Below are 48,241 nucleotides of genomic sequence, written 5' to 3' on the forward strand. Positions count from 1 at the left end.
TTCCGCCGTGACGACCGCCCCTCCGGCGGTGGTTTCAACCGCGACCGTGGCGACCGCCCGTCGGGTGGCTTCAACCGCGACCGCGATGACCGCGGTGGCGACCGTGGCGGCTTCCGCCGCGACGACCGCCCCTCCGGCGGCGGCTTCAACCGCGACCGTGGCGACCGCCCCTCCGGCGGCTTCCGTCGGGACGACCGTCCTTCCGGCGGCTTCAACCGCGACCGTGACGACCGCGGTGGCGACCGTGGCGGCTTCCGCCGCGACGACCGCCCCTCCGGCGGTTACGGCCGTGACCGCGACGACCGTGGCGGCGAGCGCGGTGGCTTCCGCCGCGACGACCGCCCCTCCGGTGGCTTCAACCGCGACCGCGGCGACCGTCCCTCCGGCGGTTACGGTCGTGACCGTGACGACCGCGGTGGCGACCGTGGCGGCTTCCGCCGCGACGACCGTGGTGGCGAGCGCGGTGGCTTCCGCCGTGACGACCGCCAGGGTGGTGGCTACCGCCGCGGCGGCGACGACCGTCGTGACGACCGGGACCGTCGGGACTACGACGACCGCCGTGGCAACTACGAGCCCGTCAAGCGCCTGCCGATCCCGGAGGACGTCACCGGCTTCGAGCTGGACGCGGACGTGCGCCAGGAGCTCAAGAGCCTGCCCAAGACCCTCGCGGACGATGTCGCCCGCAACCTGGTGATGGTGGCCCGCCTGCTCGACGGCGAGGCCGAGGAGGCCTACCAGTACTCGCGAGTCGCGCTCCGTCTGGCGTCCCGCGTGGCCGCCGTCCGTGAGGCGGCCGGTTTCGCCTCGTACATGACGCAGCGTTACTCCGAGGCGCTGACCGAGTTCCGCGCCGCCCGTCGGATGACCGGCCGCGCGGACCTGTGGCCGGTGATGGCCGACTGCGAGCGTGGTCTGGGCCGTCCGGAGCGGGCGCTGGCGATGGCCGGCGAGCCCGAGGTGAAGCAGCTGGACAAGGCCGGCCAGGTGGAGATGCGCCTGGTGGCGGCCGGTGCCCGCAGCGACATGGAGCAGTTCGACGCGGCCGTGGTGACCCTGCAGAGCCCGGAGCTGGCCTCCAGCTCCGTGCAGCCGTGGACCGCGCGCCTGCGGTACGCCTACGCCGAGGCGCTGATCGCGGCCGGCCGTGGCGACGAGGCCCGTGACTGGTTCGCCAAGGCGGCCGAGGCCGACACCGACGGCACCACCAACGCCTCGGAGCGGCTCGCCGAGATCGACGGCGTGGAGTTCACCGACGCGCTCGACCCGGAGCTGGCCGAGGAGGAGGCCGAGCAGGCCGACGCCCCGGCGAAGAAGCGCACCGGCGACGTCGCCGACGACCGCGTGATCTTCGAGGACGAGGAGGACGTCGAGGAGTTCTACGACGAGGACGACCTCGAAATCGACGAGGACTTCGACGGCGTGGTGCCCGAGCGTGCCAAGGACGTCGAGTCCGCGGACGTCGAGTCCGCGGACGCCGAGGCTGACGACGCCGAGGCCGAGGACGTCAAGGCCGATGAGGCCGACGCCAAGAGCTGAGCGATCGCGTAACGCCGTGAGGCCCTGCCGTTCCCGGACTTCCCGGGGTACGGCAGGGCCTCACGGCGTCCGGGCCCGTGACACCGCGCGGCGAAGCGCGGAGACGGCCCGGCGCGGGGTCAGCCCAGCGTGAGGTTGCGCAGCACCAGTCCGGTGGCCGGCTTCGGCCCGAAGGAGGTGGACTTGCGCGGCATGGTGACGCCCTGCTCGGCCAGTCGGCGCACCACGCTCTCCCGGACCGGGTGCAACAGGACGGCGGTGCCGCCGGTGCGCGCGGCCTCCCGTTCGGCGGCGACGGCGGTGTGCAGGTAGCCGATGTCGTCCGGGCCGTCGGGGACGTGCCAGGTGCGGTCGAGCAGGGTGGAGTGCAGGACGGTGGCGTCCAGGTGACGCCACTCCTCCGGCCGGTCGCGCGGCACGGTGGCGTCCAGCAGCGATTCGTCGGGCTCGCCGAGCAGCCAGTAGACGCCGTCGCCACCCGTCAGCACGAAGCCGTTGCCGCCGTGGCGCTTCTGCTCGGCGAGTGCCTGGAGCGCGGCGGGCAGCGGGCCCGGGACCTCCTTGACCTTCCAGTGGTCGCCGAGCTTCTCCAGTGCCTCGGCCACGGGCAGCCGGTAGAGCACCCGGTGGATCGCGCGGACCCGCAGCGGGTAGCGGGCGGTGTCGACCAGGAGCACCATGCCGCGGTCCCAGGGGCTGCGCGGCAGGTGGCGGTGCTCGCGCTGGAGGCGCAGGTACATCTCCCAGCGGTGGTGGCCGTCGGCGATCAGCGCCCGGCAGGTCGCCAGGTCGCGGCTGATCTCGGCGATGTCGGCCCGGTCGGTGACGGCCCACAGCCGGTGGTGGGTGCCGTCGCTGGTGGCGGTGGAGATCAGCGGCTCGCCCTCGACCGTCCGCTCGATCACGCCGGAGGCGCCGCCGTTGCCCCGGTAGGTGAGCAGCAGCGGTTCGAGGTTGGCCCGGGTGGTGCGCATCAGGCCGACCCGGTCGGCGACCGGCCGGGGCATCACGTCCTCGTGGGGGAGGACGACGCCGGCCTCGCGGCCGCTCACCGCGAGGGCGCCGATCAGGCCGCGCTGGAGCAGCTCGGGGGAGTCGGCGGTGGCGGGGACCCGTTGCTCGTACACGTAGATCGCGGGGGCCGGGTCGGCGGCGAGGATCCCCTCGCGCTGCCAGGCGGCCAGCAGCCGCGCGGCGTGCCGGTACCGGGTGTCGCGGTCGGGGCGGTCGCCGGCGTCCTCGGGCTCGGGCCTGGGCAGGATCAGCCGGACCACGTTGTGCGGGTCGGCGGTCTCCAGGTCGAGCCGACGGCCCGGGTCGACCACGTCGTACGGCGGGGACGTCACCGCGGCCAGGGCGCCGACCCGGTCGGGGACGTAGCGCAGGCCGCGGAAGGGGGACAGGGACAGGCCGGCGGTGGCGACGTGCCCGGGATCGCCGGGGCCGCCCTCGGGAGTCTCGACTCCGTCTTCTGCACTGGGTGTGCTCATTCTGGGCATCGTAACCGGGTACGCGTTGTTGAGAGATCGGAACACCCGTGCCGACTCGTGGGGCGGGTGCGCGACCGAGGGCGAGGTACCGCATGGACGACGGGCAGGAACGGGTGGACGGCGGCGGTCCGACCGGGTCGGGCGGGCCGGTCGGCGGGGTGCCGCCGCAGAGCCGGTCCGGGGAGCCCGCAGGGGACGTGTACGACTGGTTCCGCCGCGGTGCGCAGCTGCTGGCGCAGGGCCACCCGGCGGCCGCCGAGCAGCTGCTGGCGAGAGCGGTGGCGGCCGAGCCGCACTCCCGCAGCATCCGGGAGGCCCTGGCCCGGGCCCAGTTCGACGCGGGTTCGTACGCCGCCGCGCTGGAGAACTTCCGGGCCGTGGCGCTGGCCGACCCGTCGGACGACTACGCTCAGTTCGGGTGGGGGGTCGCGGCAGCCCGGCTGGGTGACTTCGAGACCTCCGCCGAGCACCTGGCGCTCGCCGTGGCGATGCGGCCGGAGACCGACCACTACCGGACGGCCCTGCGGCAGACCCGGGCGACGCTGGCGGCCCGGGCCGGCGCGTACGGCCCGCTGCTGCCGGGGGCCCCCGGGTACCTGGCGCCCCCGCCCGGGGAGGCGGACCGGGCCGGGGGCGAGCCGGACGGCGCCGAGGGCGACGTCCGACCGGCCGACGGCTGACCGACGGGCGCAGGGCCGACGGATGCCGGGCCGGTGAGTGCCGGGCCTACCGTGGGGCCCGACGGGCCCGGTGCCGGTGGGCGCGGCGTCGCACAGCGTGGTGCGGCGGCGAGGTGTACGACGTGATCGACGGCGCAGTGAACGACGGCGCAGTGAACGACGGCGCAGTGAACGACGACGCAGTGAATGAGGTAGCGCAGCCATGACCGATTCGGCCACCCCCGTGCGACGGACCGCCCCCGGCGGCATCGAGCGGCCGCTGACCGAGGCCTACGACACGGCGCTGCTGGACCTGGACGGCGTGGTCTACGCGGGCGCCCGGGCGATCGAGCACGCGGTGTCCGCCCTGGACGCCGCCCGGACGGCCGGGATGCGGCTGGCCTACGTGACCAACAACGCCTCCCGCCCGCCGCGGGTGGTGGCCGAGCACCTGACCGAGCTGGGCGTGCCGGCGGAGCCGACGGACGTGATCAACTCGGCGCAGGCGGCCGCCCGGGTCGTTGCCGAGAAGGTCCCGGCCGGGGCGAAGGTGCTGGTCGTGGGCGGCCTCGGGCTGGAGGAGGCGCTGGCCGACCTGGGGCTGGTCGCGGTCCGCTCGCTGGCCGACGAGCCGCTCGCGGTGGTCCAGGGCTTCGACCCCTCGGTGGGGTGGGCGGACCTGGCGGAGGCCTCGTACGCGGTGCAGAGCGGGCTGCCGTGGGTGGCGTCCAACCTGGACCTGACGGTGCCGCGGGCCCGCGGCATCGCGCCGGGCAACGGCACGCTGGTCGCGGCGGTGCGGGCGGCGACCGGGGTGGAGCCGGAGGTGGCGGGCAAGCCGCTGCCGCCGATGCACCGCGAGACTGTGCTGCGCACCGGCGCGAAGCGGCCGCTGGTGGTCGGGGACCGGCTGGACACCGACATCGAGGGCGCCTTCAACGGCGGGGTGGACAGCCTGCTGGTCTTCACCGGGGTGACCACCCCCGAGCTGCTGCTGGCGGCCCCGGTCGAGCACCGGCCGACCTACCTGGCGGCCGACCTGCGCGGGCTGCTGGTCCCGCACGCGTCGGTGACGGCCGAGGACGGCGGCTTCGCGTGCGGCGGCCGGGTCGCGGGCGTGGAGGACGGCGCGCTGCGGCTGACCGGGTCCGGCGACCGCTGGGACGGTCTGCGGGCGCTGTGCGCGGCGGCGTGGGCGGCGCTGGACGCGGACGGTGAGCCGGTGGACGGGCGGAAGGCCCTGGCCGAGCTGGGCTTCTGAGGCCCGCCCGGGCCCGGTGGTCCCGGCTCCTGCGGAACGTGGCGGGCCGGGGCCGACGTCAGAGGAGGGTGCGCAGCCGCAGCAGATCGCGGAAGCCGGCTTCCAGTCGGACCCGCCCGCCGGCCCAGGCGGCGGCGAAGTTGAGGCGGCCGTCGACCATCGCGACCAGGTCGTCGCTGCTCATGGTGAGCCGGATATCGGCCTTCTCGGCGGGCGGGCCGGGCGTGGTGACCACGTCCTGGATCCGGCCGTCGCGCAGCCGCCCGGTGAAGGTCAGGTCCAGGTCGGTGATCCGGCAGCTGAGCGACCGGTCCAGGGACGCGGCCTTGCGGACGTTGCCGGTGGACTGCGACATGTTCCGGCTGAGCTGTTCCAGGGCCTCCCGGCACTCCTCGACATCGGCCATGGGCGGCGGCTCCCTCCCCCGGTCGCTACGGTGCTGACTGCGGGCCACGGTACCTCAGCGGGGTTTTGGCGGTAGCGTCGTCCGTGGGGTGCCCGGAACGGCCCGGGTACTGAGGGCGACGGAGCGACGCGAAGGCGATTGGGAGGCACCCGGATGCTGCCGAGGACGGTTCGGGGAGTGGCGGAGACCGCCGCCGGGGTGGTCGAGGAGGTCGGCAAGCGGGTCGTCGTGACGGCCGCCTCGATGCTGGAGAAGGCCGGGGTCGACGTCACGGAGGTCGAACGCCGGCTGGGCGGGGAGTTCCCGCCGTCGGCGAAGACGCTGCAGACGCTGGCGGGGGAGGCGGTCACCGCCGGGCTGGCCGGGGTCGACCTGGCGGTCGGGGTGGCGCGCAACGAGGCGGAGAAGGTCTTCGAGAAGGTCGGCGACCAGGTCACCAAGGTCGGCGTGGTGCTGGCGTACCTGGAGAGCAAGCTGCGCGAGGTCGAGGAGGAGACCCCGGCGTCGCCCGGCGAGGGTGCGTACGGCTCGGAGGAACCGGTGCCGGCGCCGCGGGCGGACGACCTGTTCGGGCGCGGCTGGGAGTACGAGGACGAACCGTCCGGCCGGTCGACGGGGGAGCCGATAATCGCCGAACGGGTGGAGGTGGACGCGCCGGTCGAGGTCGACCCGCCGGTCCCGCCGGTCCCGCCGGCCGCGCGGTTCTCGCCGACGCCGCCGGAGCCGAAGGAGCAGGCGCAGAAGGCTCCCGCGCGGAAGGCGGCGGCGAAGAAGGCCGCGGTGAAGAAGGCCGCGGTGAAGAAGGCGGCGGTGAAGAAGGCGGCGGTGAAGAAGGCCGCCCCGGCCGGGGACAGCGCCGCCGAGAAGACGGCGACGCCCGGAACGGCGGCCGGGAAGGCCGCGGCCGAGAAGGCGGCTGCCACGCCCGAGAAGCCCGCCAAGGCTGCGAAGGCTGCGAAGGCTGCCAAGAAGACCACGACGGTCAAGAAGACCGCCTCCGCCGGGCGGGGCACCGCCGCCGAGCAGTCGGCCGCGCAGCCCAAGGCACCGGCGAAGCGCACGGCGACCAGGAAGACCACCGTCCGCAAGGCCACCAGCGTGAAGAAGCCCGATGCCCGGGACGAGTGAGCCGGCCGCAGCGCCCGGGGGCACCGGGCCGGCGCCGGGGGCGGAGCCGCTCGGCGTCGACCTGCAGCCCACCGGCCATCCCGTGGTGGACGCCGCACTGGCCCGGTTGGAGGCTCTGGACGGGGCCCCCGCCGAGGCGCACGTCGCGGTGTACGAAGATGTTCACCAGCGGCTGGCCGACACGCTGGCCGCGCTCGACCAGGAATGACCCGCGGGACCCGTAGGAGCTGAAACACCAGTGGCAGTGGCACGACGCCGACTCGACGCGGAGCTGGTCCGCCGCAAGCTGGCCCGGTCGCGTGAGCACGCGTCCGAGCTGATCGCGGCCGGCCGGGTGACCGTCGGCGGCACCACCGCGACCAAGCCGGCAACCCAGGTGGAGACCTCGGCGGCGGTCGTGGTGGCCAAGGACGAGAACGACCCCGACTACGTCTCGCGCGGGGGCCACAAGCTCGCCGGGGCGTTCGCCGCCTTCGTGCCGCAGGGCCTGGTGGTCGAGGGCCGCCGGGCGCTGGACGCCGGTGCGTCCACCGGCGGGTTCACCGACGTGCTGCTGCGCGCCGGGGCGGCCCGCGTGCTGGCGGTGGACGTCGGGTACGGGCAGCTCGCCTGGTCGCTGCAGAGCGACGAGCGGGTCACCGTGATGGACCGCACCAATGTGCGTGAGCTGACCCTGGACCTCATCGGCGGCACCCCGGTGGACCTCGTGGTGGGCGACCTGTCGTTCATCTCGCTGGGCCTGGTGCTCCCGGCGCTCGCCTCCTGCGCGGCCGAGGACGCCGACCTGGTGCTGATGGTCAAGCCGCAGTTCGAGATCGGCAAGGAGCGCCTGGGCAGCGGCGGGGTGGTGCGCAGCCCGGAGCTGCGCGCCGAGATGGTGCGCCAGGTCGCCGGGCAGGCGTGGGAGCTCGGGCTGGGCGTGCGCGCCGTCACCGCGAGCCCCCTGCCGGGACCGTCGGGCAACGTGGAGTACTTCCTGTGGCTGCGGCGGGACGCCCCGCAGCTGGACCCCGCGGACGCGGACCGGGCCGTGGCGGAGGGGCCCCGGTAGGGTGCTCAGCGGACGTCCGGCCCGTCATGCTGTATGGCGGCCGCACCGGGGCCATGAGAGACCCGGCAGGCGTGAGGGAGAGGGCAGCGGCATGAGCGATGAAGAACGTACGGTCTTCCTGATCGCGCACACCGGCCGGGAGGCGGCGCTGCGCAGCGTCGAGGGCCTGGTGCACGGGCTGCTGAAGTCCGGGCTCCGGATCAGACTGCTGGAGGCCGAGGCGGTCGACCTGGACCTGCCGGACGGCGTCGAGAAGGTGGCCGAGGGCCCCGGGGCGGCGGACGGCTGCGAGCTGATCCTGGTGGCTGGCGGGGACGGGACGCTGCTGCGCGGGGCCGAGCTGGCGCGCTCGCACGGGCTGCCGATGCTCGGGATCAACCTGGGCCGGGTGGGCTTCCTCGCCGAGGCCGAGCGGGACGACCTGGCCGTGGTGGTCGAGCGGGTGGTCGACGCGGACTACGAGGTCGAGGAGCGGATGACGATCGACGTCATCGTCCGAACCAACGGCGACGTGGTGCACGAGGACTGGGCGTTGAACGAGGCCTCGATCGAGAAGGCGTCCCGGGAGCGGATGCTGGAGGTGGTGACCGAGGTGGACGGCCGCCCGGTCTCCAACTTCGGCTGCGACGGCGTGGTGTGCGCCACGCCGACCGGCTCCACCGCGTACGCGTTCTCCGGCGGCGGGCCGGTGGTGTGGCCCGAGGTGGAGGCGCTGCTGATGGTGCCGATCTCGGCGCACGCGCTGTTCGCCCGCCCGCTGGTGACCTCGCCCGAGTCGGTGCTGGCCGTCGAGGTGCAGCCGAAGACGCCGCACGGCGTGCTCTGGTGCGACGGGCGGCGCTCGGTCGAACTGCCCGCCGGGGCACGGGTGGAGGTCCGCCGGGGCCGGACCCCGGTGCGGCTGGCCAGACTGCACCGGGCGCCGTTCACCGACCGGCTGGTGGCCAAGTTCGCGCTGCCGGTGACGGGTTGGCGCGGCCGGGCGAACCACCACTAGGAGCGCACGGCCGGACCGCACCGCCGGTCCGGCTCCGGCCCGGCCGCGGACGGTCCGTCAGACCGCCAGCGGCTGGGCCTCGTCGGTCGGGCCGAGCCGCCCGCCCGCCGCCGCGCGGGCGGCGACCGCGGCCAGGCGGCCGACGGCGGCCGGCACGGTCGCGGCGGGCACGGTGAGCGGGATCCGGATGTGGTGCTCGAACGCGCCGTCCGAGCCGAAGCGGTTGCCCGAGGCGACCCGCACCCCGCCGTGCTCCCCGGCCTGCGCCAGCGCCGCGCCGGACAGGCCGGCGGTGGAGACCCACAGCGCGAGCCCGCCGGTCGGCATCGGGAAGCTCCAGTCCGGCAGCTGCTCCGGCAGCGCGGCGGCGAAGGCGTGCGCGGTGGCCCGCAGCCGCGCCAGCTGGTGCGCCCGTACGGCGGGCAGCGGCTCGCCCAGCAGTTCGGCGGCGATCAGCTGGTCCAGCACCGGGGTGCCGACGTCGCTGTAGACCCGCTCGCCGGCCAGTCGGCGCACCAGCGCGGGCGCGGCCCGGACCCAGCCGATCCGCAGGCCGCCCCACAGGAGCTTGCCGGCCGAGCCGACGGTGACCACCTGGGCGGACCGGTCCAGCGCGGCCACCGGGCGCGGCAGCGGCACGGACTCCGGTACGCCCCAGCCGAGTTCGGCGGTGGTCTCGTCGACCAGCACGATGCTCCCGGCGGCCCGGGCGGCGGCCAGCAGCTCGCGGCGCTGCTCCTCGCCGATCAGCGCGCCGGTCGGGTTGTGGAAGTCCGGGATCACGTAGGCGAGCCTGGGCGCGGCGCCGCGCAGCACCCGCTGCCACTCCTCCGCGTCCCACCGCGGCGCCGGCCCGCCGTCCGGTCCCGGGCGGTACGCGAAGGGCACCGGGACCAGGCGGGCGCCGGAGAGCCGCAGTGCCTGCAGGGTGTGCGCGTAGCTGGGCGCCTCGACGGCGACCCGGTCGCCGCGGCCCACCAGCACCCGCTGGACCAGGTGCAGGCCGCCCATCGCGCCGGTGGTGATCAGGATCTGGTCGGGCGTGGTCGCCAGTCCGCGCTCGGTGTAGCGGCGGGCGACGGCTTCGCGCAGCACCGGGACGCCGGTGGGGTAGTGGCCGTGCCCGGAGGCGTAGTACGGCAGCTGTTCGACGGCCCGGGCGGCGGCGGCGCCGAACCAGGGCTGCGGGGCGGGCGGGGCGGCGACGCCGAGGTCCAGGGTGCGGCCCTGCTCGTCCGGCGGGACGGGGTGCAGGGCGTCACCGGGCGGCGGGGCGCCCTCGGGCAGCGCGGTCCAGCTGCCCGCGCCGCGCCGGCTGCGCAGGTAGCCGTCGCCGCGCAGCGTCTCGTACGCGGTGGCGACGGTGGTGCGGCTCAGCTCCAGGGCGGTGGCCAGCTCGCGCTCGGCGGGCAGGCGGGCGCCGACCGGCAGCCGGCCCTCGGTGACCAGCAGCCGGATCTGCCCGGCGAGGGTGCGGTAGGCGGGCCGGCGGGCGGCGGCCGGTTCGGGGAGCCGGGCGGTGGCGAGCAGCCGGGCCAGCGCGGGCGGGGTGACGGTGGTGTGCCAGTCGGCCATGGATATCAGTCCAGTTGCTCGGGATTGGCCCTGGGCTGGGCCGTTTTGGCTCGTCCATCATGGCAGGGTGGCCGTACCGGCCGCCACCGCCGGGCGGACCGGAGGTGCAGCACCACCGCAGGAGCACCAGTGGCCACGTCGACCACGCCCCGACCGGGCACGCCCGTACCGAGGACCGGAGAACCCGCCGGGGAGAGCAGCCTCGCGGCCCGCGTCCTCGGCGACACCCACGGCCTGGGCCGCCGGGTCCCGCAGCTGTTCGCCGGCCTCGCCCTGTACGGCGCGAGCATGGCGCTGATGCTCCGCTCCGGCCTCGGCCTCGACCCCTGGGACGTCCTCCACCAGGGCCTGCAGCGCAGCATCGGGCTCTCGGTCGGGGCCTGGGTGACGATCTGCGGCGCCCTGGTGCTGCTGCTGTGGATACCGCTGCGCCAGCGTCCGGGGCCGGGCACCGTCGCCAACGTGCTGGTGATCGGCGCGGCGATGGACCTCACCCTGCGGGTCGTCGACGGTTTCGCGGCCCTGCCCGTGCGGATCGCCGTGATGGCCGGCGCGATCGTGCTCAACGGCCTGGCCAGTGGCCTCTACATCGGCGCCCGCCTCGGCCCCGGCCCGCGGGACGGACTGATGACCGGCCTGCGCCGGCGCACCGGCCGCTCGCTGCGGCTGATCCGCACCGGCATCGAGCTGACCGTCCTGGCCGTCGGCCTGCTGCTCGGCGGCACCGCCGGGATCGGCACGGTCGCGTACGCGCTGGCCATAGGCCCCCTGGTGCAGGTCTTCCTGCCCCTGTGCACCGCACCTGTGACCGCGCCCACACCCGGGCCGCAGCCCGCGCGAAACCGCCGGAAGGGGTGAACTTCGGGGCACGGAGTTGCCGCGCGCCGTTGTCGCTCGTCGCGCGCCGGGGGCGGAACCTCGTATGGTCGTCTCCGTGTTGGACGAGATGCGGATACGGGATCTTGGGGTCATCGACGACGCGGTGGTCGAACTGGCCCCCGGCTTCACCGCCGTGACCGGTGAGACCGGCGCGGGCAAGACCATGGTCGTCACCAGCCTCGGCCTGCTGCTCGGCGGGCGAGCCGACCCGGGCCTGGTGCGCAACGGCACCGGACGGGCCGTCGTCGAGGGCCGGCTGGAACTGCCCGCCGACTCCCCGGTGGCGGCCCGGGCCGTCGAGGCCGGAGCGGAACTGGACGACGGAGCCCTGCTGATCAGCCGGACCGTCTCCGCCGAGGGCCGCTCCCGGGCGCACGTCGGCGGACGGGCCGTGCCGGTCGGGCTGCTCGCCGAACTCGGCGAGGACCTGATCGCCGTGCACGGCCAGACCGACCAGCAGCGCCTGCTGCGCCCGGCCCGCCAACGCGGCGCGCTGGACCGGTACGCGGGCGAGGCGGTGGCCGAGCCGCTGGCCCGCTACCGGGAGACCTACCGCACCCTGCGCGAGGTCTCCGCGACCCTGGAGGAGCTGACCACCCGGGCCCGCGAGCGCGCCCAGGAAGCCGACCTGCTGCGCTTCGGCCTGGACGAGATCGCCGCCGCCGAGCCGGTGGCCGGCGAGGACGCCGAGCTCGCGGCCGAGGCCGAGCGGCTCGGCCACGCCGACGCGCTGTCCTCCGCCGCCGCCCTCGCACACGCCGCACTGGCCGGCGACCCGGCCGACCCGGAGGCCCTGGACGCGGGCACCCTGCTCGGGCAGTCCCGTCGCGCCCTGGAGGCCGTGCGCCACCACGACGAGCGCCTGGCCGCCCTCGCCGACCGCCTCAACGAGGTCGGCTACCTGCTCGCCGACGTGGCCGGCGACCTGGCCGGCTACGCGGACGACCTGGACGCCGACCCGGTGCGCCTGGCCGCCGTCGAGGACCGCCGGGCCGTGCTCGCCCAGCTGCTGCGCAAGTACGGCGGCGAGGAGAACACCCTCGCCGAGGTGATCGCCTGGGCCGAGGCCGGGGCCGTACGGCTCGCCGAACTCGACGGCGACGACGACCGGATCGACGAGCTCGGCGCCCGCGAGACCGAACTGCGGGCCGAGCTGGCCGAGCTCGCGGCCGAGGTGTCGGCCGCCCGGCAGGCCGCGGCCGGGCGCTTCGCCGCGGCCGTGTCCGCCGAACTCGCCGAACTCGCCATGCCGCACGCCCGGGTGACCTTCTCGATCAGCCAGGTCGACGACCTCGGCGGGATCGAGGTCGGCGGCCGCACCGTCGCGTACGGCCCGCACGGCGTGGACGAGGTCGAGGTGCTGCTCGCCCCGCACCCGGGCGCCCAGCCCCGCCCGATCGCCAAGGGCGCCTCCGGCGGTGAGCTGTCCCGGGTCATGCTCGCCGTCGAGGTGGTCTTCGCGGGCGCCGACCCCGTCCCGACCTACCTGTTCGACGAGGTGGACGCGGGCGTCGGCGGCAAGGCCGCGGTCGAGATCGGCCGCCGGCTGGCCAAGCTGGCCGAGTCCGCCCAGGTCGTGGTGGTCACCCACCTCCCGCAGGTCGCCGCGTTCGCGGACCGGCACCTCGTGGTGGAGAAGACCAACGACGGCACCGTGACCCGCAGCGGGGTCAAGGTGCTGAACGACGAGGAGCGGGTGCGCGAACTCTCCCGGATGCTGGCGGGCCTGGAGGACTCGGAGCTGGGCCGTGCCCACGCCGAGGAACTGCTGGCCGCCGCCCGGGCCCCGCGCCACCGGTAGCCGGCGCCGGCGGCCCCGCGGACCGTCGGCGACGCGCCCCGGTGGCGCCGACTGTCCAAGAGGGCCGCCGACCTGGCATGGTGGCCGCTGGACACTGGCTTCCCAGCCCCGAGCGCCGCCCGGCGGGCAATCCTCGCGAAGCGGCGCGCGAACCTGATCGAGTCGGATGCGAGACGACGTGGACCATTCCGCCGCCCGGGCCACCGCGGCCGCCCCGGAACCGGGGCAGCTGCACGTGGTACTCGTCCTGGCCGCCAGCACCGGCGGCATCGGTGCGCACGTGCGCTCCCTGGCCCAGGGCCTGGTCGCGCACGGGGTGATCGTCACGGTCTGCGCGCCGGCCGGCACGGAGGCGCTGTTCGGCTTCTCCCGCACGGGCGCCAGGTTCCACACCGTCGACATCACCCCCACCGCGGGCGCCCGCAGCGACGCCACCGCGATCGGCGAGCTGCGCCGGGCCTTCACCGGCGCGGACGTGGTCCACGCCCACGGGCTGCGCGCCGGGCTGCTCTCGGACCTCGCGCTGCGCACCGCCGGCCGGTTCCCGGGCCTGCGCCCGGAGACCCCGCTGGTGGTCACCTCGCACCACGCGCTGCTGGCCACCGGCATGGAGCGCCGGCTGCAGCGGCTGATGGAGCGCCGGGTCGCGCGCGCCGCCGACCTGGTCCTCGGGGCCTCCTCCGACCTGGTCGCCCGGGCCCGCGAACTGGGCGCCACCGACGCCCGGCTGGGCCCGGTGGCCGCCCCGCCGATGCCCGAGGGCCGGCTCGGCCGGGCCGAGGCGCGCGCCGCGCTGCTCGGCGGGGGCCCGGACCGCCCGCTGGTGCTGGCGGTGGGCCGGCTCGTCCCGCAGAAGGCCTTCGGGCTGCTGCTGGACGCCACCCGGGAGCTGGCCGCGCTGGACCCCGAGCCGCTGGTCCTGCTCGCCGGGGACGGCCCGGAGGCGGGCCCGCTGCGTGAGCGGGCGGCCGCCGAGAAGCTCCCGGTGCGGCTGCTCGGCTACCGCACCGACGTGCCCGACCTGCTGGCCGCCGCCGACGTGGTGGTGGTCCCCAGCCGCTGGGAGGCCCGCTCGCTGGTGGTGCAGGAGGCGATGCGGGCCGGCGTGCCGGTGGTCGCCACCGCCGTCGGCGGCATCCCCGAACTGGTCGGTGACGCCGCCGTGCTGGTGCCCTCCGGCGACCCGTCCGCGATCGGCGGCGCGGTGCGCGGGCTGCTGTCCGACCCGGCCCGCCGCGAGGCGCTGGTGGCGGCCGGCCGGCAGCAGGCCGAGACCTGGCCGGACGAGGCCGCCACCGTCGCCCAGGTGCTCAGCACCTACGACGAGCTGGTGCAGCGCAGTTAGGGCCCTGCCCCCAGCCCGTCCCGAGGCGGCTCCGAGCACGCCGAGGGCACGCTCCGGGCCGGCTCCGGTGCGTCAGACCGTCGCCTGCTCGACGCGGTCGGCGGCCCGGCCGTCCGGCTGGGCGGACAGGTACGCGGCGCCGCACGCGGTCAGCCGCAGGGCGGTGTCGATCAGCGGGACGTGACTGAAGGCCTGCGGGAAGTTGCCGACCTGGCGCTTGAGGCGCGGGTCCCACTCCTCGGCGAGCAGGCCCAGGTCGTTGCGCAGCGACAGCAGCCGGTCGAAGAGGTCGCGGGCCTCCTGCACCCGGCCGATCATGGCGAGGTCGTCGGCCAGCCAGAACGAGCAGGCCAGGAACGCGCCCTCGTGGCCGGAGAGGCCGTCCACGTTGTTGCCCGACTCGTCGTGGGTCGGGTAACGCAGCACGAAGCCGTCCTCGGTGGACAGTTCGCGCTGGATCGCCTCGATGGTGCCGATCACGCGCTTGTCGTCCGGCGGCAGGAAGCCGACCTGGGGGATGAGCAGCAGTGAGGCGTCCAGCTCCTTGCCGCCGTAGTACTGGGTGAAGGTGTTGCGCTCCGGGTCGTAGCCCTTCTCGCAGACGTCCCGGTGGATGGTCTCGCGCAGCTCGCGCCAGCGCTCCAGGTGACCGTCGGCGGGGGCGTCCTCGGGGGTCTGCTCCAGCAGCTTGATGGTGCGGTCGACCGCGACCCAGGCCATCACCTTGGAGTGGACGAAGTGCCGGCGCGGGCCGCGCACCTCCCAGATGCCCTCGTCCGGCTCCTGCCAGTGCTCCTCCAGGTACTCGATCAGGCGCAGCTGCAGGTGGTGGGCGTGGTCGTTGCGGACCAGGCCGGTCATGTGGGCCAGGTGGAGGGCCTCCACCACCTCGCCGTAGACGTCGAGTTGGAGCTGCCCGGCGGCGCCGTTGCCGACCCGGACGGGCTGCGAGCCCTCGTAGCCGGGCAGCCAGTCCAACGAGGACTCGGTGAGCTCGCGCTCGCCGGCGATGCCGTACATGATCTGCAGGTTCTCCGGGTCCCCGGCGACGGCCCGCAGCAGCCACTCGCGCCAGGCCTTGGCCTCGTCACGGTAGCCGGTGCGCAGCAGGGAGGAGAGGGTGATCGCGGCGTCGCGCAGCCAGGTGTAGCGGTAGTCCCAGTTCCGCTCGCCGCCGATGTCCTCGGGCAGCGAGGTGGTGGGGGCGGCGACGATGCCGCCGGTGGGGGCGTAGGTGAGGCCCTTGAGGGTGATCAGGGAGCGGACCACGGCCTCGCGGTAGGGGCCCTGGTAGGTGCACTGGTCGGCCCACTCGTGCCAGAAGTCGGCGGTGGCGTCGAGCATCACCTCGGCGTCCGGGGTCCGGGGCGCGTCCAGGTGGGAGGCCTGCCAGGTGAGGGCGAAGGCGATCCGCTCGCCTGCTGTGACGGTGAAGTCGGCGTAGGTGGTGAGGTTGCGGCCGTAGGTCTCCGAGACGCCGTCCAGCCAGACGGAGTCGGGTCCGGCCATGGCGACGGTGCGGTGGGTGCCGTCGGCCTGCTCGACGCGGTGCACCCAGGGCACGATGCGGCCGTACGAGAAGCGCATCCGCAGCGCCGAGCGCATCCGGACGGTGCCGGCCACGCCCTCGACGATCCGGATCACCTGGGGGACGGCGTCCTTGCCGGCCAGCGGGCGCGGCGGCATGAAGTCGATCACCCGGACGGTGCCGCCCTGGGCGTCCCACTCCTGCTCCAGGATCAGCGAGTCGCCCCGGTAGCGGCGGCGGTCGGCGGGCACCGCGGGGGCGGCGGCGGTGGGCGGCGGCACCCGGAGGTCGGCGGTGTCGGCGAGGCGGACCCGGCCCCCGGTGGTGGGGGCGGTGGCCGTGGCGGGCGCGGGGACCTCGGTCAGGACGGCTTCGGCGGGGCCGATCCGCCAGAAGCCGTGTTCATCGGTGCCCAGCAGGCCGGCGAACACGGCCGGCGAGTCGAAGCGGGGCAGGCAGAGCCAGTCCACCGCCCCGTCCCTGCTGACCAGGGCGGCGGTCTGCATGTCCCCGATGAGTGCGTAGTCCTCGATACGGCCGGCCACGTGGATCTCCAGTTCGCAATGTGGTCAGGGCATCGGCGAGACGAGGGAGCGGGTCTGCGGGGCCGGAGGTCCACCCCGGGACGTCCGGTCTGCCGGGGGGTGGTGGCAGGCCTTGCTGGAGTGTCCGCGCGGGGCTCGGTCGAGCCCCTGGAGTGGGTGGGGAGGAGCTGCAATACGGGGAGGTCCGGTCGCGCATCGGGGACCGGGAGCGTCCTGACCCTCCCACGCCCTCCGCGTGCTCGTGCTGTCGGCGATGCGTCCGAGCAGCTTACGACGGACGAAAGGGGCGAAGCACGCGGGCGCCGCCCGGTGTGGCGCCGCAATTCGGCGGAAATGCCGTGCATCGCGGAGGCGTGGCGCAGGATGGTCCGGAAGGATCACCTCCGGGTGGTCCCTGTGGAGGAGCCGCGATGACCCGGACGGATACGGCCGGCTGGCCCGGTCCGGTGGGTCGTGCGACCGGTGTGACTCATGCGGCGGATGATGTGCCGGTGGTGCGCCCGGCGTGCGCCCCAGATGCGGCGCGCGCGGCCCGAACGGCGTCCGGGTCGGGTCACTGTTACCCTGGTATCCCGTGGACCGGCGGGATCAAACGCCCCGGACCAGCCGAACCGGCGACTCTTCGAGCGCGGTGCCCAGCACCCGCCACCGTCGCCCGGCGAACCCCGAGCCTCCCGCCCACGTCACTTTCGACACGCGACCCACGGGAGCCCCCTCTTGGCACAGCCCCATTCCGGCAAGGCAGCGAACGGCCGAGCCGTGACGACCAAGCACCTCTTCGTCACCGGGGGTGTCGCCTCTTCGCTCGGCAAGGGGCTCACCGCCTCCAGCCTCGGAGCCCTGCTCAAGGCCCGCGGCCTGCGCGTCACGATGCAGAAGCTCGACCCGTACCTCAACGTGGACCCGGGCACCATGAACCCGTTCCAGCACGGTGAGGTGTTCGTCACCGACGACGGCGCCGAGACCGACCTGGACATCGGCCACTACGAGCGGTTCCTGGACACCAACCTGCACGGTTCGGCGAACGTCACCACCGGCCAGGTGTACTCGACCGTCATCGCCAAGGAGCGCCGCGGCGAGTACCTGGGCGACACCGTCCAGGTCATCCCGCACATCACCAACGAGATCAAGTCCCGGATCCGCCGGATGGCGACCGAGGACGTCGACGTCGTGATCACCGAGGTCGGCGGCACCGTCGGCGACATCGAGTCGCTGCCGTTCCTGGAGGCCGTCCGCCAGGTCCGCCACGAGGTCGGCCGGGACAACGTGTTCTTCGTGCACGTCTCCCTGCTGCCGTACATCGGCCCCTCGGGCGAGCTCAAGACCAAGCCCACCCAGCACTCCGTCGCCGCGCTGCGCAACATCGGCATCCAGCCGGACGCCATCGTGCTGCGCGCCGACCGCGAGGTGCCGCAGGCCATCAAGCGCAAGATCTCGCTGATGTGCGACGTGGACGAGGAGGCCGTGGTCGCGGCCATCGACGCCAAGTCGATCTACGACATCCCGAAGGTGCTGCACGGCGAGGGCCTGGACGCCTACGTGGTGCGCCGCCTGGACCTGCCGTTCCGCGACGTGGACTGGACCACCTGGGACGACCTGCTGCGCCGCGTCCACGAGCCGCAGCACATCGTCAAGGTCGCCCTGGTCGGCAAGTACATCGACCTGCCCGACGCCTACCTGTCGGTGACCGAGGCCCTGCGCGCCGGCGGCTTCGCCAACAACGCCCGGGTCGAGATCAAGTGGGTCACCTCGGACGACTGCGAGACGCCCGAGGGCGCCCGCGAGCAGCTGGGCGACGTGGACGCGATCTGCATCCCCGGCGGCTTCGGCGACCGCGGCGTCAACGGCAAGGTCGGCGCCATCACCTTCGCGCGTGAGAACAAGGTCCCGCTGCTCGGTCTGTGCCTGGGCCTGCAGTGCGTGGTCATCGAGGCGGCCCGCAGCCTGGCCGGCCTGCCCGAGGCCAACTCCACCGAGTTCGACGCCGCCGCCAAGCACCCGGTCATCTCCACGATGGCCGAGCAGCTGGCCATCGTCGACGGCAAGGGCGACCTGGGCGGCACCATGCGCCTGGGCCTCTACCCGGCCAAGCTCGCCGAGGGCTCGATCGTCCGCGAGGTCTACGGCGGCGAGCAGTACGTCGAGGAGCGCCACCGCCACCGCTACGAGGTCAACAACGCCTACCGCGCGGACCTGGAGAAGACCGGCCTGCAGTTCTCCGGCCTCTCGCCGAAGGGCGACCTGGTCGAGTACGTCGAGTACCCGCGCGAGGTGCACCCCTACCTGGTGGCCACCCAGGCCCACCCGGAGCTGAAGTCCCGCCCGACCCGCCCGCACCCGCTGTTCGCGGGCCTGGTCAAGGCCGCCATCGAGATCAAGACCGCGGCCTCCGCGTAGTTTTCCTCTCACCGGCCTCGGTCGTTCACCGGACGGCGGCCCCGCGATTCCCGCGGGGCCGCCGTCCGGCGTTAGATTGTGTCGTACTGACGAAAAGGGGAGAGCGATGGACGAGCACAGCGACCCGGTGATCGCCGACGTGGCCGAGGAGTGGGAGGTCCGGGCGAGCGGGACGCCGTTCCAGGGCAAGGTCACCGGCGTGCGCAGCGAGGAGGTCCGGATGCCCGACGGCAGCTGGGCCCGCCGCGACTACCAGACCCACCCCGGCTCGGTCTCCGTCCTCGCCCTGGACGGGGAGCAGCGGGTGCTGGTCCTGCGCCAGTACCGCCACCCCGTGCGCCAGCGGCTCTGGGAGCTGCCGGCCGGCCTGCTCGACGTCCCCGGCGAGAACCCCTGGCACGCCGCGCAGCGCGAGCTGTACGAGGAGGCCCACTGCAAGGCCGGCACCTGGCGGATCCTCGCCGACTACTACACCTCGCCGGGCGGCACCGACGAGGCGCTGCGGATGTTCCTGGCCACCGACCTGGCGGCGGCCGAGGGCGAGCGCTACGCCGCCGAGGGCGAGGAGCAGGAGATCGAGGTCGCCTGGGTGCCCGTGCCGGAACTGATCGGGCTGATCCAGGCCGGACAGCTGCACAACCCGACCCTGATCACCGGCACCCTCGCCGTGCACGCCGCGCTCACCGGCCCGGACGGGCTGGACGCGCTGCGCCCGGCGGACTCGCCCTGGCCGGCCCGGCCCTTCGAGGCGTGAGCGAACCGCCCGGCGGATCCGGTGAGCCGCCGGGCGAACCGTCCGGTGAACCTGATGGCGCACCTGATGGCGAACCACCCCGCGCACCTTCCGGCGAACCGCCCGGTTGATTCGCCCGGGTGATTCGCCGGTTCGTACGACCGGTCACCTCGGCTCAGCCGGACGGTCGAACTACGCTTCGCAGACAGGGCGCCCGTCCCGGGCCGCCTCCGCTGAGCACCGGGCACCCCGTCCGGATGCCGAGCGCCGGATGCCCAGCTCCGGATGCCGAGCGCGGGATGACGTCGGGAGTGGCACGGGTGGCGAGGAAGACGGCGACGACGGACCCCGGCCCCGACGTGCCCGCCGGGGCCGTCCCAGGCCTGGACCGACTCCCGGCCGGGCCCACGCTCTTCGTCGGCCGGCGCGCCGAGCTCGCCGCGCTGCGGGCGGCCGCCACCCGTCCGGTGAGCGGCCGCTGCCCGGTCCTGGTCCTGGCCGGGCGCCCCGGCTCCGGGCGGACCGCGCTGGCCGCACGCTTCGCCCGCACCGTCGCCGCCGACTACCCGGACGGCGTGCTGTTCGCCCGGCTCTCCGCCCCCGACGGCGGACGGGTCCCGCCCGCTCGGGCCGCCCGACTGCTGCTGGAGCAGCTCGACCCGGAATCGGCCGTGCCGCTGCCCGGGGTGGTCGAGGACGGACGGGACGAGCCCGGCTGCGTCGCGCTGCGCGAGGCGCTGGCGGGACTGCGGGTGCTGCTCGTGCTGGACGACGTGCGGGACGCCGGACAGGTGTGGCCGCTGCTCGCCGACGAGCCCGGCTGCCTGGTGCTGGCCACCACCGCGGGGCCGCTCACCGGGATCGAGGACATCGACCCGGTGATCCTCGGCGGGCTGGACCGGACGGCCTCCGGCGAACTGCTGGCCGACCTGGTCGGCGGCACCCGGGTCTCCTGCGACCCGGTCGGCGCGGCCGACCTGGCCGAGGCCTGCGCCGCCCGGCCGGCCGCGCTGCGGCTGATGGCGGGGTGGCTGCGGGGGAACGCGAAGACCGCGGTCACCGACGCGGCGCGCGAGCTCACCCGGGTGGTGGGCGAGGAGACGGGGACGACCCCGGGGGCCAAGGGCGCCGCGGACGACGCGGTGAAGGCGGGGGCGGAGCAGGCGAAGCCGTCGGCGAACGCCCGGAAGGACGCACGCAAGGACGCGTCACGGAACGGGTCGGCGAACGGGTCGGGGAGCGCGCCAAAGAAGAAAGAGGAGGGCGGGGTCGCTCCCGGTGCCGGGGCGGCCGCTCCCGGTGTCGAGTCGGCGGGCGACCGGGCGGCCTGGGTGAAGCCCGGTCCGGAGCCGGCCGAGCCGGTGCCCGTCCCCGACAACGACCCGCTGCTCGGCGCGTTCACGCTGCTGTACCGCGGGCTGCCGGCCGCCCAGGCGCGGATGCTGCGCACCCTCACCCTGGCCCCGGCGCAGACCGCCGACCCGCGCACCGCCTCCGCCCTGGTCGGCTGCCCGGTGCCGGACGCGGCCGCGACCCTGGCCGCGCTGGCCGAGCGGGAGCTGCTCGGCGCGGAGGCGCCGGCCGCCGACGGCACCCCGCGCTACCGGGTGCCCGGGCGCCTCTACCCCCGGCTGGTCCGGCTCCGCGAGCAGGAGGACCGGCCCGCCGAGACCGAACTCGCCCGGGCCCGGCTGCTGGAGCGGCTGGTCCGGCTCACCGAGTCGGCCCGTGCGCTGCTCGACCCCGAGGGCGGCCCCGCCCCCGACCCGCTGCCGGCCGCGCTGCGGCTGCACTCGCCCGAGCACGCCCGTGAGTGGCTGCTCGGCGAGCGGGAGCTGCTGCTCGGCGCGGTGGCCGATGCGATCGGCCAGGGCGACCTGGACGGCTCGGCCGGGCGGCTGGTCACCGCGCTGCTGCGGGCACTGCCGCTGACCGGCGCCCCCGCGCCCGCGGACCTCTACCGGCTGCACGAACTGGTGCTGACCGTCGCCGAGCGCAACGGCCGGCCCCGCCGGGCCTCGGCCGCCCTGCTCAACCTCGGTGACCTGCAGGTCGCGGCCGGCCGCTGGGAGCAGGCGGCCGCGCACTACCGGGCCGCCCTGGAGCACGCGCGGAAGGCCGACGACGAACCGCTCTGCGCGCGCGCCCTGGAGGGCGCGGCCGGCTGCCACCGGGCGCTCGGCGACGCGGTGCGCGCCGCCGACTGGTACGGGCGGGCGCTCGGGCTGCGCCAGTCGCTCGGGGACCACGCGGCCGAGGCCCGGCTGCTCGCCCGGGTGGCCGAGGCGCACACCGCCCAGCGCCGTTTCGACGAGGCGGACCGCGAGTACCGGGCGGCCCTCGCCGTGCTGCGCCGGCTGGGCGACGAACGCGCCAGGGAAGCCGTCGGGGCGGCCCTCGCGGACCTGCGGGAACGCGTCGACGCCGGGTGGTGACGGGCGTTTCAGAGGTATTGTCGAAGATGCCCGGTTGGGACGTCTTTGGTAGGTAAGTCGCAGGGGAAGCCTACGAACCTGCCAATGCGTGCGGGAAAATTATTCACTTTGGAAGGCTGACACGCCGACTGGGCTTCATTACACTCGGACCTAGTCGCGCAGCGATCCCCGCCCCGGGCTGCCCGGAGGCTTCCCCACGTGCGCGTCGCCCACCGGTCTTCTCCGGTCGGGACCCCCATGGCAAGAGGACGTGTTCAGTCGTGAAGGTCGGCATCCCCCGCGAGGTCAAGAACCACGAGTACCGCGTGGCCATCACGCCCGCCGGCGTGCATGAGCTGGTCCGCAACGGACACGAGGTCTACATCGAGGACAACGCCGGTCTCGGCTCCTCGATCCCCAACGAGGAGTACGTGGCCGCCGGCGCCACCATCCTCCCCACCGCCGACGAGGTGTGGGCCACCGCCGACCTGCTCCTGAAGGTCAAGGAGCCCATCGCCTCCGAGTACCACCGGCTGCGCAAGGGCCAGACCGTCTTCACGTACCTGCACCTGGCGGCCGACCGCTCCGGCACCGACGCTCTGATCGCCTCCGGCACCACCGCCATCGCGTACGAGACCGTGCAGCTCGGCAACGGCGCGCTGCCGCTGCTCGCCCCGATGTCCGAGGTCGCGGGCCGCCTGGCCCCGCAGGTCGGCTCCTACCACCTGATGCGTCCGGCCGGCGGCCGCGGCGTGCTGCCCGGTGGCGTGCCCGGCACCCACCCGGCCAAGGCCGTCGTCATCGGCGGTGGCGTCTCCGGCTGGCACGCGGCCACCATCGCCATCGGCATGGGCTACGACGTGACCCTGCTGGACCGCGACATCAACAAGCTGCGCGAGGCCGACCGCATCTTCGGCACGAAGATCAAGGCCATCATGTCCAACTCCTTCGAGCTGGAGAAGGCCGTCCTCGACGCCGACCTGGTCATCGGCGCCGTGCTGATCCCGGGCGCCAAGGCCCCGAAGCTCGTCACCAACGAGCTGGTCTCCCGCATGAAGCCGGGCTCCGTGCTCGTCGACATCGCCATCGACCAGGGCGGCTGCTTCGAGGACTCGCACCCGACCACGCACGACGACCCGACCTTCCAGGTCCACAACTCGGTCTTCTACTGCGTGGCCAACATGCCGGGCGCCGTCCCGAACACCTCCACCTACGCGCTGACCAACGCCACGCTGCCGTACGTCATCGAGCTGGCGAACCGCGGGTGGAAGGAGGCGCTGCGCCGTGACCCGGCGCTCGCCAAGGGCCTGAACGTGCACGAGGGCCAGATCACCTTCCCGGCCGTGGCCGAGGCCTTCGGCCTGGAGTCGGTCTCCCTGGAGAGCGTGCTCGCCTGAACCCCCTGACCGCACGGCGGTCGTTCGCCCCCGATCCGATGTCTTCGGGTCGGGGGCTTGGCCGTGCCCGTGAACGGCCGGTTGACCGGGTAGGTCGCTCTGTCGTCAATTTCCGTCGGTCGTGTCACCCGCCCGCAGAAACGTCGGGGTCGATGACCCACTCATCCCTTGACAGCAGCCCGCCTGATAGTCGACACATCCTGCCCACTACCGTGGATTGTGTTGCTGCGAACGCCTTGAACGGCCTAGAGTCGCAAACCGTCGGCATGCTGCCACGCTGACGAATCGACATAGAGTCCTGGATGCCCAAGGAGGTAAGACGACTTGTGAATGAGTCGACAATTGCTCCCGGGGGTGGTCAGCCAGGACTGGCGGAGCACACCGCCGGCCAGCCGAGTGTGGAGCCCGGGGCCCGGCAGCCCTCCGTGGGTTCGGCCGAGGTCGGCTCGGTCGCACTCCGCACCTTCGAAGCACGCCAGAACACAGCACAGGTGACCACGGTGACCGATCACGACACCGACTTGGCGGCCTACGGCCTGGCCTACGGAGAGTTCGCCTACGGCGCCTACGACGACCCGGACGCCGAGTACGAGCCGGACCCGGAGTACGCCGCCACGCTGGCCCCCGACGCCGCGCGCCAGCGCCGCGAGCGGGTCGGCCCGACCGGCCGCCCGCTGCCGTACTTCCCGATCCCCGCGCCGGTCGCCGAGCACGGCCCCGCCCAGATCATCGCCATGTGCAACCAGAAGGGCGGCGTCGGCAAGACCACGTCGACCATCAACCTGGGCGCGGCGCTGGCCGAGTACGGCCGCCGGGTGCTGCTCGTCGACTTCGACCCGCAGGGCGCGCTCTCGGTCGGCCTCGGCGTCAACCCGATGGAGCTCGACGTCACCGTCTACAACCTGCTCATGGAGCGGGGCCTGACGGCCGATGAGGTGCTGCTGAAGACCGCGGTCCCGGGCATGGACCTGCTGCCGTCCAACATCGACCTCTCCGCCGCCGAGGTGCAGCTGGTCAGCGAGGTGGCCCGGGAGTCCGCGCTGGCGCGCGCCCTGAAGCCGCTGCTGCCCGACTACGACTACGTCATCATCGACTGCCAGCCCTCGCTGGGCCTGCTGACGGTCAATGCACTGACGGCCGCTCACAGCGTGATCGTTCCGCTGGAGTGCGAGTTCTTCGCGCTGCGCGGTGTCGCGCTGCTGACCGAGACCATCGAGAAGGTGTGCGAGCGGCTCAACCCCGAGCTGCGCCTGGACGGCATCCTCGCGACCATGTACGACTCGCGCACCGTGCACAGCCGCGAGGTGCTGGCGCGGGTCGTCGAGGCGTTCGGCGAGCACGTCTTCCACACCGTCATCGGGCGGACCGTGCGGTTCCCGGAGACCACCGTCGCCGGCGAGCCCATCACCACGTACGCCACCAACTCGGTCGGTGCCGCCGCCTACCGCCAGCTCGCCAGGGAGGTGCTCGACCGGTGCCGCCCCGCCGAGTGAGTCTCCCGGGTGCCGACGAGCTGTTCCGGACCACCGGCGGGATGGCGCTGTCGCCGTCCCTCGCGCCGCGTCCGGCCGCCGAGGCATCCAGACCGGAGACCGCGCGGACCGTCAACGGCTCGGACGGCGCCGAGGGCGCCGAGTCCGCACAGGGTGCCCAGGGCGTCCCGGGGCCCCATGGGGCTCAGGGTCACCAGGGTGCTCAGGGCTCCCAGGGCTCCCAGAGCGACAGGCAGCTGACGCCGGAGCAGCAGGCGTCCGGCGTCGTGCCGGCGCCCGCGCAGCCGCCCGTCCAGCGGCCGGGCGGGGCCCAGGTCGCGCCGGGTGCCCAGGCGGTCGGCACGACCGTGCCGGGGGGCCGAGGCGCCGCCGCCGCTCCGGCGGCCCGGGCGCACGCGGGAACCGCCGAGGAGCAGGCCGGTGCCGCCGGGCGCGCACGGCCGCGCGGCCGCGCGCCGCGCCGACCCAGCGGGCGCGAGCGGCACGACGAGAAGATCACCGTGTACGTGTCCGCCGAGGAGCTCATGGACCTTGAGCACACCCGGCTGGTGCTGCGCGGTGAGCACGGCCTGGCCGTGGACCGCGGACGGATCGTGCGGGAGGCCATCGCGGTCGTCCTGGCGGACCTGGAGCAGCGGGGCGAGGCCTCCATCCTGGTCCGGCGCCTGCGCGGCCGGTAGGACGCGGCGGGCCGGTGGGTCGCGCGGGCGGTAGAGCGCGGCGGGCGGTAGGGCGCGGCGGGCGGTAAGGCGGGCGGCGCGGTAGGGCCGGCAGGTCGGCCGGAGAGCCCGACAGGGGCGCCGAGGGCCTCGGGCCCGGCGCCGGAGGCCCGCCGCTGGGCGGCCGGGCGCCAGGACTCTTCACCCGTGGGCATGAGGTCGCTGCCTCGGGGTTGGGCCTGATCGGGTGCTGGGGGTCATGAGGCGCGCTCATGGGGGCGCTCGCTCCGGGTGCGGGCCGCGGGCCGGGCGCCGAGAGTCATGCGTCGGGTTCATGGGGCTGTCGTGTGCGGCGGGGCTGTGGCTTCTTGATCGGGTGCCGAGGGCCATGAGGTCCGCTCATGGGTGCGTCTGCCCTCGGGGCTGTGGGTTGCTGATCGGGTGCCGGGTGGCATGAGCCGGGCTCATGGGGCTCGTGTGGTTTTTGGGGCGCGGGATGAGGGCCGTCGGTCGGACGTTGCGGGGCATGAGCGGCGCTCATGGTGCTCATGAGGTCGCCGGGTCGGATGCCGAGGCCCATGAGTCGGCTTCATGCGGTGGCTGCCCCGGGGTGAGGCACGGCTTGCTGGGTCCGTGGCGGGCGCTGGAGGGGCGTTCTCGGGGCTGTGGGGCCCTGGCCGGGGTTCCGGGCGGGTGATAGGCCTGCGCGCCGGGCTGAGGGGCGTGGGCGGGCCCTCGGGCGGCGTGTCGGGGGGCCCGGGGCGGAGCGCGGGGCGGGGACGGGTGAAGATGGACCGTCATGCCGAGCACCACCGAACCAGCTGAAACCGCCGTGAGCGCGACCGAGGACGGGTCGCGGGGCGGCTTCCGGGTGCGGCTGGACAACTTCGAGGGCCCCTTCGACCTCCTGCTCAGCCTGATCGCCAAGCACAAGATGGACGTCACCGAGGTGGCGCTGGCGACCGTCACCGACGAGTTCATGGCGCACATCCGGGCGATGGGCCCGGACTGGGACCTGGACGCGGCGACCGAGTTCCTGGTGGTGGCCGCCACCCTGCTCGACCTCAAGGCCGCCCGCCTGCTGCCCGCGGCGGAGGTCGAGGACGCGGAGGACCTGGCCGTCCTGGAGGCCCGTGACCTGCTGTTCGCCCGGCTGCTGCAGTACCGGGCGTACAAGCGCGCGGCGGCGCTGTTCGGCGAGCGCTGGGCGGCCGAGCTGCTGCGGCGCCCGCGGACGGTCGGGCTGGAGCCCCGGCACGCGGACCTGCTGCCGGAGGTGGTCATCACCATCGGTCCGCAGCGCCTCGCCGAGCTGGCCGCCAGGGCCATGGAGCCCAAGCCGAAGCCGGTCGTGTACGTGGACCACATCCACACCCCGCCGGTCAGCGTGCGCGAGCAGGCGGGGCTGGTGGTCGGGCTGCTCGCCGAGCTGGGCGAGGCCTCGTTCCGGCAGCTGGTGGAGGACGCGCCGGACACCCTGGTCGTGGTCGCCCGCTTCCTGGCGCTGCTGGAGCTCTACCGGGAGCGGGTGCTCGACTTCGAGCAGCCGGAGGCGCTCGGTGAGCTGCGGGTGCGGTGGGTGGCGGAGGAGGGCCGGGTCGCGGTCGAGGTGACGGACGAGTTCGACCGGCCGGCGGGTGAGGCCCCGGGTGAGGCCCCGGGCGAGGCGGAGGAGGACGAGCGGCGATGAGCGGCGGGAACGAGGGAAGGCGGCCGGTGCGGCGCCCACTGGGGCTGCCGGGGCAGCCGCGGGCCGAGGAGTGGATGGAGCCGGCCTTCGAGCTGCTGCCGGACCCGGTGCCGGTGGAGACCACGAATCCGGCGGACCGCGGGGAACGTGTGGAACCCGCGGAGCCCGTCGAGCCCGTGGCGGCCGAGCCGGCGGCCCGGGTGGTGCACCAGAAGTCGGCTCCGTCGACTTCCGGCGCCGAGGAGCCGCCCGGCTCCGCGCAGTCCCCCGGCTCCGCGCAGCCGCCCGTCCCCGCGCTGCCGGCCGACGCCGGGCCCCGGGCCGACGCCGGACTGCGGGCCGAGCTGGAAGCGGTCCTGATGGTCGTCGACGAGCCGGTCGCGGAGGAGCGGCTGGCCGGGGTGCTGGAGCGGCCGCGGGCCGAGGTGGCCGCGGCGCTGCGCGTGCTGTCCGCCGAGTACACCGCCCAGGGCCGCGGCTTCGACCTGCGGTTGGTGGCCGGCGGCTGGCGGTTCTACACCCGCGAGACCTGCTCCGCGGCCGTCGACCGCTTCCTCCTGGACGGCCAACAGGCCCGGCTCACCCAGGCCGCGCTGGAGACCCTGGCGGTGGTCGCCTACCGGCAGCCGGTGTCCAGATCGCGGGTTTCCGCCGTCCGCGGTGTGAACTGTGACGGCGTGATGCGTACCCTGGTACAGCGAGGACTGGTGGAAGAGGCCGGATCCGAGCCCGAAACAGGTGCGATCCTGTATCGGACGACGAACTACTTCCTGGAACGGATGGGGCTCCGCGGCCTGGACGAGCTGCCGGAGCTCGCTCCCTTCCTGCCCGAGGTCGACGACGTGGAAGCGGAGTCCCTGGAGGGCACGATGATCGCGGAGGCGGTCGCCGCCGCTGCCGCGCAGGCCGCGGACGGCAGTGGCGAGGCCGGTCGGGCCGGGCCCGATCGGTAGGGGGGCGGTGAGGTCGGCCGAAACGACCGCACATCCCAGACGGAACGACGTACGGACACTTTGATGCGTAGCAGTGGCAACGGCAGGAACAGCAGCGGCGGCGGGAGCGGTCGCGGCGGACAGGGCGGGGGCCGGGGCGGCGGCTCCTACGGCGGCAGCGGCGGTGGCCGCGGCGGCTCGGGCGCGCGCGGGGGTTCGTACGGCGGTGGCTCCTACGGGGGCGGCGGCCGCGGCGGCTCGGGCTCGGGTTCGGGCTCGCGCGGCGGCTCCGGTTCGTACGGCCGCGACAGCCGTCGGGACGACCGTAGGGACGACCGGCGCGACGACCGCCGGTACCCGGACCGCCCGCTGCGGCCCGAGGAGCGCAAGTACGACCGCCCCGAGTACGGCGGCGGCCCGAACGCCACCCCCGCCCGCGGCGGCTTCGCCGGCCGGCGCCCCGGTCCGGCCCCGCGCCCGCGCCGTGAGGGCCAGGGCGCCCCGGGCGACCCGCGCCGCCAGCCGCAGCGCTCGCGCGAGCTGCAGGCCAAGATCGAGGACGCCGTCCTCGCACGGCACGACAAGCCGGCCGTCAAGCTGCCCAAGACCTTCGGCGAGCCCGAGGGCGAGCGCCTGCAGAAGGTGCTGGCCCGGGCCGGCATCGGCAGCCGGCGCGCCTGCGAGGAGCTGATCGAGCAGGGCCGGGTCGAGGTCAACGGCAAGCGCGTCACCGAGCAGGGCAAGCGGGTCGACCCGCAGAACGACGAGATCAAGGTGGACGGCCTGACCGTCGCCACCCAGTCCTACCTGTTCTTCGCGCTCAACAAGCCGGCCGGTGTGGTCTCCACCATGGAGGACCCGGACGGGCGCCAGTGCCTGGGCGACTACGTGACCAACCGGGAGACCCGGCTGTTCCACGTCGGCCGCCTGGACACCGAGACCGAGGGCATCATCCTGCTCACCAACCACGGCGAGCTGGCCCACCGCCTCACCCACCCGCGCTACGGCGTGACCAAGACCTACCTCGCCGCCATCCAGGGCCCGATCCCGCGGGACCTGGGCAAGCAGCTGGCCCAGGGCGTGGAGCTGGAGGACGGCTACGCCCGCGCCGACAGCTTCAAGGTGATCTCCAACGTCGGCAAGAACTACCTGGTCGAGGTGACCCTGCACGAGGGTCGCAAGCACATCGTCCGCCGGATGCTGGCCGAGGCCGGCTTCCCGGTCGAGAAGCTGGTGCGCACGCACTTCGGTCCGATCGCCCTGGGCGACCAGAAGTCGGGCTGGCTGCGCCGCCTGACCAACCCGGAGGTCGGCCAGCTGATGCGTGAGGTCGGCCTGTAGGCCGTCGCGTTCGCCCGTCTCTGAGGGCCCCCGGTCGCCGTGGTGCGGCCGGGGGCCCTCTGCCGTGCGGGATGTGGCGCCGGGCGGGATGTGCGGTCCGGGCGGGGTGCGGGGGTCGTGCGGGTCGTGTGAGCCGGGACGCAACCGCTGGTCACGGCCTTGTCAGCGTCATGATCCGTGGCAGAGGATGGCCACCGGGCCACCGTCCCGCCGCGTGGCGGGACTGCGCCAGCACGGGCGCCGGTGGGCGGAGCAGGGGCGAACAGGGGGAGACGGCGTCGTGTCCGATGCACCACTGGGGCGGGCCAGCGGACAGGCCCTCGGCACACTGGGCCTGGCCGAGCCGGACGGGCAGGTGTACGCGGCGCTGGTGGCCAATCCGCAGTCCACCGCGGAGGAACTGGCGGAGGGCTGCGGCCTGACGCTCCAGCAGGGCGTGCGCGCCCTGGACCGGCTGGCGCAGCAGGGCATGGCCACCCGCGCGCCGGTGGACCGGCAGCGCTTCCTGGCGGTCGCCCCGGACGTCGCGATCGGCACCCTGATCGGCCACCGGGAGTCCGAGCTGCGGCAGGCCAGGGCCGAGATGCACCGGCTGATGGACGCCTTCCGGGAGGCCTCGCGCTACACCGACCCGGCGCACTCGGTGGAGGTGCTGACCGGCGGCGAGGCGATCGCCCAGCGGCTGGAGCACATCACCGAGACCAGCCAGTACCAGGTGCGCGGCTTCGACCGCCCGCCGTACATCCAGGACCCGGTGGCACCGATGCCGCTGCAGCGCCGCCGGCTGCGCGAGGGCGTGAAGTTCCGGACCGTCTACGACCGGGAGGCGGTGGCCTGGCCCGGGCGGCTGGAGAAGAACATCCTGGTCGGGGTCGCGGACGGCGAGGAGGCGCGGGTCCGGCCGACGCTGCCCATGAAGATGATCATCTCGGACGACCGGATGGCGATCATCCCGATCAGCGTCGGTGACAGCGTGCTGGACGCCGCCTACGTGATCCACCCCTCGGCGCTGCTCCAGGCACTGGACACGCTGTTCGAGGCGGAGTGGGAGCGGGCCGTCCGGCTGCAGGCCGCGGTCGGCGGCGGGGACGCGTCGCCGGAGCCGGAGGCCGACCACCGCAAGCTGCTGGGCCTGCTGGCGGCCGGGCTCACCGACGAGTCGATCGCCCGCTCGCTCGGCTGGAGCGCCCGGACCACCCAGCGCCGTCTGCAGAGCCTGATGCGCTCGCTGGGCGCCACCACCCGCTTCCAGGCCGGCATGGCGGCCCGGGAGCGGGGGTGGCTCTGATCCCGGACCCGGCCCCAGCCCCGGCCCCGGCCCCGGACCCGAGCCCCGCACCGGGGGCATGGGCGGGAGCGGGAGCGGGGGCTGGGCCGGGCTCGGGGCTGGGCTCGGGGGTTCAGCTCCAGGGGGTGAGCGAGGACCAGCGGCCGTCCGGCCCCCGTTCGACCTTCTCCAGGCCGACCACGGCGGAGCGGTTCAGCCGCCCGTAGATGTGCGGGAAGAGCACGTCGGGGGTGGCCCCGGGCGGCGGGGCGCCGTGCGGGGCCTCCCACTTGACCATCGGCTCCACCAGCGACTCCTCGATCAGCAGCACCATCAGCGGGTCGGGGGAGTCGGCGAAGAAGGCGTTGGCGACCGCGAGCGCCGTCTGCTCGTCCGCCGAGCAGTGGATGAACCCGTCGGTCAGCAGCGAGGCGGTGGCGTACGGGCGGCCGGGGTCGGCCAGCCAGTCGTCCAGGGGGGCGAGGTGGAGGATCATGTTTCCTTTTCTACCCGTTGTCTGCGGGTTTGTTCCTGAGCGGTCGTCACCCGCCGGGCGGTGGTCGCCCTGCCCGACGGCGGGCGTCAGAGTCCGGCCACCTTGGCGGAGGCGGAGATCTCGTACACCAGGGTGAGCGTGCGGCGGGCGCCCGGGCCGAGCGGGACGTCCCAGCGGACGATGCCCTCGGCGTCGAAGGCGTCCGGCGCCGGGGCGCACTCCTCCTTGCGCAGCCGGACCTCGACCGCCGACACCTCGGAGACCGGCACCCGTTCGCGCACCGTGACGATCCGTTCGTCGTGCTCCTCCGGGCCGGAGAAGCGGGACAGGTGCAGCCGCACCGTGCGGGTGGTGGTCTGGCGGCCGGTGAGGCCGGCGGTGGCCTGGCGCTCCTCGGTCTCGCGGACCACCCGGTAGCCGTCCGAACTGCCGAAGGAGAGCTCGGCGTCGGCGCCGGTGGCGGTGAAGCGCAGCTCGCCCCGGCCGGTGAAGCCGCTGCCGCGGACCAGCTCGACCGGCCCGGCCAGCAGCGGGTGCCCCGCCGCGTTGCGGAACCGGACCACCTGGGTGACCAGCGGGGACAGCTCCGGGGCGCAGGCGTACTCGCTGCTCGCCGGGCCGGTGAAGGCACCGAGCGGCACCCGGTGCGCCCGGCCGTCGGAGGGCACGGTCGCGGGGGCGGGGGCGGGCAGCACCCGGACCTCGCCGCCGTCGTCCACGCCGGGGACCCCACCGCTCGGCCCGAGCTCGCTGATCGCCTCCTCGCGCAGCTCGACCTCGACCGTGCGGCGCTCCTCGTCGGTGCGCTCGCGCAGCACCAGGACGTCCTCGGCGACGGCCGGCGGGTCGGTGGCGAGCGCGGAGCGGGCAGTGGAGAAGGTGAGCCGGGCGTTCGTCCAGTCCTCGCCGGTGCGCTGCCAGACCACCGCCTCCGACTCCAGCTGCAGGCCGTCGTCGCCCAGGGTCGCGCGGTAGGACGGGCGCCAGAGCGCGCAGGGCACCAGGTGGGAGACGGTCAGCCCGGCCGGGCCGGCCTGCGCCGCCTCGACGGTCAGGTCCAGGTGGGCGGTCAGCTCGGCCGGGTCCTCCTCGGCCTCGTCCAGCGCGATCAGGGCCTGTGAGCGCTCCTGCTCCAGGCGGCGCAGCCGGGAGTGGGTGGTGCGCAGCTCCTCGCCGTAGCGCTCGCGCTCGGCGTCCACCCGGTCCAGCTCGCGGGACCATCGGCTGCGTTCGAGCTCGCCGATGCCGGCGCCTTCGCCGATCTCGCGCAGCAGGTCGGCGGAGAGCTGGGCGAGCAGGGCCAGCCGGGCCTCCAGCCGCGCGCGGGTCTGGTCGGCCAGGCGGCTCTCGGTGTCCAGCCGGTGGAGCCGGTGGCGCAGTTCCGAGTCGTCCGGGCCGGGCGGCAGCGGGGCGCGCGGGGTCCAGGCGCGGACCAGCCGGGCGTCCAGGACGCGGACGCCGGGGGTGGCGGACTCGGCGCGCAGGGTGCGGTCGACGGCGAGGGCGGTGAGCGGGCCGAGGCGCAGCCGCTGGACGCCCGCAGCCAGGTCGACCGTCGTCGTGCGTTCGACCTGGCTGCGGTCCTCCAGGCAGGTGACGGCGGTGACGGGGAGGGCGTTCGTTTCCGGGGTGGTGTCTCCGCTCATGGTCAGTTCCTCCGGTTTCCGCCGACGATGGCCTTTCCGGCCGGGATCTTGATCAGGTAGCCGCCGTCCAGCTCCGTGCTGCCGCCGGGCGGCAGGTCGACCCGCCAGAGCCGGGTGCTGGGCGGGCACTCCGGTGTCGGGACGGTCGGGGCGTGCCACTCGGCCCGCTCCTCGATCCGGACCTCGGCGTCGGAGGTGACCGGCACCCGCTCGCGGACCTCCACCGTGACGGCGCGGCCGAGCCGGTTCGCGAGCCGGACGTGCACCCGGTGGTCGAGCACGGTGCTGTTGCCCTTCAGCATGCCCGTGGTGGCCTCGCGCAGCTCGGTGCGGCGCGCCACCTCGATGCTCTCGGTGACGCCGATGCCCAGGCGCCGCACACCGCCGGGCGCCAGGGTGGGCAGGGCGGCGGTGAGCAGGAACTCGTCGTCCACCGTGACCTCGACCGGGCCGGCCAGGACGGCGCGGTCGGTGCGGTTGGCGAGCACCAGCGTCGCGTACACCTTCTCCTCGACGGCGGGGACGGTGACGTACTCGGGGCGGACGGTGAGCGGGATCTCGTCCACGGTGACGGTGTGCCAGGTGCCGTCGGACGGGATGTCGGCGGGGGCCGCGGCGTCGAAGCGGTGGTCGAAGGAGCCGGCCGACTCGCGGGGCGGGACGGCGTGCCGGGGCAGGCCCAGGCGGCGGATCTGCTCGCCCGGGTTGCCGCCGGGCAGGGCCCGGTCCAGCTCCTCGTGGTCGACCCGCTCGGGGCGCGGGTGCAGGGCGCCGCGCCGGGCGGCGGGTTCGTCGGGGCCGGCCAGGACGAGGTCGGGGTAGTCGAGCAGGGTGGCGTCCGGGGCGAAGCCGGTGGCACGGGGCGGGACGGCGAGGCCGCCGCGGCGGAGCCCGCGGGAGCGTCGGGCCTCCGCCGGTGGGCGGCCCCCCGGTGCCTGCGGGAGCGGGGCGGCCGCGGGGACGGCGGCGGGAGCGGCGAGTACGGGGAGCGGGGGGCCGCCGTAGCCGGCGAAGCCGCCGGGGGCGGGCGGGGGCGTCGGTGCGGTGGTCGGCGTGGCCATCGGCTCGTTGACGCTCAGGGTGCCGCCGCCGTACCGGCCGGAGGGCGCGGGCGGGGCGTCCGGCAGTGCGGCGAAGGCCTCGGCGCGGGGGCCGGCGGGTCGGGCTCCGCCGAGCCGGGGGCCGGCCGGTACGGGGCCGGCCGGTACGGGCCTGGCGAGGTGGGCGGCCCGGGGCGGGGGCGGGACCGCGGCCGCGTCGTAGCCGGTGAAGAGGTCGGACAGGCCGGCCGGGGGCTCGCGCCAGCCGGAGGGCGGCGGGGCGGGCTGGCTGCGGCCGATCCGCAGCGAGGCGAGCCGGGGCAGGTCGGTGCGGCGGTCGAGGTCGGCGGTGGAGAGGGCGAGGCGGACGCCGGTCCAGTCCTCGCCGGTGCGCTGGGCGACGGCGGCGCGCAGGAGGAGGTGGCCGGCGTCGGAGCCGGTCCGGTGGGACAGGCGGTAGGTGGGCACCCAGCGGGCGGCGGGGACGCCGTACTCCAGTTCGAGGTGGAGGGCGGTGGTGTCGTCCTCGGCGGTGGCGGCAGTGCTGTCGGTGAGGGTGGTGCCGTCCGTGGGGGCGGTGCGGTCGGTGGGGTCGGCGCCGTGCGTGGTGATGGTGAGCAGGACGGTGGCGGTGGTCGAGACCGGTGCGGCCCGGTCGGCGGTGGACGCCCGCTCCAGCCGGTCGGCCGCCGAGTCACGCTCGTGGTCGGCGAGTTCGATCTCCCGGTTGAGCTCCTCGGCGCGCTGCTGGAGCCGGGCCAGCCGCTCGTCGACGAAGTCGGCGAGCTCCAGCCAGGCGTCCGCGGGAGTACGGCGCAGCGGCTCCTCGCGCCGGGTACGGGGCGGCACCGCGCGCAGGGCGGCGGTGTCCGCGATCGCGGAGAGGACCAGCCTGCGGCGCTCGCCGAGCATGCTGCGGCGCTCGGTGGCCTCGTCCAACTCCCTCTGCAGATCCGAGAGTTCCGTCGGCTCGCGCAGTTCGGCGACCTGCTCCAGTCGGGCCTCGGTGACCGCCGCGCCGGCCGGTCCGGAGAGCACCCGGGCACGCAGTGAGCGGCCGTCCAGGGACAGGGGCAGGCCGGTCAGCCGCAGCCGCCCGCCGCGCGGAACGGGTACGGTGGCCCGGCGGCGGCACACCGCGCCCTCCGCGTACACCACCACGGAGTCGAGGACCGACGGGTGCGCCGGTACGGCCGGCGGTTTCGTCCGACCCGTTCGGCTGCTGTGCTGATCGTCCATGCGCAACCCCTTCGTTCGCGTGTTGCCTGCCGTGTGCCGTGTGCCGTGTGCCGTGTGCCGTGTGCCGTGTGCCGTGTGCCGTGTGGTGCGTTGTCGTGTGCCGCGTTGTCGTGAGTCGCCGTGCCGGGTGTCGCTCGTCGCGGCCGACTGCTGCTGCTCTCTTGCTCTCCTGCTCTCCTGCTCGTCCGCTCCTTCGCCCGGGCGGCCAGTCTGCCCGGCTTCGGTGCGGGCGTCGCCGGATTTCCGGGTGCGGCGTGTGCACTGGATGGGACGGGGGCGGAGCCGCCGTGGTTGCCGGTGCCGGGAGCTGCCGGGAACTGCCCCCGTGGTTGCCGGGTGGCAGGTGGGGACTTCGGCGCAGCGGATGAGGGAGGATGGGGCGCGGGTGCTCCCGGACGGTCCCGGCACCTGTCGAGAATCGTGATCGAGGAGAGCGACCCGCCATGCGCACTGCCGTCGTCGTCGGCACCGGACTGATCGGCACCTCCGCCGCGCTCGCCCTGACCGCTCGCGGCCTGACCGTCCATCTGGAGGACGCCGACCCGGACGCCGCCCGCACCGCCGAGTCGCTCGGCGCGGGCACCACCGATCCGGCCGACGGCCCGGTGGACCTGGCGATCATCGCCGTCCCGCCCGCGCTGGTCGGCAAGGTGCTCGCCGACTGCCAGCGCCGCAACCTGGCGCACTGGTACACCGACGTCGCCAGCGTGAAGGCCGGCCCCGGCAGCGAGATCGCCGCACTCGGCTGCGACACCGTCCACTACATCGGCAGCCACCCGATGGCCGGCCGCGAGCGCTCCGGCCCGCTGGCCGCCCGCGCCGACATCTTCGAGGGCCGCCCCTGGGTGCTCACCCCGACCGCCGACACCGACACCGAGACGCTCAACGCCGCGCTGGAGCTGGTCGCGCTCTGCGGCGCGATGCCGATCGTGATGGACGCCGCCGAGCACGACCGGGCCGTCGCCCTCGTCTCGCACGCCCCGCAGCTGGTGTCCTCGCTGGTCGCGGCCCGGCTGGAGAACGCCGACGACACCGCCATAAGGCTCTCCGGCCAGGGTGTGCGCGACGTCACCAGGATCGCCGCGTCCAACCCCGGTATGTGGGTCGACATCCTCTCCGCCAATGCGGGCGCGGTCGCCGACATCCTGGACGAGGTCGCCCTCGACCTCGGCCGGACCGTCACCGCGCTGCGCGCGATGGAGGCGGCCGAGGAGGGCGAGCGCCGGGCCGGCGCGGCCGGGATCGAGGCGGTCATGCGGCGCGGCAACACCGGCCAGGCCCGGATCCCCGGCAAGCACGGCGCGCCGCCCACCCGGTACGAGACGGTGGCGGTCGTGCTCGGCGACCAGCCGGGCGAGCTGGGCCGGCTGTTCGGGGAGGTCGGCGACGTCGGGGTCAACATCGAGGACGTCGTCATCGAGCACTCGACCGGGCAGCAGGTCGGCTTCGTCCAGCTGTCGGTGGCGCCGACGGCGGTCAAGCGGCTGGTGAAGGCCCTGCGGGCGAGCGGGTGGAGCGTGCGGGACTGAGGCGCCAGGGGCTGCCGGGGGCTTCGGAGGCTTCCGGGGCTCCGGGGGGTGCCGGGGCTTCTCGGGCTCTGGGGGTGCCGGGGGCCTTCGGAGTTTCGGGGGATCGGCGGGCTTCGGGGGCTTCGGGGGGCCTCGGGGCCGGGGTTCGCCCCGGGCGCTTCCGGAGGCTGAGCGGGAGTGGGGCGGGCGGCGGAGTCCGTGACGGCGGCGGTCCATTAACCTTGAGGGAGACAATCCCCGGCCGTCCGCCTGCGCAGGCTTCGGCTCCCATGCTCAGAGAGAGGTTCGCCCCCGTGGACACTGCCGACCGAGCGCACGCCCCGGTCGTCGTCGCCATCGACGGACCCTCCGGCTCCGGCAAGTCGACCGTCTCGCGGGCGGTGGCCGCCCGGCTGGGCCTGAGCTTCCTGGACACCGGTGCCATGTACCGGGCGATGACCTGGTGGATGCTGGCCAACGAGGTCGACGTGAACGACCCGGAGGCCGTCGCCGTCGCGTGCGGCAAGCCGGTGATCGTGTCGGGCACGGACGCCGACGGCCCCACCATCACGGTGGACGGCCAGGACGTCTCCGGCCCGATCCGCGGCCCCGAGGTGACGGCGCAGGTCAGCGCCGTGGCCGCGGTGCCGGCGGTGCGGGCCCGACTGGTGGAGCTGCAGCGCGGCTGCGCCGAGGTCGCGGAGCGCGGCATCGTCGCCGAGGGCCGGGACATGGGGACCGTGGTGTTCCCGGACGCCACCGTCAAGGTCTTCCTGACCGCCTCCGAGGAGGCCCGGGGCGCGCGCCGGGCCGCCGAGCTGCGCGCCAAGGGCGTCGACGAGGCGACCATCACCGCGATGGCCGCCGATCTCGCCCGACGGGACGCCGCCGACTCCTCCCGGGAGACGGCCCCGCTGGCCCAGGCCGCGGACGCGGTCCTGGTGGACACCAGCGACCTCACGCTGGAGCAGGTGATCGACCGGATCGCCGGGCTGGTGGAGGAACGGGCCGGGCTGTCCTCGGTCTGACCCGGCGCTCGTCGGACCGGCCGATGGTCGGGCCGGCTGATGGTCGGACCGACCGTCGTCGGACCGACTGACTGTCGGACCGGATGATGGTACGGCCGGGCCCTTGCCGGGCCGGCCACTGCCGGGTTCGACCCCCTACCGAGTGAGCCGCGGGCCGGTGAGGCGCCGCGGAGACAACCATCGCGCTGCCCCGAGCGGGGCAGGTACGCACGGCACGCCCCTGGGAAGGGCCGGGCCGGGAAACGGAACAGACGAACATGACCGCAGAGCACACCACCGCCGATCACGGCGGACTGGACGCCGCCGACTACGCCGAGTTCATGGCCCTCGCCGCCGAGGAGGGCTTCGACATCGACGGCGTCGACGTCCTGGACGGCGCCGAGCACGTCCGGCTGCCGGTGCTGGCCGTGGTCGGCCGCCCGAACGTCGGCAAGTCGACCCTGGTGAACCGCATCATCGGCCGCCGCGAGGCGGTCGTCGAGGACAAGCCGGGCGTGACCCGCGACCGGGTCACCTACGAGGCCACCTGGAACGGCCGCCGCTTCAAGGTCGTCGACACCGGCGGCTGGGAGATCGACGTCCTCGGCATCGACGCCATGGTGGCCGCCCAGGCCGAGCTGGGCATCGAGCAGGCCGACGCGGTGCTGTTCGTCGTGGACGCCACGGTCGGCGCCACCGACACCGACGAGGCGCTGATCAAGCTCATCCGCCGGGCGGGCAAGCCGACCGTCCTGTGCGCGAACAAGGTCGACGGCCCCTCCACCGAGGCCGAGGCCGCCTACCTGTGGTCGCTGGGCCTGGGTGAGCCGTTCCCGGTCTCCGCCCTGCACGGCCGCGGCTCGGGTGACCTGCTGGACGCCGTCATGGACGCGTTGCCCGAGGCCCCGCCGCAGACCTTCGGCGACGCCGCCCCCGGCGGCCCGCGCCGGATCGCGCTGATCGGCCGCCCGAACGTCGGCAAGTCCAGCCTGCTGAACAAGGTCGCCGGCGAGGAGCGGGTGGTCGTCAACGAGCTGGCCGGCACCACCCGCGACCCGGTCGACGAGATGATCGACCTCGGCGGCAAGACCTGGAAGTTCGTGGACACCGCCGGTATCCGCCGCCGGGTCCACCTCACCGCCGGCGCCGACTTCTACGCCTCGCTGCGCACCTCCGCCGCGCTGGAGAAGGCCGAGGTCGCGGTCGTCCTGATCGACGCCAGCGAGACCCTCGCCGAGCAGGACACCCGCATCATCTCGATGGCCGTCGAGGCCGGGCGCGCCGTCGTCGTCGCCTACAACAAGTGGGACCAGCTGGACGAGGAGCGCCGCTACTACCTGGAGCGCGAGATCGAGCGCGACCTCGTCCAGGTGCAGTGGGCCCCGCGGGTCAACGTCTCGGCCAAGACCGGCCGGCACATGGAGAAGCTCGTTCCGGCGATCGAGACCGCGCTGGAGGGCTGGGAGACCCGCATCCCGACCGCGCGCCTGAACGCCTTCCTCGGCGAGCTGGTGGCCGCCCACCCGCACCCGATCCGGGGCGGCAAGCAGCCGCGCATCCTGTTCGGCACCCAGGCGGGCATCCGTCCGCCGCGCTTCGTGCTCTTCGCCTCGGGCTTCCTGGAGGCCGGCTACCGGCGCTTCATCGAGCGCCGTCTGCGTGAGGAGTTCGGGTTCGTGGGGACGCCGATCTCGATCTCGGTGCGGGTTCGGGAGAAGCGCAAGAAGAAGTAGCAGTAGTAGAGAAGTAGCAGGAGCGTGAGTCGGGGCAACCCGGCTCACGGCCGATGGGCCTCGTCACGGTGGTGGCGGGGCCCATCGGCGTTTCTGTGCGTCGGTGGATGCCGTGGATGCCCTGGATGCGGTGGATACCGGTGGGGCAGGGGCGGCGGTGGGGTCGGTGCTGGCGGTGCTGGCGGTGCCGGTGGTGGGGCGGTGGGGCGACGTGCGGTGCCTCAGTGGTGATCGCCGTTGCGGCCCGGGGGGAGGGAGAGCATCTGTCGGTGACGGCCGCCGGTGGCCGGGGCGGTGGCGAGCCCGGTGGCCGTACCCATCACCGGGGAGGGAGCAGGCGGTGCGGGCGGCGCGGGCGCCGGTACGGACATCGCGTGCGGGACCGGGCCGAGGTACCCGGCGGCGACCCAGCCCTGGCCGTTGGTGAACTGGCCTGCGACGCTTGCGGATTGGGCCGATGCGGGGGCAGCGGCGGTGGCGGTCGGGGCGGTGCGGTCGAGGCCGTCGCCGGTGGGGGTGCCGGTGGCGGCGGTTGCGGTGGGGTCCGGATGGTGGTGGGCCTGGAGGCCGTGGGATGCGTGGCTTCCGGGGTGGTGGCCGGTGTGGGCCGCAGCGTGGGGCGCGGTGTGGGGTGCGGCGTGCGGTGCGGCGGCGGGCGCGGCGTGGTGGTGTCCGCCGGTGTGCCCGTGGTGACCGTGCTGGTGGTTGCCGGTGTGTCCGCCGACGTGGCCGGAGCCCGAGCCCGTGCCGTGGGGCTGGGAGGGCATGAACTGGGGGAGGCCCGGCGCCTGGCCCGCGAGGGTGTGGAAGGCCTGGTGCTGGTGCGGGTACGAGCGCTGCTCACTGCGCAGGGGGTAGCCGTCGCGGACCGCGAAGCCGGTGAACGCCAGATCCTCCTCGCCCGAGCGGTCGCCGGGCAGCGCGCGGAAGAGGCGCCGGTACTCGGAGTACAGCTCGTCGTAGATCGGCGTGGTGGAGTGCGGGTGCTCGGCGTCGTACGACGGGCGCATGCCCGGGATCGAGCGGGGGGCGGTGGTGGAGCGGCCGGGGGACGCAGAGACGTCGTAGCTGTACACGTAGGGGCCAACGAGCGAGAGGGGGCGGGGGATGCGGGGCGCTCATGCGGGGCGGCCATGAGAGGAGGTCATGTACGGCGGTCATGAGCGGTGCGCATGCTGCGCGGATGGCATGAGCGCCGCTCATGCCAGGCCCATGAGTGGCGCTCATGCCGGGGTCATGAGGGACTCTCATGCCGAGCCCACGAGCAAGGCCCACGAGCAAGGCCCATGAGCCGGGCTCATGGGCAGGCCCCATGAATCACGCTCATGCGCTCTACGTCCCCGTGCGAGGCGTTCATCCGGGGGAGCGGGGAGCGGGAACCGTGAGGCACACCGGACGCGCGGACCATCGGGACGTGCCGGGAGGAGCGAGCCCGCGCCGGAGGCGGCCCGGGGCGGAGGGGGGGAGGCCGCCGTCCGGCGCGCAGGGCAGGAGGACGGATCAGGTACCGGCGAGCGGGAGGGAGGCGGCGACCACCTGGCCCAGCGCCACGGCCCGCTCCAGCGCCTGGCGCAGCAGGTCCTCGCGGGGCTGGCGGCCGACCATGCCGGCCGGGACGGCGTACATGGTCACCTCGGAGAGCTGGCTCGCCGCCATCCGCCAGGCGTCGGTGACCTGCAGCGGCTGGTGCGCCTGCCACCAGCCGGTGCTGCCGCCGGCCGCGGCGGGCTGCAGGATCGCGTGCAGCTTGCCCATCGCGACCAGGACCGACCAGCCGGGCAGCTGCTCCGGGGTCTCGTCCAGGTCGGTGACGGGCTGGAAGCCGGCGTCCTGGAGGAGGTCGAGGAACTCGTCCTCGCCCGAGGTGCTGCCCGGGCGGCCGACCGGACCGGTGGGCTCGACGACCAGCGAGGCGTGGCCGACCTTGCCGTGCAGGACGAGCCCGCAGGTGATGCCGAGGATGGCGGCCTGGCCGGGGGCGGGCGACTGGGCCGCTGCCCCGCCGGGGGCGGCCGGGCCCGGCTGCGGCGCGGCCGGTACGTGGCCGGCCGGCGCGGGGGCGGGGGCGGCGAGGTCCGGGGCGCCGGTCTGGGCCTGGTTGATGCTGCGGACGGCGCCGACCAGCTGCTCCTCCGCGACCGGCACCACCTGGGAGGGGATGCAGCGGGCGTGCGCGAAGGCGAGCACGGCGGTCTCGTCGCCGACGAAGAGCACGGTGCTGGTGGGTTCCACGTGGGTGTCGCCGGGGGTCCGGCAGGAGGTGCACTCGTAGCTGTCGGGGGCGCGGTCGCCGCCCAGTAGGCGGTCGGCCTCGTCGTCGCCGATCTCGGACCGGACCTCGTCGCTGACGTCGAGCATGCGCGGCACAGGGTCTCCTCGGATGGATGCGGATGGGGCTTCGGGGCGGACACGGGGAGGTCGACATGACCAACGGGCCCTTGTGTCAGGCGTCACGGGTGCCCGTCGAGGCTGACGGGAATTGCCCCGGATCCGACCGCGCGGCGTGTTCTCGTGGTCGCAATCTGTCGATCTCGGCATCGGGACTGCCGGAACGGAACCGTGAGGTGAGTCACCCGGCGGGGATGTTTCAGCTGGGAATCAATGGTCAAAGCGGACATTTCGGGCATGATTATGCGGGTCTTACCGCCGGTAACCCTGGGCTGAGCTGGGCAGACCGTTCAAGTTTTGAAATCTCTGCCGACCGGCTCGTAGCTTCTTGGTCGGCGCAACGAGCGCCACCCGGGATCACCCCCGACGCACAGCCCCCCGGTCCGCCGGGCGCGGCAGGTGCCCGCCGACACGACCGCTCGAACAGGTCGTCGGCGAGCGGCTGGGTGGCCGGGGCGGCAGCGGCACGTCCGACACGTGCACGGCCGCCCGACGGACGCGGCAGGCGAACGCGGCCCCTCACGGGGCCTGGTTCCGCATGCCCGCCCGGGGCTGTCGAGAGGAACCCCATGACCTTCCGTAACGAGAACGCCGCTGCCACCACCTCCGCCGTCACCAAGCGCAACCGCGTTCGGATGGCTGTCGTGGCGGGCGCCGCTGTCGCGGCCCTGCCGGTGGCCGGCCTCGTCACGGCCACCTCGGCCTCCGCCGCCTCCGTCTCCACCTGGGACGCCGTCGCCCAGTGCGAGAGCGGCGGCAACTGGGCCATCAACACCGGCAACGGTTTCTACGGCGGTCTGCAGTTCACCTCCAGCACCTGGGCCGCCTACGGCGGCACCGCCTACGCCTCGCAGGCCAACCTGGCCACCAAGGCGCAGCAGATCGCCGTCGCCGAGAAGGTCCTCGCCTCGCAGGGTCCGGGCGCCTGGCCCGTCTGCTCCGTCAAGGCCGGCCTGACCAAGGGCGGCGCCCCGGCCGCCGTCGACACCTCGGCGGGCGCCACCGCCGCCAAGCCGGCCGCCCCGGCTGCCAAGCCCGCCGCCCCGGCCGCCAAGCCGGCGCCGGCCCCGAAGGCCGCTGCGCCCAAGGCCGCCCCGAAGGCTGACGCCGCGCCGAAGGCCACCGCCCCGAAGGCTGCCCCGAAGGCCGACCAGGGCGCCAAGGCCTGGACCGGCTCGAACGACGCCAAGCCGGCCAAGGGCAACTACACCGTCAAGTCCGGTGACACCCTGAGCTCCATCGCCGCCGCGCAGGGCCTGGACTGGCACGACCTGTACAAGAACAACGCCAAGGTCATCGGTGGCAACCCGGACCTGATCTTCCCGGGTCAGACCCTGAGCATCTGAGCTGCTGAACGTCTGAGCTGCTGAGCTGCCGAACGTCTGAGCTGCCGAGCTGCTGAAACCGTCGAGGCTGCTGAAGCTGTCGGGGCTTCGAGGTCCTGAGGCTTCGTGAGCGGCTGGCACCGCTTGCCCGGGCGTTCACCGGCTCCGGCTTCCACGGCCGCTCCCCCCCTCGCGCGGATATTCCGCCGAGTGGGGGAGCGGCCGTCGGCGTTCCGTGGCGGGCGGCTCGTGGCATGTCTAGGGTCGGCTGCCATGTCGCAATCGCGTGATGAACGTGTGGGCCGACGTCGGGTTGTGCTTCGGGTCGGTGCCGCGCTGGCGCTGGTGCTGGCCCTGCCCACGGGCGGTGCGCGGGCGAGTGCGGCCGTCCGGGTCGCGGATCTGGTGTGGGACGCGCTGGCCGACTGCGAGAGCGGCGGCGACTGGCAGGCGAACACCGGCAACGGCTTCTACGGCGGACTGCAGATCCGGCCCTCCACGTGGGAGGAGTCCGACGGCCTGCGCTTCGCCGACCGGCCGGACCACGCCGGTCGGCGGGAGCAGACGACCGTCGGCGAGGAGATCGTCCGGCGGCAGGGGTGGGGGGCCTGGCCGTCCTGCGCGAGGGAGTTGGGGCTGGCCTGACGGGGCTGGTCGGGACCGGAACGGGGCTGGGGCGGTTCCCGGTGGGGTCGGTGCGGGAGGATGGTGGGGTGATCCAGGGCGAGTTGTTCGGTGATCTGCCAGGGGCTGACGGCGCCGGGCGCGCTGCCGCTGCCGCTGCCGCTGCCGCAGCCGCACGAGCTTCCGGGACTGCCGGGACGTCCGGGTCTTCCGGGTCTTCTGAGGCTTCCGGTGGACCCGGGCCCGACGGCCGGGCGCGCGTCGAGCCCGCTCCCGGCGCCGTGCTGCTCCCCGGCTGGCTGGACCTGGACGCGCAGCTGCGCCTGATCGCCGCCTGCCGGGAGTGGGCCCGTCCGCCGGCCGGTCTGCACACGGTGCGGATGCCCACCGGCGGGATGATGTCCGTACGGATGGTGAGCCTGGGGTGGCACTGGTACCCGTACGGGTACCGGCGGGTCGCCGAGGACGGCGCGCCCGTCAAGCCGTTCCCGCCCGAGCTGGGCCGCCTCGCCCGCCGGGCCGTCGCCGAGGCGTACGGGCAGGCGCTGCCGGAGGTCGCGGGCACCGCGTCGTACGAGCCGGACATCGCCATCGTCAACCACTACCCGCACGGCGCGAAGATGGGCCTGCACCAGGACCGCGACGAGCGGACGGACGCGCCCGTGGTCTCGCTCTCGCTCGGTGACCGCTGCGTCTTCCGGCTCGGGAACACCGAGACCAGGACCCGGCCGTGGACCGACCTGGAGCTGCGCAGCGGGGACCTGCTGGTGTTCGGCGGCCCGTCCCGGTTCGCCTACCACGGGGTGGTGCGCACGCTGCCGGGAACGGCGGACCCGGAGCTGGGACTGGTGGGGCGACTCAACATCACGGTGCGGGAGTCGGGGCTGGGGGCGTAGCGGCGGCTGCCCGGGAGGGCTCGGCCGGGCCCGCCGCTTCCGTCATCCGCTCGTCGACTCGTCTACTCGTTCGAGTGAAACGGTGGCTCGGACACGGTGAGCGGGAATGACCCGGGTCGCCGGAGAATTCGAGTGAGCTGGAGAATTCGATCGGAGTCCGCATCCGAGGGGATCGGGGTCCGGAGAGGAAGCACGCTCATGGGTACCCCCGTCGACGACCTCGTCGATCTGCTCGACCTGGAGCAGATCGAACTGAACATCTTCCGCGGCCGCAGCCCCGAGGAGGCACTGCAGCGGACCTTCGGCGGCCAGGTCGCCGGGCAGGCGCTGGTGGCCGCGGGCCGCACGGTCGAGGACAAGCGCCCCGTCCACTCGCTGCACGCCTACTTCCTGCGCCCCGGTGTGCCCGGCGTGCCGATCGTCTACCAGGTCGACCGGATCCGGGACGGCCGATCCTTCACCACCCGCCGGGTGCTCGCCATCCAGGGCGGCCGGTCGATCTTCGCGCTCACCGCCGACTTCCACAGACCCGAGGAGGGCGGCATCGAGCACCAGTACCCGATGCCGGACGTCACCCCGCCCGAGGAGCTGCCCAGCGCACTGGAGGAGGTCGGCTCCCGGCTCGGCGAACTGCCCCCGTTCATCAGCCGCCGCCAGCCCTTCGACATCCGCTACGTCGACCGGCTGCGCTGGACCAAGGAGGAGCTGGCCGGCGTCGAGGCGCGCAGCGGTGTCTGGCTGCGCACCAACGGCCGGCTGCCGGACGACCCGCTGATCCACGTCTGCGCCCTCACCTACGCCAGCGACATGACGCTGCTGGACGCCGTCCGGGCCCCCGTCGAGCCGCTGTGGGGCGAGCGCCACTTCGACATGGCCTCCCTGGACCACGCGATGTGGTTCCACCGGCCGTTCCGGACGGACGACTGGCTGCTCTACCAGCAGGAGGCCCCGATCGCGCACGGCGCCCGGGGCCTGGCCCGCGGGCAGATCTTCGACCGGACCGGACAGCTGGTGGTGTCCGTGGTGCAGGAGGGGCTGTTCCGGCCGTTGAAGCGGTGAGACGGGAAGGCGCGCCGGGTGGCCGCGTCGCGGTTTCGGCGGCCGCGGACCGGTGGGAATGATCCGTCCGGGCGGACGGTGTTGTGGATGATCGAGACGGGCGGCCCGAACAGCGGGCCGTCCCCGGACCGACCGGGAGGGTGGACCGATGACGGCGACGGCCGCGGAGGACTGGAAGCACTGGAGCAACGGGCGGGCCGCGTCCGTGAGCGCACCGCACGGCCAGCTGGCACTCACCGGCACGTACTGGCTGGAGCCCGAGCCCGGCGAGATCCCCGGCCTGCCCGGTCGCTGGTGGGCCGACGCCGAGGGCGTCCGGGTCCGGGCGGCGGCGGGCGACGGCATCACCGTGACCGGCGCGGACACGCCGGTGGACGGCGAGGTGCTGCTGCGCCCGGACAGCGACCCGGCAGCCGACACCGCCACCCTGGGCGACCTGCTGCTCGTCCCGATCGAGCGCGAGGGCGAACTGGCCCTGCGGGTCTTCGACCCGGCCGCGCCGGGCCGGGTCGCCTTCGCGGGCATCTCGGCCCATCCCTACGCACCCGAGTGGGCCGTGCCCGCGGTCTTCACCCCGTTCGAGGACGAGGACCGGTCGGTCGTGGTCCCGAACGCGGACGGCAAGGAGCGCCCGCTGGCCGTCACCGGGCAGATCGCTTTCACCGTGGCCGGCGAGCACCGCACGCTGACCGTCAGCCGGTCGGGCGACCTCCTCAGCGGCGTGTTCGCCGACGCCGGCAGCGGCATCGACACCTACCGCTTCCGCTTCATCACCCTGCCGGCACCGGATGCCGACGGCCGTACGGTCCTCGACCTCAACCGGGCCTACCTGCCGCCCTGCGCCTTCTCCGACCACTTCATCTGCCCCTTCCCGCCGCCCGGCAACCGGCTGGACTTCGCGGTCGAGGCGGGGGAGAAGCAGGTGCTGAGCAGGTAGCCGTCACGGGGTTCCGGGCCAAGGGCGGCCCCGCCGCGGGGGCGTCCGGGGGCGGGGCGGAGCATGGGAACATGTCGAACGATCAACATTCCACCTCCGCCGCGTCGGCGGACGCACCGCCCGCGGCCGGACCCGGGGCCGATCCGGCGGACGGTGCCGCAGCCACCGGTCTCGCTCCCGACGCCGGTGCCGGTGCCGCTTCGGGTGTCGTTCCCCAGGCCGGTGCCGCGCCGTCCGGCCCCGCATCGCCCGGTCCCGCATCGCCCGGCACCGAGGCAGTCGGTGACCTGCCGGCGGACCCGGTGGCCACCGGCGCGCCGTGGTACCGGCGTGCGTTCGCCGACCTCAGCCCGCTGCGCGAGAACGCCGACTACCGCCGGGTCTGGTCCGGTCAGGCCGTCTCCTCCATCGGCCAGCAGATGACGGCCGTCGCCGTCTCCGTCCAGGTCTACGACCTGACCGGCTCCGCCTTCGCGACCGGCCTCGTCGGCATCTTCTCCCTCGTCCCGCTGGTCGTCTTCGGCCTCTACGGCGGCGCGATCGCCGACACCGTCGACCGGCGCAGGCTCGGCCTGATCGGCTCGGGCGGCCTCGCCGTCGTCTCCGCGGTCCTGGCCGCGCAGGCCCTGGCCGGCCTCGGACTGGTCGCCGTCCTCTACGCGGCCGTCGCCGTCCAGGCCGGATTCTTCGCCCTCAGCTCGCCCGCCCGCTCCGCGATGATCCCCCGGCTGGTACCCAGCCACCAGCTCCCGGCCGCGAACGCCCTGAACACCGTCAGCATGAACCTCGGCCTCACCATCGGCCCGATGCTCGGCGGCGTCCTGATCGGCGCGTACGGAGCCCAAGCCGCCTACCTGGTCGACACCGTAGCCTTCACCGGCACCCTCTACGCGATGTGGCGCCTGCCCGCCATGCGCCCGCTCGGCGAGCGCAAGGGTCGCGCCTCCGTCCTCGACGGCCTCCGCTTCCTGCGCGAGCAGCCCAACCTGCGCACCAGCTTCCTCGCCGACCTGGCCGCGATGGTCTTCGGAATGCCCCGCGCCCTTTTCCCCGCCATCGCGATCACCTTCTACGGCGGCGACGCCGGCACCGTCGGCCTGCTGGTCTCCGCCCCGGCCGTCGGTGCCCTGACCGGCGCGCTCTTCTCCGGCTGGGTCGGCCGCATCCACCGCCAGGGCGTCGCCGTCCTCGCCGCCGTCGCCGCCTGGGGTCTGGCCATCGCCGCCTTCGGCGTCCTCCACAACCTCTGGCTCGGCCTCCTGCTCCTCGCGGTCGCGGGCTGCGCCGACACCGTCAGCATGATCTTCCGCAACACGATGATGCAGGTCGCCGCCCCCGACGAGATGCGCGGCCGCCTCCAGGGGATCTTCATCGTCGTCGTGGCCGGCGGCCCCCGCCTCGGCGACTTCGAGTCCGGCACCGTCGCCGCCCTCACCAACCCCACCACCTCCGTGATCAGCGGCGGCCTCGCCTGCGTCGCCGCCGTCCTCCTCCTCGCCGCCCGCCGCCCTGCCTTCCTCGCCTACGACGCCCGCCACCCGACCCCCTGACCCACCCCACCCCCAAACCTGGCAGCGAGCACCCCCCGACGTGCTGTATTGTTTTCCACGTCGCCGGGACACCGGGGACAAGGTCGAGAAGCCCACAGCAGAGCCCCCCAGGCCCTCGCTGCAGGCACCGAGACCACGGGACGTGGCGCAGCTTGGTAGCGCACTTGACTGGGGGTCAAGGGGTCGCAGGTTCAAATCCTGTCGTCCCGACTGTGAAGTCGGTTGTGAGAGCGGGCACTTGGGAAACCAGGTGTCCGCTCTTGCTGGTT

At 74.6% G+C, this 48,241-nt stretch carries 38 protein-coding genes, 1 tRNA gene and 1 pseudogene; 31 read left to right on the plus strand and 9 right to left on the minus strand.

Annotation, left to right across the window (positions count from 1 at the left end; all coding sequences use genetic code 11):
* Together ACIGG8_RS38100 and ACIGG8_RS38105 are read left to right on the plus strand one after the other, a co-directional pair.
* Positions 1-564: pseudogene (locus ACIGG8_RS38100) on the plus strand (RNA helicase); the annotation flags it as partial.
* Positions 565-630: 66 nt separating this feature from the next.
* Positions 631-1,536: a hypothetical protein gene (locus ACIGG8_RS38105; protein ID WP_396553215.1), complete on the plus strand. Its 906-nt coding sequence runs from the start codon at positions 631-633 to the stop codon at positions 1,534-1,536.
* Positions 1,537-1,655: 119 nt separating this feature from the next.
* Here the strand turns inward: ACIGG8_RS38105 and ACIGG8_RS38110 are convergent, their stop codons facing one another.
* On the minus strand, positions 1,656-3,026 hold the full coding sequence (locus ACIGG8_RS38110) for a DUF1015 family protein (RefSeq protein ID WP_396553188.1): 1,371 nt from the start codon (positions 3,024-3,026) through the stop codon (positions 1,656-1,658).
* 92 nt (positions 3,027-3,118) lie between these two features.
* On the opposite strand from ACIGG8_RS38110, the gene ACIGG8_RS38115 reads away from it, so the two are divergent.
* Complete coding sequence (locus ACIGG8_RS38115) at positions 3,119-3,706, plus strand: tetratricopeptide repeat protein (RefSeq protein ID WP_396553189.1); 588 nt, start codon at positions 3,119-3,121, stop codon at positions 3,704-3,706.
* Positions 3,707-3,908: 202 nt separating this feature from the next.
* A complete protein-coding gene (locus tag ACIGG8_RS38120) occupies positions 3,909-4,946 on the plus strand; it encodes an HAD-IIA family hydrolase (RefSeq protein WP_396553190.1) in 1,038 nt (345 codons plus the stop codon).
* A 58-nt stretch (positions 4,947-5,004) separates the two neighbouring features.
* Here the strand turns inward: ACIGG8_RS38120 and ACIGG8_RS38125 are convergent, their stop codons facing one another.
* Entirely contained in the window at positions 5,005-5,352 is a 348-nt protein-coding gene (locus ACIGG8_RS38125; protein ID WP_396553191.1) for an SCP2 sterol-binding domain-containing protein, read from the minus strand.
* A 177-nt stretch (positions 5,353-5,529) separates the two neighbouring features.
* Here ACIGG8_RS38125 and ACIGG8_RS38130 point away from each other — a divergent pair, with 177 nt between their 5' ends.
* From ACIGG8_RS38130 to ACIGG8_RS38145, 4 genes are all read left to right on the plus strand, one after another.
* Positions 5,530-6,480 carry a hypothetical protein gene (locus ACIGG8_RS38130; protein WP_396553192.1) on the plus strand — a complete coding sequence of 317 codons (951 nt, stop codon included), beginning with the start codon at positions 5,530-5,532 and terminating at the stop codon, positions 6,478-6,480.
* The gene (locus ACIGG8_RS38135) at positions 6,464-6,688 is read left to right on the plus strand and encodes a hypothetical protein (RefSeq protein WP_396553193.1); all 225 of its coding nucleotides are present in this window, start codon (positions 6,464-6,466) and stop codon (positions 6,686-6,688) included. The genes ACIGG8_RS38130 and ACIGG8_RS38135 overlap by 17 nt, the downstream gene beginning before the upstream one ends.
* A 36-nt stretch (positions 6,689-6,724) precedes the next feature.
* Positions 6,725-7,531, plus strand: a complete 807-nt coding sequence (locus ACIGG8_RS38140) for a TlyA family RNA methyltransferase (protein WP_350523518.1) — start codon at positions 6,725-6,727, stop codon at positions 7,529-7,531.
* Positions 7,532-7,622: 91 nt separating this feature from the next.
* Positions 7,623-8,528 carry an NAD kinase gene (locus tag ACIGG8_RS38145; protein WP_350523507.1) on the plus strand — a complete coding sequence of 302 codons (906 nt, stop codon included), beginning with the start codon at positions 7,623-7,625 and terminating at the stop codon, positions 8,526-8,528.
* Between the two features lie 57 nt (positions 8,529-8,585).
* Here the strand turns inward: ACIGG8_RS38145 and ACIGG8_RS38150 are convergent, their stop codons facing one another.
* Complete coding sequence (locus ACIGG8_RS38150) at positions 8,586-10,103, minus strand: PLP-dependent aminotransferase family protein (RefSeq protein WP_396553194.1); 1,518 nt, start codon at positions 10,101-10,103, stop codon at positions 8,586-8,588.
* Positions 10,104-10,232: 129 nt separating this feature from the next.
* Here ACIGG8_RS38150 and ACIGG8_RS38155 point away from each other — a divergent pair, with 129 nt between their 5' ends.
* The 3 genes from ACIGG8_RS38155 (at position 10,233) to ACIGG8_RS38165 (ending at position 14,128) form a co-directional block, all read left to right on the plus strand.
* On the plus strand, positions 10,233-10,961 hold the full coding sequence (locus ACIGG8_RS38155) for a YitT family protein (RefSeq protein ID WP_396553195.1): 729 nt from the start codon (positions 10,233-10,235) through the stop codon (positions 10,959-10,961).
* 64 nt (positions 10,962-11,025) lie between these two features.
* Positions 11,026-12,783, plus strand: a complete 1,758-nt coding sequence (gene recN / locus ACIGG8_RS38160) for a DNA repair protein RecN (RefSeq protein WP_350523505.1) — start codon at positions 11,026-11,028, stop codon at positions 12,781-12,783.
* Positions 12,784-12,949: 166 nt separating this feature from the next.
* Positions 12,950-14,128, plus strand: a complete 1,179-nt coding sequence (locus ACIGG8_RS38165; RefSeq protein WP_396553196.1) for a glycosyltransferase family 4 protein — start codon at positions 12,950-12,952, stop codon at positions 14,126-14,128.
* Positions 14,129-14,200: 72 nt separating this feature from the next.
* Here ACIGG8_RS38165 and ACIGG8_RS38170 read toward each other — a convergent pair whose 3' ends face one another.
* The gene (locus ACIGG8_RS38170) at positions 14,201-16,201 is read right to left on the minus strand and encodes a glycoside hydrolase family 15 protein (protein ID WP_396553197.1); all 2,001 of its coding nucleotides are present in this window, start codon (positions 16,199-16,201) and stop codon (positions 14,201-14,203) included.
* Positions 16,202-16,960: 759 nt separating this feature from the next.
* Here ACIGG8_RS38170 and ACIGG8_RS38175 point away from each other — a divergent pair.
* The 10 genes from ACIGG8_RS38175 to ACIGG8_RS38220 all read left to right on the plus strand — a co-directional run bounded on the left by ACIGG8_RS38175 (position 16,961) and on the right by ACIGG8_RS38220 (position 30,545).
* Complete coding sequence (locus ACIGG8_RS38175; RefSeq protein WP_350523502.1) at positions 16,961-18,598, plus strand: CTP synthase; 1,638 nt, start codon at positions 16,961-16,963, stop codon at positions 18,596-18,598.
* Positions 18,599-18,704: 106 nt separating this feature from the next.
* Positions 18,705-19,352, plus strand: coding sequence for an NUDIX hydrolase (locus ACIGG8_RS38180; RefSeq protein ID WP_350523501.1), 648 nt, complete (start codon positions 18,705-18,707; stop codon positions 19,350-19,352).
* 299 nt (positions 19,353-19,651) lie between these two features.
* Entirely contained in the window at positions 19,652-21,766 is a 2,115-nt protein-coding gene (locus ACIGG8_RS38185) for a tetratricopeptide repeat protein (protein WP_396553198.1), read from the plus strand.
* 260 nt (positions 21,767-22,026) lie between these two features.
* Positions 22,027-23,142, plus strand: coding sequence for an alanine dehydrogenase (gene ald, locus ACIGG8_RS38190; protein WP_350523499.1), 1,116 nt, complete (start codon positions 22,027-22,029; stop codon positions 23,140-23,142).
* A gap of 425 nt (positions 23,143-23,567) precedes the next feature.
* On the plus strand, positions 23,568-24,635 hold the full coding sequence (locus tag ACIGG8_RS38195; protein WP_030290161.1) for a ParA family protein: 1,068 nt from the start codon (positions 23,568-23,570) through the stop codon (positions 24,633-24,635).
* Positions 24,632-25,315: a hypothetical protein gene (locus ACIGG8_RS38200; protein WP_396553199.1), complete on the plus strand. Its 684-nt coding sequence runs from the start codon at positions 24,632-24,634 to the stop codon at positions 25,313-25,315. The genes ACIGG8_RS38195 and ACIGG8_RS38200 overlap by 4 nt, the downstream gene beginning before the upstream one ends.
* Positions 25,316-26,093: 778 nt before the next feature.
* Positions 26,094-26,984: a segregation and condensation protein A gene (locus tag ACIGG8_RS38205; protein ID WP_396553200.1), complete on the plus strand. Its 891-nt coding sequence runs from the start codon at positions 26,094-26,096 to the stop codon at positions 26,982-26,984.
* A gap of 359 nt (positions 26,985-27,343) precedes the next feature.
* On the plus strand, positions 27,344-27,937 hold the full coding sequence (locus ACIGG8_RS38210) for an SMC-Scp complex subunit ScpB (RefSeq protein WP_396553216.1): 594 nt from the start codon (positions 27,344-27,346) through the stop codon (positions 27,935-27,937).
* 63 nt (positions 27,938-28,000) lie between these two features.
* Complete coding sequence (locus tag ACIGG8_RS38215; protein ID WP_396553201.1) at positions 28,001-29,257, plus strand: pseudouridine synthase; 1,257 nt, start codon at positions 28,001-28,003, stop codon at positions 29,255-29,257.
* 280 nt (positions 29,258-29,537) lie between these two features.
* The gene (locus ACIGG8_RS38220) at positions 29,538-30,545 is read left to right on the plus strand and encodes a helix-turn-helix domain-containing protein (protein WP_396553202.1); all 1,008 of its coding nucleotides are present in this window, start codon (positions 29,538-29,540) and stop codon (positions 30,543-30,545) included.
* 112 nt (positions 30,546-30,657) lie between these two features.
* Here ACIGG8_RS38220 and ACIGG8_RS38225 read toward each other — a convergent pair whose 3' ends face one another.
* From ACIGG8_RS38225 to ACIGG8_RS38235, 3 genes are all read right to left on the minus strand, one after another.
* Positions 30,658-31,020, minus strand: coding sequence for a DUF952 domain-containing protein (locus ACIGG8_RS38225; RefSeq protein ID WP_350523493.1), 363 nt, complete (start codon positions 31,018-31,020; stop codon positions 30,658-30,660).
* A gap of 86 nt (positions 31,021-31,106) precedes the next feature.
* Entirely contained in the window at positions 31,107-32,666 is a 1,560-nt protein-coding gene (locus tag ACIGG8_RS38230; RefSeq protein ID WP_396553203.1) for a DUF4139 domain-containing protein, read from the minus strand.
* Positions 32,667-32,668: 2 nt separating this feature from the next.
* Positions 32,669-34,945: a DUF4139 domain-containing protein gene (locus tag ACIGG8_RS38235; RefSeq protein WP_396553204.1), complete on the minus strand. Its 2,277-nt coding sequence runs from the start codon at positions 34,943-34,945 to the stop codon at positions 32,669-32,671.
* Positions 34,946-35,388: 443 nt separating this feature from the next.
* Between ACIGG8_RS38235 and ACIGG8_RS38240 the strand changes: the two genes are divergently transcribed.
* The 3 genes from ACIGG8_RS38240 (at position 35,389) to der (ending at position 39,193) form a co-directional block, all read left to right on the plus strand.
* A complete protein-coding gene (locus ACIGG8_RS38240) occupies positions 35,389-36,474 on the plus strand; it encodes a prephenate dehydrogenase (RefSeq protein ID WP_350523490.1) in 1,086 nt (361 codons plus the stop codon).
* 269 nt (positions 36,475-36,743) lie between these two features.
* A complete protein-coding gene (cmk, locus tag ACIGG8_RS38245) occupies positions 36,744-37,481 on the plus strand; it encodes a (d)CMP kinase (protein WP_396553205.1) in 738 nt (245 codons plus the stop codon).
* Positions 37,482-37,738: 257 nt separating this feature from the next.
* Positions 37,739-39,193, plus strand: a complete 1,455-nt coding sequence (der, locus tag ACIGG8_RS38250; protein ID WP_396553206.1) for a ribosome biogenesis GTPase Der — start codon at positions 37,739-37,741, stop codon at positions 39,191-39,193.
* 221 nt (positions 39,194-39,414) lie between these two features.
* On the opposite strand, the gene ACIGG8_RS38255 is transcribed toward der, so the two are convergent.
* Positions 39,415-40,269: a hypothetical protein gene (locus ACIGG8_RS38255; protein WP_396553207.1), complete on the minus strand. Its 855-nt coding sequence runs from the start codon at positions 40,267-40,269 to the stop codon at positions 39,415-39,417.
* 424 nt (positions 40,270-40,693) lie between these two features.
* Positions 40,694-41,560, minus strand: coding sequence for a hypothetical protein (locus ACIGG8_RS38260; protein ID WP_396553208.1), 867 nt, complete (start codon positions 41,558-41,560; stop codon positions 40,694-40,696).
* A 590-nt stretch (positions 41,561-42,150) separates the two neighbouring features.
* Between ACIGG8_RS38260 and ACIGG8_RS38265 the strand changes: the two genes are divergently transcribed.
* The 7 genes from ACIGG8_RS38265 to ACIGG8_RS38295 all read left to right on the plus strand — a co-directional run bounded on the left by ACIGG8_RS38265 (position 42,151) and on the right by ACIGG8_RS38295 (position 48,182).
* On the plus strand, positions 42,151-42,927 hold the full coding sequence (locus ACIGG8_RS38265) for a transglycosylase family protein (protein WP_396553209.1): 777 nt from the start codon (positions 42,151-42,153) through the stop codon (positions 42,925-42,927).
* A 294-nt stretch (positions 42,928-43,221) separates the two neighbouring features.
* Entirely contained in the window at positions 43,222-43,551 is a 330-nt protein-coding gene (locus ACIGG8_RS38270) for a transglycosylase family protein (protein WP_396553210.1), read from the plus strand.
* Between the two features lie 260 nt (positions 43,552-43,811).
* Entirely contained in the window at positions 43,812-44,426 is a 615-nt protein-coding gene (locus ACIGG8_RS38275) for an alpha-ketoglutarate-dependent dioxygenase AlkB (RefSeq protein WP_396553211.1), read from the plus strand.
* Positions 44,427-44,624: 198 nt separating this feature from the next.
* Entirely contained in the window at positions 44,625-45,485 is an 861-nt protein-coding gene (locus tag ACIGG8_RS38280) for an acyl-CoA thioesterase (RefSeq protein WP_396553212.1), read from the plus strand.
* A gap of 148 nt (positions 45,486-45,633) precedes the next feature.
* Positions 45,634-46,422, plus strand: a complete 789-nt coding sequence (locus tag ACIGG8_RS38285) for a DUF1684 domain-containing protein (RefSeq protein ID WP_396553213.1) — start codon at positions 45,634-45,636, stop codon at positions 46,420-46,422.
* Positions 46,423-46,493: 71 nt separating this feature from the next.
* Positions 46,494-47,972: an MFS transporter gene (locus ACIGG8_RS38290; protein WP_396553214.1), complete on the plus strand. Its 1,479-nt coding sequence runs from the start codon at positions 46,494-46,496 to the stop codon at positions 47,970-47,972.
* Positions 47,973-48,108: 136 nt separating this feature from the next.
* Positions 48,109-48,182, plus strand: a tRNA-Pro gene (locus ACIGG8_RS38295).
* The last annotated feature ends 59 nt before the right edge of the window (positions 48,183-48,241 follow it).

Source organism: Kitasatospora sp. NPDC085464, from assembly GCF_044541955.1.
Taxonomy (GTDB): Bacteria; Actinomycetota; Actinomycetes; order Streptomycetales; family Streptomycetaceae; genus Kitasatospora.

What these genes read in the sequence shown, in the direction of transcription:
- ACIGG8_RS38280 (WP_396553212.1), top strand. Translation starts at nt 44,625, where the DNA reads ATGGGTACCCCCGTCGACGACCTCGTCGATCTGCTCGACCTGGAGCAG.
- ACIGG8_RS38165 (WP_396553196.1), top strand. Translation starts at nt 12,950, where the DNA reads ATGCGAGACGACGTGGACCATTCCGCCGCCCGGGCCACCGCGGCCGCC.
- ACIGG8_RS38290 (WP_396553214.1), top strand. Translation starts at nt 46,494, where the DNA reads ATGTCGAACGATCAACATTCCACCTCCGCCGCGTCGGCGGACGCACCG.
- ACIGG8_RS38145 (WP_350523507.1), top strand. Translation starts at nt 7,623, where the DNA reads ATGAGCGATGAAGAACGTACGGTCTTCCTGATCGCGCACACCGGCCGG.
- ACIGG8_RS38150 (WP_396553194.1), bottom strand. Translation starts at nt 10,103, where the DNA reads ATGGCCGACTGGCACACCACCGTCACCCCGCCCGCGCTGGCCCGGCTG.
- ACIGG8_RS38230 (WP_396553203.1), bottom strand. Translation starts at nt 32,666, where the DNA reads ATGAGCGGAGACACCACCCCGGAAACGAACGCCCTCCCCGTCACCGCC.
- ACIGG8_RS38210 (WP_396553216.1), top strand. Translation starts at nt 27,344, where the DNA reads ATGGTCGTCGACGAGCCGGTCGCGGAGGAGCGGCTGGCCGGGGTGCTG.
- ACIGG8_RS38225 (WP_350523493.1), bottom strand. Translation starts at nt 31,020, where the DNA reads ATGATCCTCCACCTCGCCCCCCTGGACGACTGGCTGGCCGACCCCGGC.
- ACIGG8_RS38235 (WP_396553204.1), bottom strand. Translation starts at nt 34,945, where the DNA reads ATGGACGATCAGCACAGCAGCCGAACGGGTCGGACGAAACCGCCGGCC.
- ACIGG8_RS38205 (WP_396553200.1), top strand. Translation starts at nt 26,094, where the DNA reads ATGCCGAGCACCACCGAACCAGCTGAAACCGCCGTGAGCGCGACCGAG.
- ACIGG8_RS38285 (WP_396553213.1), top strand. Translation starts at nt 45,634, where the DNA reads ATGACGGCGACGGCCGCGGAGGACTGGAAGCACTGGAGCAACGGGCGG.
- ACIGG8_RS38215 (WP_396553201.1), top strand. Translation starts at nt 28,001, where the DNA reads ATGCGTAGCAGTGGCAACGGCAGGAACAGCAGCGGCGGCGGGAGCGGT.
- ACIGG8_RS38125 (WP_396553191.1), bottom strand. Translation starts at nt 5,352, where the DNA reads ATGGCCGATGTCGAGGAGTGCCGGGAGGCCCTGGAACAGCTCAGCCGG.
- ACIGG8_RS38265 (WP_396553209.1), top strand. Translation starts at nt 42,151, where the DNA reads ATGACCTTCCGTAACGAGAACGCCGCTGCCACCACCTCCGCCGTCACC.
- ACIGG8_RS38115 (WP_396553189.1), top strand. Translation starts at nt 3,119, where the DNA reads ATGGACGACGGGCAGGAACGGGTGGACGGCGGCGGTCCGACCGGGTCG.
- ACIGG8_RS38180 (WP_350523501.1), top strand. Translation starts at nt 18,705, where the DNA reads ATGGACGAGCACAGCGACCCGGTGATCGCCGACGTGGCCGAGGAGTGG.
- ACIGG8_RS38135 (WP_396553193.1), top strand. Translation starts at nt 6,464, where the DNA reads ATGCCCGGGACGAGTGAGCCGGCCGCAGCGCCCGGGGGCACCGGGCCG.
- ACIGG8_RS38240 (WP_350523490.1), top strand. Translation starts at nt 35,389, where the DNA reads ATGCGCACTGCCGTCGTCGTCGGCACCGGACTGATCGGCACCTCCGCC.
- cmk (WP_396553205.1), top strand. Translation starts at nt 36,744, where the DNA reads ATGCTCAGAGAGAGGTTCGCCCCCGTGGACACTGCCGACCGAGCGCAC.
- ACIGG8_RS38110 (WP_396553188.1), bottom strand. Translation starts at nt 3,026, where the DNA reads ATGAGCACACCCAGTGCAGAAGACGGAGTCGAGACTCCCGAGGGCGGC.
- recN (WP_350523505.1), top strand. Translation starts at nt 11,026, where the DNA reads ATGGTCGTCTCCGTGTTGGACGAGATGCGGATACGGGATCTTGGGGTC.
- der (WP_396553206.1), top strand. Translation starts at nt 37,739, where the DNA reads ATGACCGCAGAGCACACCACCGCCGATCACGGCGGACTGGACGCCGCC.
- ACIGG8_RS38120 (WP_396553190.1), top strand. Translation starts at nt 3,909, where the DNA reads ATGACCGATTCGGCCACCCCCGTGCGACGGACCGCCCCCGGCGGCATC.